The organism is Burkholderia sp. 4NA327C6 (assembly GCF_005502655.1).
In the GTDB taxonomy this organism is placed as follows: Bacteria; Pseudomonadota; Gammaproteobacteria; order Burkholderiales; family Burkholderiaceae; genus Burkholderia; species Burkholderia contaminans.
The window spans coordinates 1-55,707 of the sequence record NZ_SCNZ01000009.1; the positions used below are offsets into that span (position 1 = coordinate 1).

Annotated in this window: 55 protein-coding genes (1 of these 55 only partly in view); 30 read left to right on the forward strand and 25 right to left on the reverse strand. The window is 66.4% G+C overall.

Going from position 1 to position 55,707, the window contains the following annotated elements; all coding sequences use genetic code 11:
* Positions 1–241, forward strand: a 241-nt coding sequence (locus tag FFS49_RS42370; RefSeq protein ID WP_212746054.1) for a hypothetical protein, incomplete at its 5' end; no start/stop codon positions are given.
* A gap of 324 nt (positions 242–565) precedes the next feature.
* Here FFS49_RS42370 and FFS49_RS11475 read toward each other — a convergent pair.
* Positions 566–1,342 carry an enoyl-CoA hydratase gene (locus FFS49_RS11475; protein WP_039362373.1) on the reverse strand — a complete coding sequence of 259 codons (777 nt, stop codon included), beginning with the start codon at positions 1,340–1,342 and terminating at the stop codon, positions 566–568.
* 129 nt (positions 1,343–1,471) lie between these two features.
* On the opposite strand from FFS49_RS11475, the gene paaN reads away from it, so the two are divergent.
* The 5 genes from paaN (at position 1,472) to paaK (ending at position 7,096) form a co-directional block, all read left to right on the forward strand.
* Positions 1,472–3,178 (forward strand): phenylacetic acid degradation protein PaaN, encoded by a 1,707-nt coding sequence (gene paaN, locus FFS49_RS11480; protein WP_105816505.1) that lies wholly within the window; start codon positions 1,472–1,474, stop codon positions 3,176–3,178.
* A gap of 87 nt (positions 3,179–3,265) precedes the next feature.
* The gene (pcaF, locus tag FFS49_RS11485; protein ID WP_105816504.1) at positions 3,266–4,468 is read left to right on the forward strand and encodes a 3-oxoadipyl-CoA thiolase; all 1,203 of its coding nucleotides are present in this window, start codon (positions 3,266–3,268) and stop codon (positions 4,466–4,468) included.
* A gap of 45 nt (positions 4,469–4,513) precedes the next feature.
* On the forward strand, positions 4,514–5,305 hold the full coding sequence (gene paaG / locus FFS49_RS11490; protein ID WP_105816503.1) for a 2-(1,2-epoxy-1,2-dihydrophenyl)acetyl-CoA isomerase PaaG: 792 nt from the start codon (positions 4,514–4,516) through the stop codon (positions 5,303–5,305).
* A gap of 1 nt (position 5,306) precedes the next feature.
* Positions 5,307–5,759: a hydroxyphenylacetyl-CoA thioesterase PaaI gene (paaI, locus tag FFS49_RS11495; RefSeq protein ID WP_071335534.1), complete on the forward strand. Its 453-nt coding sequence runs from the start codon at positions 5,307–5,309 to the stop codon at positions 5,757–5,759.
* A gap of 38 nt (positions 5,760–5,797) precedes the next feature.
* Positions 5,798–7,096, forward strand: coding sequence for a phenylacetate--CoA ligase PaaK (gene paaK, locus FFS49_RS11500; RefSeq protein WP_039362360.1), 1,299 nt, complete (start codon positions 5,798–5,800; stop codon positions 7,094–7,096).
* Positions 7,097–7,360: 264 nt separating this feature from the next.
* Here the strand turns inward: paaK and FFS49_RS11505 are convergent, their stop codons facing one another.
* Complete coding sequence (locus FFS49_RS11505; RefSeq protein WP_224755861.1) at positions 7,361–8,485, reverse strand: MltA domain-containing protein; 1,125 nt, start codon at positions 8,483–8,485, stop codon at positions 7,361–7,363.
* A 28-nt stretch (positions 8,486–8,513) separates the two neighbouring features.
* On the opposite strand from FFS49_RS11505, the gene FFS49_RS42925 reads away from it, so the two are divergent.
* Positions 8,514–8,645, forward strand: a complete 132-nt coding sequence (locus FFS49_RS42925) for a hypothetical protein (protein WP_039362355.1) — start codon at positions 8,514–8,516, stop codon at positions 8,643–8,645.
* Positions 8,646–8,667: 22 nt separating this feature from the next.
* On the opposite strand, the gene apaG is transcribed toward FFS49_RS42925, so the two are convergent.
* Positions 8,668–9,042 (reverse strand): Co2+/Mg2+ efflux protein ApaG, encoded by a 375-nt coding sequence (gene apaG / locus FFS49_RS11510; protein ID WP_011350820.1) that lies wholly within the window; start codon positions 9,040–9,042, stop codon positions 8,668–8,670.
* 178 nt (positions 9,043–9,220) lie between these two features.
* Here apaG and rpe point away from each other — a divergent pair, with 178 nt between their 5' ends.
* From rpe to FFS49_RS11550, 8 genes are all read left to right on the forward strand, one after another.
* On the forward strand, positions 9,221–9,907 hold the full coding sequence (gene rpe / locus FFS49_RS11515; protein WP_071335533.1) for a ribulose-phosphate 3-epimerase: 687 nt from the start codon (positions 9,221–9,223) through the stop codon (positions 9,905–9,907).
* 4 nt (positions 9,908–9,911) lie between these two features.
* The gene (locus FFS49_RS11520) at positions 9,912–10,676 is read left to right on the forward strand and encodes a phosphoglycolate phosphatase (protein WP_105816502.1); all 765 of its coding nucleotides are present in this window, start codon (positions 9,912–9,914) and stop codon (positions 10,674–10,676) included.
* A gap of 357 nt (positions 10,677–11,033) precedes the next feature.
* Positions 11,034–12,527 (forward strand): anthranilate synthase component I, encoded by a 1,494-nt coding sequence (gene trpE / locus FFS49_RS11525; RefSeq protein ID WP_039362349.1) that lies wholly within the window; start codon positions 11,034–11,036, stop codon positions 12,525–12,527.
* Between the two features lie 13 nt (positions 12,528–12,540).
* Positions 12,541–13,131 (forward strand): aminodeoxychorismate/anthranilate synthase component II, encoded by a 591-nt coding sequence (locus FFS49_RS11530; RefSeq protein WP_046544855.1) that lies wholly within the window; start codon positions 12,541–12,543, stop codon positions 13,129–13,131.
* Between the two features lie 13 nt (positions 13,132–13,144).
* Positions 13,145–14,176 carry an anthranilate phosphoribosyltransferase gene (gene trpD, locus FFS49_RS11535; RefSeq protein WP_027788472.1) on the forward strand — a complete coding sequence of 344 codons (1,032 nt, stop codon included), beginning with the start codon at positions 13,145–13,147 and terminating at the stop codon, positions 14,174–14,176.
* Positions 14,177–14,205: 29 nt separating this feature from the next.
* On the forward strand, positions 14,206–14,991 hold the full coding sequence (trpC, locus tag FFS49_RS11540) for an indole-3-glycerol phosphate synthase TrpC (RefSeq protein ID WP_039362343.1): 786 nt from the start codon (positions 14,206–14,208) through the stop codon (positions 14,989–14,991).
* Positions 14,991–15,617 carry a CYTH domain-containing protein gene (locus FFS49_RS11545; protein ID WP_071335530.1) on the forward strand — a complete coding sequence of 209 codons (627 nt, stop codon included), beginning with the start codon at positions 14,991–14,993 and terminating at the stop codon, positions 15,615–15,617. The genes trpC and FFS49_RS11545 overlap by 1 nt, the downstream gene beginning before the upstream one ends.
* A gap of 12 nt (positions 15,618–15,629) precedes the next feature.
* On the forward strand, positions 15,630–16,532 hold the full coding sequence (locus tag FFS49_RS11550) for a uracil-DNA glycosylase (RefSeq protein WP_105816501.1): 903 nt from the start codon (positions 15,630–15,632) through the stop codon (positions 16,530–16,532).
* Positions 16,533–16,651: 119 nt separating this feature from the next.
* On the opposite strand, the gene FFS49_RS11555 is transcribed toward FFS49_RS11550, so the two are convergent.
* From FFS49_RS11555 to FFS49_RS11570, 4 genes are all read right to left on the reverse strand, one after another.
* The gene (locus tag FFS49_RS11555; protein ID WP_039362334.1) at positions 16,652–17,248 is read right to left on the reverse strand and encodes an NAD(P)H-dependent oxidoreductase; all 597 of its coding nucleotides are present in this window, start codon (positions 17,246–17,248) and stop codon (positions 16,652–16,654) included.
* A gap of 147 nt (positions 17,249–17,395) precedes the next feature.
* Positions 17,396–19,195, reverse strand: coding sequence for a PDZ domain-containing protein (locus FFS49_RS11560; protein ID WP_105816500.1), 1,800 nt, complete (start codon positions 19,193–19,195; stop codon positions 17,396–17,398).
* A 102-nt stretch (positions 19,196–19,297) separates the two neighbouring features.
* Entirely contained in the window at positions 19,298–20,026 is a 729-nt protein-coding gene (locus FFS49_RS11565) for a DsbC family protein (protein WP_039362328.1), read from the reverse strand.
* A 94-nt stretch (positions 20,027–20,120) separates the two neighbouring features.
* On the reverse strand, positions 20,121–21,299 hold the full coding sequence (locus FFS49_RS11570; protein WP_039362326.1) for a UbiH/UbiF family hydroxylase: 1,179 nt from the start codon (positions 21,297–21,299) through the stop codon (positions 20,121–20,123).
* 246 nt (positions 21,300–21,545) lie between these two features.
* On the opposite strand from FFS49_RS11570, the gene ychF reads away from it, so the two are divergent.
* Complete coding sequence (ychF, locus tag FFS49_RS11575; protein WP_071335526.1) at positions 21,546–22,640, forward strand: redox-regulated ATPase YchF; 1,095 nt, start codon at positions 21,546–21,548, stop codon at positions 22,638–22,640.
* Between the two features lie 73 nt (positions 22,641–22,713).
* Here the strand turns inward: ychF and FFS49_RS11580 are convergent, their stop codons facing one another.
* The 6 genes from FFS49_RS11580 to FFS49_RS11605 all read right to left on the reverse strand — a co-directional run bounded on the left by FFS49_RS11580 (position 22,714) and on the right by FFS49_RS11605 (position 28,949).
* On the reverse strand, positions 22,714–23,925 hold the full coding sequence (locus FFS49_RS11580) for an MBL fold metallo-hydrolase (RefSeq protein ID WP_039352159.1): 1,212 nt from the start codon (positions 23,923–23,925) through the stop codon (positions 22,714–22,716).
* A gap of 269 nt (positions 23,926–24,194) precedes the next feature.
* Positions 24,195–24,608 (reverse strand): lysozyme inhibitor LprI family protein, encoded by a 414-nt coding sequence (locus tag FFS49_RS11585; RefSeq protein ID WP_039352156.1) that lies wholly within the window; start codon positions 24,606–24,608, stop codon positions 24,195–24,197.
* 8 nt (positions 24,609–24,616) lie between these two features.
* Positions 24,617–25,117, reverse strand: coding sequence for a glycoside hydrolase family protein (locus FFS49_RS11590; RefSeq protein ID WP_076841684.1), 501 nt, complete (start codon positions 25,115–25,117; stop codon positions 24,617–24,619).
* Between the two features lie 279 nt (positions 25,118–25,396).
* Positions 25,397–26,788: a GABA permease gene (gabP, locus tag FFS49_RS11595; RefSeq protein ID WP_039352153.1), complete on the reverse strand. Its 1,392-nt coding sequence runs from the start codon at positions 26,786–26,788 to the stop codon at positions 25,397–25,399.
* Positions 26,789–27,202: 414 nt separating this feature from the next.
* Positions 27,203–27,547, reverse strand: coding sequence for an MmcQ/YjbR family DNA-binding protein (locus FFS49_RS11600; RefSeq protein WP_105816499.1), 345 nt, complete (start codon positions 27,545–27,547; stop codon positions 27,203–27,205).
* Between the two features lie 82 nt (positions 27,548–27,629).
* Positions 27,630–28,949, reverse strand: coding sequence for an MFS transporter (locus tag FFS49_RS11605; RefSeq protein WP_105816498.1), 1,320 nt, complete (start codon positions 28,947–28,949; stop codon positions 27,630–27,632).
* A gap of 192 nt (positions 28,950–29,141) precedes the next feature.
* On the opposite strand from FFS49_RS11605, the gene gcvA reads away from it, so the two are divergent.
* The 3 genes from gcvA to ettA all read left to right on the forward strand — a co-directional run bounded on the left by gcvA (position 29,142) and on the right by ettA (position 32,321).
* Positions 29,142–30,059 (forward strand): transcriptional regulator GcvA, encoded by a 918-nt coding sequence (gene gcvA / locus FFS49_RS11610; protein WP_039352144.1) that lies wholly within the window; start codon positions 29,142–29,144, stop codon positions 30,057–30,059.
* 80 nt (positions 30,060–30,139) lie between these two features.
* Positions 30,140–30,448, forward strand: a complete 309-nt coding sequence (locus tag FFS49_RS11615) for a DUF3761 domain-containing protein (RefSeq protein ID WP_105816497.1) — start codon at positions 30,140–30,142, stop codon at positions 30,446–30,448.
* A gap of 205 nt (positions 30,449–30,653) precedes the next feature.
* Complete coding sequence (gene ettA, locus FFS49_RS11620; protein ID WP_039352138.1) at positions 30,654–32,321, forward strand: energy-dependent translational throttle protein EttA; 1,668 nt, start codon at positions 30,654–30,656, stop codon at positions 32,319–32,321.
* A 136-nt stretch (positions 32,322–32,457) separates the two neighbouring features.
* Here ettA and FFS49_RS11625 read toward each other — a convergent pair whose 3' ends face one another.
* The 4 genes from FFS49_RS11625 to FFS49_RS11640 are packed head-to-tail and all read right to left on the reverse strand — an operon-like array spanning position 32,458 to position 35,772.
* A complete protein-coding gene (locus FFS49_RS11625; RefSeq protein ID WP_039352135.1) occupies positions 32,458–33,081 on the reverse strand; it encodes an HAD-IA family hydrolase in 624 nt (207 codons plus the stop codon).
* Positions 33,078–33,629, reverse strand: coding sequence for a cysteine hydrolase family protein (locus FFS49_RS11630; protein WP_105816496.1), 552 nt, complete (start codon positions 33,627–33,629; stop codon positions 33,078–33,080). Before FFS49_RS11630 ends, FFS49_RS11625 begins: the two co-directional genes overlap by 4 nt.
* 55 nt (positions 33,630–33,684) lie before the next feature.
* Positions 33,685–35,499, reverse strand: a complete 1,815-nt coding sequence (locus FFS49_RS11635) for an aminopeptidase P family protein (protein WP_071335558.1) — start codon at positions 35,497–35,499, stop codon at positions 33,685–33,687.
* 18 nt (positions 35,500–35,517) lie between these two features.
* On the reverse strand, positions 35,518–35,772 hold the full coding sequence (locus FFS49_RS11640) for a hypothetical protein (protein ID WP_039352130.1): 255 nt from the start codon (positions 35,770–35,772) through the stop codon (positions 35,518–35,520).
* A gap of 171 nt (positions 35,773–35,943) precedes the next feature.
* On the opposite strand from FFS49_RS11640, the gene FFS49_RS11645 reads away from it, so the two are divergent.
* From FFS49_RS11645 to FFS49_RS11675, 7 genes are all read left to right on the forward strand, one after another.
* Positions 35,944–36,705 carry a response regulator transcription factor gene (locus FFS49_RS11645; RefSeq protein ID WP_105816495.1) on the forward strand — a complete coding sequence of 254 codons (762 nt, stop codon included), beginning with the start codon at positions 35,944–35,946 and terminating at the stop codon, positions 36,703–36,705.
* A gap of 26 nt (positions 36,706–36,731) precedes the next feature.
* Positions 36,732–38,030, forward strand: coding sequence for a glutamyl-tRNA reductase (gene hemA, locus FFS49_RS11650; RefSeq protein ID WP_039352123.1), 1,299 nt, complete (start codon positions 36,732–36,734; stop codon positions 38,028–38,030).
* 93 nt (positions 38,031–38,123) lie between these two features.
* Positions 38,124–39,206: a peptide chain release factor 1 gene (gene prfA / locus FFS49_RS11655; RefSeq protein ID WP_039352121.1), complete on the forward strand. Its 1,083-nt coding sequence runs from the start codon at positions 38,124–38,126 to the stop codon at positions 39,204–39,206.
* Between the two features lie 7 nt (positions 39,207–39,213).
* Positions 39,214–40,056 (forward strand): peptide chain release factor N(5)-glutamine methyltransferase, encoded by an 843-nt coding sequence (gene prmC, locus FFS49_RS11660; RefSeq protein WP_105816494.1) that lies wholly within the window; start codon positions 39,214–39,216, stop codon positions 40,054–40,056.
* Between the two features lie 75 nt (positions 40,057–40,131).
* Positions 40,132–40,443, forward strand: coding sequence for a Grx4 family monothiol glutaredoxin (gene grxD, locus FFS49_RS11665; RefSeq protein ID WP_021161789.1), 312 nt, complete (start codon positions 40,132–40,134; stop codon positions 40,441–40,443).
* 28 nt (positions 40,444–40,471) lie between these two features.
* Entirely contained in the window at positions 40,472–41,068 is a 597-nt protein-coding gene (locus tag FFS49_RS11670; RefSeq protein ID WP_105816493.1) for a UbiX family flavin prenyltransferase, read from the forward strand.
* A 210-nt stretch (positions 41,069–41,278) separates the two neighbouring features.
* Positions 41,279–42,070: a class III extradiol ring-cleavage dioxygenase gene (locus FFS49_RS11675; RefSeq protein ID WP_039352112.1), complete on the forward strand. Its 792-nt coding sequence runs from the start codon at positions 41,279–41,281 to the stop codon at positions 42,068–42,070.
* Between the two features lie 111 nt (positions 42,071–42,181).
* On the opposite strand, the gene FFS49_RS11680 is transcribed toward FFS49_RS11675, so the two are convergent.
* Positions 42,182–43,780 (reverse strand): APC family permease, encoded by a 1,599-nt coding sequence (locus FFS49_RS11680; protein ID WP_039352109.1) that lies wholly within the window; start codon positions 43,778–43,780, stop codon positions 42,182–42,184.
* 420 nt (positions 43,781–44,200) lie between these two features.
* Between FFS49_RS11680 and FFS49_RS11690 the strand changes: the two genes are divergently transcribed.
* Positions 44,201–44,404, forward strand: a complete 204-nt coding sequence (locus tag FFS49_RS11690; RefSeq protein WP_006477070.1) for a cold-shock protein — start codon at positions 44,201–44,203, stop codon at positions 44,402–44,404.
* 99 nt (positions 44,405–44,503) lie between these two features.
* On the opposite strand, the gene FFS49_RS11695 is transcribed toward FFS49_RS11690, so the two are convergent.
* From FFS49_RS11695 to FFS49_RS11705, 3 genes are all read right to left on the reverse strand, one after another.
* Positions 44,504–45,754 carry an Hsp70 family protein gene (locus FFS49_RS11695; RefSeq protein WP_039352103.1) on the reverse strand — a complete coding sequence of 417 codons (1,251 nt, stop codon included), beginning with the start codon at positions 45,752–45,754 and terminating at the stop codon, positions 44,504–44,506.
* A gap of 187 nt (positions 45,755–45,941) precedes the next feature.
* Positions 45,942–46,547, reverse strand: a complete 606-nt coding sequence (locus tag FFS49_RS11700; protein WP_039352100.1) for a nitroreductase family protein — start codon at positions 46,545–46,547, stop codon at positions 45,942–45,944.
* 164 nt (positions 46,548–46,711) lie between these two features.
* Positions 46,712–47,995 (reverse strand): MFS transporter, encoded by a 1,284-nt coding sequence (locus tag FFS49_RS11705; RefSeq protein WP_105816492.1) that lies wholly within the window; start codon positions 47,993–47,995, stop codon positions 46,712–46,714.
* Positions 47,996–48,214: 219 nt separating this feature from the next.
* On the opposite strand from FFS49_RS11705, the gene FFS49_RS11710 reads away from it, so the two are divergent.
* Together FFS49_RS11710 and FFS49_RS11715 are read left to right on the forward strand one after the other, a co-directional pair.
* A complete protein-coding gene (locus tag FFS49_RS11710) occupies positions 48,215–48,835 on the forward strand; it encodes a TetR/AcrR family transcriptional regulator (RefSeq protein ID WP_069247011.1) in 621 nt (206 codons plus the stop codon).
* Between the two features lie 55 nt (positions 48,836–48,890).
* The gene (locus FFS49_RS11715) at positions 48,891–49,463 is read left to right on the forward strand and encodes a DUF1415 domain-containing protein (protein WP_075686940.1); all 573 of its coding nucleotides are present in this window, start codon (positions 48,891–48,893) and stop codon (positions 49,461–49,463) included.
* Positions 49,464–49,547: 84 nt separating this feature from the next.
* On the opposite strand, the gene FFS49_RS11720 is transcribed toward FFS49_RS11715, so the two are convergent.
* From FFS49_RS11720 to FFS49_RS11730, 3 genes are all read right to left on the reverse strand, one after another.
* On the reverse strand, positions 49,548–50,438 hold the full coding sequence (locus FFS49_RS11720; protein WP_105816507.1) for an SAM-dependent methyltransferase: 891 nt from the start codon (positions 50,436–50,438) through the stop codon (positions 49,548–49,550).
* Positions 50,439–50,527: 89 nt separating this feature from the next.
* A complete protein-coding gene (locus FFS49_RS11725; protein ID WP_137909824.1) occupies positions 50,528–51,661 on the reverse strand; it encodes a class I SAM-dependent methyltransferase in 1,134 nt (377 codons plus the stop codon).
* Between the two features lie 133 nt (positions 51,662–51,794).
* Positions 51,795–52,289, reverse strand: coding sequence for an LEA type 2 family protein (locus FFS49_RS11730; protein WP_105816490.1), 495 nt, complete (start codon positions 52,287–52,289; stop codon positions 51,795–51,797).
* A gap of 644 nt (positions 52,290–52,933) precedes the next feature.
* On the opposite strand from FFS49_RS11730, the gene FFS49_RS11740 reads away from it, so the two are divergent.
* Positions 52,934–55,102, forward strand: a complete 2,169-nt coding sequence (locus FFS49_RS11740) for a M1 family metallopeptidase (RefSeq protein WP_105816489.1) — start codon at positions 52,934–52,936, stop codon at positions 55,100–55,102.
* 154 nt (positions 55,103–55,256) lie between these two features.
* Here the strand turns inward: FFS49_RS11740 and FFS49_RS11745 are convergent, their stop codons facing one another.
* On the reverse strand, positions 55,257–55,707 hold the 3' portion of the coding sequence (locus tag FFS49_RS11745; protein WP_105816488.1) for a LysR family transcriptional regulator. 470 nt of this gene lie beyond the right edge of the window; the window shows 451 of its 921 coding nt (coding positions 471–921); its start codon lies beyond the right edge, outside the window; it ends in the stop codon at positions 55,257–55,259.

Below are 55,707 nucleotides of genomic sequence, written 5' to 3' on the forward strand. Positions count from 1 at the left end.
CCTGTTACTGTTTTCGGTTCAGTTAAGAACCGGTCGCTCACTCAAAGCTGACAGGAATATGAATCACTTCATAAACCTGACTTACTTTAGTGTGAGACTCTTGATACTTTCGCCATCTGATCCGAGGATCAACTCGCTGCCATCAAGCGCCCACACTTATCGGCTGTTAATTTTTAAAGAGCATTCTGCGAGGAACTTCGTGTTTCCCGGCAGCGCTGCGTTTTCAGCAGCAGAGAAGTGAGATTATGAACCGTATTTCGCAGTTCGTCAACAACTTTTTACACTACATCGTTGCGACTGCGGGGCTCAACTTCCAGGCCGGCTGCGCGCTTCAGACTCCAGCACACCGCCCACCCTGCTTCCCTTCTCCCGCGCCGCGTTTCCGTTAGCGCGAAAGAGGCGTGATTCTAAGCACCCACCCCCAACTCCGCAAGCCCCTTTGTGAAAATATTTTGAAAAAGCCCCCGTGCGCTGACGCGCACGGGGGCTTCGGGCTCGACGGGCCGGGCAATCACGCCGACGACCGATATCGCCCCGTCGCCGGCCAACTACCCGAGCAGCCCCATCAGCGATGCTTGAACACTGGCTTTCGTTTTTCGACGAATGCCGCCATCCCTTCCTTCTGGTCTTCAGTCGCGAACAGCGAATGGAACAGCCGACGCTCGAAGTGGACGCCTTCGGCCAGTGTCGTCTCGTATGCACGATTCACCGACTCCTTGACCATCATGACCGCCGGCAGCGAAAACTCGGCGATCGTCGCCGCGGCGGCAAGCGCCTCGTCGAGCAGCGTGGCGGCCGGCAGCACGCGCGACACGAGCCCCGCGCGCTCCGCCTCGGCAGCATCCATGAAGCGGGCCGTCAGGCACATGTCCATCGCCTTCGCTTTCGATACCGCGCGCGGCAAGCGCTGCGTGCCGCCCGCACCCGGCATGACGCCAAGCTTGATTTCCGGCTGGCCGAACTTGGCCGTGTCCGCCGCGAAAACGATGTCGCACATCATGGCCAGCTCGCAGCCACCGCCCAGCGCAAAGCCCGAGACCGCGGCAATGATCGGCTTGCGGATCTCGCGGACCGTCTCCCAGTTGCGCGTGATGTAGTCGCCCCGGTAGACATCCATATAGGAGTAGGTCGCCATCATGCCGATGTCCGCACCAGCCGCGAACGCCTTCTCGCTTCCGGTCACGACGATCGCACCGATGCCGTCGTCCGCATCGAACGCCTTCAGCGCGGCACCCAGTTCATCCATCAGTGCATCGTTCAGCGCATTCAGGGCCTTCGGACGGTTCAGCGTAACCAGCCCGACACGCCCCCGGGTCTCCACCAGGATGTTCTCGTAAGCCATCTATTTCTCCTCGATCAATGAAATGAGAAACGCCTCGCACATGCGAATAGTTTGATGCTACCATTCTCCGACCAACCGGTCGGTTAATTAATCGATCCAACCCCTCTCAACGTCCATCAGGCTGCCGCCATGACCCATGCACTGTTCACGAAGCACGAAGACACGCTGAAACACGCACTCGCCGCCATCGAGAGCCGCGGGTACTGGAGCCCGTTCGCCGAAATGCCGAGCCCCAAAGTGTACGGGGAAAGCGCGAACGCAGATGGCGAAGCCACGTTCAAGTCGCACCTCGACAAGACGTTCGCGCTCGACCAGCCGGCATCCGGAGAAACGGTCGGCGCAGAGCGGTCGCCGTACGGCATTTCACTGGGCATCCGGTATCCGAAGTCGACCCCTGACGAACTGATCGCCGCCGCTGCGGCAGCACAACGCTCGTGGCGCGAAGCCGGCCCGAGCGCCTGGATCGGCGTCAGCCTCGAAATCCTCGCGCGCCTGAATCGCGCCAGCTTCGAAATCGCTTACAGCGTGATGCACACCACGGGGCAGGCATTCATGATGGCGTTTCAGGCCGGCGGCCCACACGCACAAGATCGCGCGCTCGAAGCGGTCGCCTATGCATGGGACGAACTACGCCGCATCCCGGCCGACGCGCACTGGGAAAAGCCTCAAGGCAAGAACCCGCCGCTCGCAATGCACAAGCGCTACACGATCGTCCCGCGTGGCACCGGGCTCGTGCTCGGCTGCTGCACGTTCCCGACCTGGAACGGCTACCCGGGCCTGTTCGCCGATCTCGCAACCGGCAACACCGTGATCGTCAAACCGCATCCGGGCGCGATCCTGCCGCTCGCCATCACCGTCCGGATCGCTCGCGACGTGTTGCGCGAAGCCGGTTTCGATCCGAACGTCGTCACGCTCCTCGCGACCGAACCCAACGACGGCGCGCTCGTCCAGGACCTCGCGCTGCGCCCCGAGATCAAGCTGATCGACTTCACCGGCAGCACGCAAAACGGCACGTGGCTCGAACGCCACGCCCACCAGGCACAGGTCTATACAGAGAAGGCTGGCGTCAACCAGATCGTGATCGACTCGACCGACGACCTGAAGGCCGTCGCCAAGAACATCGCGTTCTCGCTGGCGCTGTACTCCGGCCAGATGTGCACGGCACCGCAGAACATCTACGTGCCGCGCGACGGCATCCGGACGGCGGACGGCCATGCGAGCTTCGACGAGGTCGCACAGGCAATCGCCACTGCCGTGCAAAAACTTACCGGCGACCCGGCACGCTCGGTCGAACTCATCGGTGCAATCCAGAACGAAGGCGTGACGGCACGCATCGACGACGCCCGCCAGCTCGGCCGCGTGCTCGCCGACAGCCTGACCCTCCAGCACCCTGCGTTCCCTGACGCCCGCGTGCGCACGCCGCTCGTGCTGCAACTCGACGTGACCGATCGCGAGAAATTCACGCAGGAATGGTTCGGCCCGATCTCGTTCGTGATCGCGACCGACTCGACCGCGCAGTCGCTCGACCTCGCCGGGGAAATCGCAGCGGAACACGGCGCGCTGACCCTCTCCGTCTACAGCACCGACGACGCGATCGTCGACGCCGCCCACGACGCGGCGGTGCGCGGTGGCGTGGCGCTGTCGATCAACTTGACGGGCGGTGTCTTCGTGAACCAATCGGCAGCATTCTCGGATTTCCACGGCACGGGCGCGAACCCGGCAGCCAACGCAGCGCTGGCCGACCCGGCGTTCGTCGCCAACCGGTTCCGCGTGGTGCAAAGCCGTGTCCATGTTGCCCCGAAGGCTGCCCCTGCGGAAGCCGGCCAACCGGCATAACCCGAATGGCCGACGTGCAAACGCCGCCACGTTCTCTACCATGAACGAATCCGCCACCCGGCGGGTTCGTTGCTCATCGATACGCCCATGACAGACGCCTATATCTGCGACGCGATTCGCACTCCCATCGGCCGCTACGGCGGCGCCCTGAAAGATGTCCGTGCTGACGACCTCGGTGCAGTGCCGCTCAAGGCGCTCGTCGAGCGCAACCGTGACGTCGACTGGGCGGCGATCGACGACGTGATCTACGGCTGCGCGAACCAGGCCGGCGAAGACAACCGGAACGTCGCGCGCATGTCGGCGCTGCTCGCGGGCCTGCCGACCGACGTGCCCGGCACGACGCTGAACCGGTTGTGCGGCTCCGGGATGGACGCGGTCGGCACAGCCGCGCGCGCGATCAAGGCGGGCGAGGCGCACCTGATGATCGCGGGCGGCGTCGAGAGCATGACGCGTGCGCCGTTCGTGATGGGCAAGGCCACGAGCGCGTTCGCGCGCCAGGCCGACATCTACGATACGACGATCGGCTGGCGCTTCGTCAATCCGCTGATGAAACAGCTGCACGGCGTCGATTCGATGCCGGAGACGGCCGAAAACGTTGCGGTCGACTACAACATCAGCCGTGCCGATCAGGACCTGTTCGCGCTGCGCAGCCAGCAGAAGGCCGCGCGCGCGCAGCAGGACGGCACGCTCGCCGAGGAAATCGTCGCGGTCACGATTGCCCAGAAGAAGGGCGATCCGCTGGTCGTGTCGCGCGACGAGCATCCTCGCGAGACATCGCTCGAAGCACTCGCGAAGCTGAAGGGCGTCGTGCGCCCGGACGGCTCGGTGACGGCCGGCAACGCATCGGGCGTCAACGATGGTGCGTGCGCGCTACTGCTCGCCAATGCGCAAGCAGCCGACGAGTACGGCCTGCGCCGCCGCGCACGCGTCATCGGCATGGCGACAGCCGGCGTCGCGCCGCGCGTGATGGGCATCGGGCCCGCGCCGGCCACGCAAAAACTGCTGCGCCAGCTCGGCATGACCATCGACCAGTTCGACGTAATCGAGCTGAACGAGGCGTTCGCGTCCCAAGGTCTCGCGGTGCTGCGCATGCTCGGCGTCGCCGACGACGATCCTCGCGTGAACCCGAACGGCGGTGCGATCGCATTGGGACACCCGCTCGGCGCATCGGGCGCCCGGCTCGTGACCACGGCGCTCCACCAACTCGAGCGTACGGGCGGCCGCTTTGCGCTCTGTACGATGTGCATCGGCGTCGGCCAGGGCATCGCACTCGCGATCGAGCGCGTGTAACCGACGCATCGCGCGCCTATAACGAAGTCATGAAGGAGACACTGCATGTCCTATCAGGCGATTCAGCTGGAAATCGATCAGGCCTCGAACGTAGCCACGATTACCCTCAACCGCCCCGACAAGCTGAACAGCTTTACGCGGGCGATGCATCGGGAGTTGCAGTCGGCACTTGACGATGTCGAGGCAGCCGGCTCGCGCGCGCTGATCCTGACAGGTGCGGGGCGCGGCTTCTGCGCGGGCCAGGACCTGGCCGATCTCGACTTCACGCCGGGCGCGTCCACCGATCTCGGCACGCTGATCGACGAGCACTTCAATCCACTGATCCGCCGCCTGCAGCGTCTGCCGATTCCGGTGATCGCCGCCGTCAACGGCACGGCGGCCGGTGCCGGTGCGAACCTTGCGCTTGCCTGCGATCTCGTGTTCGCCGCCCGCTCGAGCAGCTTTATCCAGGCCTTCGTCAAGATCGGTCTCGTGCCCGATTCGGGCGGTACGTGGTTCCTGCCGCAACGCGTCGGCATGGCACGCGCGCTGGGGCTCGCGCTGACCGGCGACAAGCTCGGGGCAGAACAGGCCGAGCAGTGGGGCTTGATCTGGCGCGCGGTCGACGACGACACGCTCGCTGCATCAGCCCGCCAGCTTGCCACTCAGCTCGCACAGCAGCCGACGCTCGCGATCGCGTCGATCAAGCAATCGATGCGTGCAAGCGTCACGAACACGCTCGACCAGCAACTCGACATGGAACGCGACCTGCAGCGCATGCTCGGCCAGTCGCACGACTACGCAGAAGGCGTGAAGGCGTTCATCGAGAAACGCGCGCCGCGCTTCGAGGGGCGTTGACATGACAAACGCCACTGCCACGCTCGATCCCGATGCGCTCGCCCGCGCCACCGCGCGGGCCATGTACGACGCCGATGCATGCAGCCGTGCGTTCGGGATGGAAATCGCCGAAGTTCGCGCCGGCTACGCGCGCCTGCAGATGCGCGTGCGTCCCGAATTCCTGAACGGGCATCAGACCTGCCATGGCGGGATCATTTTCACGCTGGCCGATTCGACGTTCGCGTTCGCGTGCAACTCGTACAACGTGAATACCGTCGCGGCCGGCTGCTCGATCGAATTCCTGCGCCCCGTGCACGGCGACGACGTGCTGACGGCCGAAGCGATCGAGCAGGCGCGCGCCGGCCGCCAGGGCATCTACGACATCCGCGTCACGAACCAGACCGGCGAAACCGTCGCGATGTTTCGCGGCAAATCCGCCCAGATCAAGGGCACGGTCATCCCGGAAGACCGCTGACGTCGACGGCTCGCACATAACAAACACTGGAGACATGCATGACTACCCCGCTACCGCTCGAGCCGATCGAGACCGCCTCACGCGACGAGCTGACCGCGCTGCAACTCGAGCGCCTCAAGTGGTCGCTCCGGCATGCGTATGACCACTCCCCCGTCTATCGTCGCAAGTTCGACGACGCGGGCGTCCACCCGGACGACCTGAAGGCGCTCGCCGACCTATCGCGCTTCCCGTTCACGACGAAGAGCGACCTGCGCGACAGTTACCCGTTCGGGATGTTCGCGGTGCCGCAGGACCAGATCTCGCGCATTCATGCGTCGTCGGGCACAACCGGCAAGCCGACGGTCGTCGGCTATACGGCCGGCGACATCGACACATGGGCGAATCTCGTCGCCCGCTCGATCCGCGCCGCCGGTGCGCGCCGCGGCGACAAGGTGCACGTCAGCTACGGTTATGGCTTGTTCACGGGCGGGCTCGGCGCGCACTACGGCGCCGAACGCGCGGGGCTGACCGTGATCCCGTTCGGTGGCGGCCAGACCGAGAAGCAGGTACAGCTGATCCAGGATTTCCGGCCCGACATCATCATGGTGACGCCGAGCTACATGCTGTCGATCGCCGACGAAATCGAGCGACAGGGCCTCGATCCGGTGCAGAGTTCGCTGCGTATCGGCATCTTCGGCGCGGAACCCTGGACCAACGACATGCGCGTCGCGATCGAGCAGCGGATGGGCATCGACGCGGTCGACATTTACGGATTGTCCGAAGTGATGGGCCCCGGCGTCGCGTCCGAATGCGTCGAGACCAAGGACGGTCCGACCATCTGGGAAGACCACTTCTATCCGGAAATCATCGACCCTGAAACCGGCGAAGTGCTTCCGGACGGCGAACTCGGCGAGCTCGTGTTCACGTCGCTGACGAAGGAGGCGCTGCCGATCGTCCGATACCGGACCCGCGACCTCACGCGGCTGTTGCCCGGCACTGCCCGAACGATGCGCCGGATGGAGAAGATCACGGGACGCTCGGACGACATGATGATCGTGCGCGGCGTCAACGTGTTCCCGACGCAAATCGAGGAGCAGTTGCTCAAGCAGCGCGCGCTCGCTCCGCACTATCAGATCGTGCTGACGAAGGAAGGCCCGCTCGACGTGCTGACGCTTAATGTCGAGCCTTGCCCCGAGACAGCCCCCGATACGGCGGCGATCCATGCGGCAAAGCAGGCGCTCGCACACGACATCAAGTCGCTGATCGGCGTGACGGCCGTGATCAACGTGCTGCCCGTGAACGGGATCGAGCGGTCGGTCGGCAAGGCGCGACGGGTCGTCGACAAGCGCAAGGGCTGACGAAAATCGCCGCGCGTTAATTACGCGCGGCGAATCCGTGGCTGCAAATGAAACAGCCCGATCGGCCTATGCCGATCGGGCTGTTTCATTCCGGGGCGCCTTGGGGCACCCGCCGACGCAACAAGCGCATCACGAAAGCTGACACTGCACGTGCGCCCGCACGGCCGGAGCGACGCGCCCCACGCACACCACCGCTTCCGCGAATGCCGCGTCTACCGCATCGGCAGCGACCCGAGCGGCTCCAGCCACCCGAACCGCGTCACATCACGAATTCGGGAACAGCAGCCACATCCGGCCGACCTGCTTCATCCGCCCGGCCTGATCGCCCGCATCGTCGCCGAGCCCCCAGAAATAGTCGGCCCGCACGCCGCCCTTGATCGCGGAACCCGTATCCTGCGCGAACACGAGCCGGTTCATCGGCGTATTCGTCAGCGGGCGCGTGGTCTGCAGAAACACCGGGGTGCCGAGCGGGATCGACGACGGGTCGACGGCGATCGAACGCTCCGGCGTCAGCGGCACGCCCAGCGCGCCGATCGGGCCGTCCTCGCCGCCGTGCGGTGCATCTTCCTTGGTCGGCATGTCGCGGAAGAACACGAACCGCGGGTTCGTGTCGAGCAACGCGTCGACCCGGTTCGGGTTCGCCTTCGCCCACGCCTTGATGCCCTGCATCGTCGCCTGAGCGGGCGTCAGCTCGCCACGATCGAGCAGCCACTTGCCGATCGAGCGGTACGGCTGGTTGTTGGTGCCGCCGAAGCCGACCCGCATCACCGAACCGTCGTCGAGCAGCACGCGCCCCGAGCCCTGCACCTGCAGGAAGAACGCTTCGATCGGGTCGTCGACCCACACGAGTTCGTTGCCGTTCAGGATGCCGGCGCGCTCGAGCTGCGCGCGTGCCGGGAGCGCGGCGCCCGCGCGATAACCGGCCGGCCAGCGGTAGAGCGCGTACTGATACGGACCGCGACGCACGCGCGAACCGTGCAGCAGCGGCTCGTAATAGCCGGTCACGAGCCCGTCGAGCGTACCGTCGGTGTTCGCAAGCTGGAACGGCGTGAAATACGTTTCGAAGAACGTGCGTGCACTGCTGACGTCAAGCTCGTCGAGCCGGTCGGCGGCCGCGCAGGCGCGGGCCCAGGCCGGCTGGCGCGCAAGCCGCACGCAGTTCTGCCGCAGCGCGGCGGTTGCGCCGAGCAGCGAATCGTCCTGCCAGCCCGGCACCTGCTGCCACGCGACCGGCGTGAGCCGCTTCGCGGCGACCTGCCCCGGCACGATCGCCGAGCCGGTCGGCGGCTTCAGCGACGAAGTCCGTGTCGGCGCGCCACCGCACGCCGCAAGCAGCGCCGCCGCCGCAACAGCAGCAACCCACCCGGCCACCCGGGGCCCAAACCACATACAATGTCCGTTCTTGATGGAAACCGCCATGTCAGATTTTCTCGACCAATATCCGATGCTCATCTTCGCGCTCGAAGCCTTCGTAGCGCTCGCCCTGCTGATCTTCATCGTCGTGTGGACGTCGTCGGGCAGAAAAAAGCACGCCCGCAAGCCGCGCTGACACCCTGACGCACTGCCCACGCTCAATGCAGCGTGCGCGGCATGTGCAGTGCGAACTCGTCGACCGGCGCCTCGAAGCGCTCGCCGTCCTCCGCCACACAGAAGTACGCGCCGCGCATCGTGCCGACCGGCGTCGCGATCACGGCCCAGCTCGTGTACTCGAAGTGTTCGCCCGGCTGCAGCAGCGGCTGGTGCCCGACGACGCCGAGCCCCTTCACTTCCTGCACGTGGTTCTCGCTGTCCGTGATGATCCAGTGACGCGCGATCAGCTGCGCCGCGACCTGTCCCGTGTTGCGGATCGTCAGCGTGTACGCGAATGCGTATTGACGGCGATCGGGGTCGGATTGTTCCGGCAAGTAGCTGGTTTTCACCGAAACGGTGAATTGATACTGACTCATGGTGTTTCCGCTGGAAGATGACCGCCCGTGCCGGCATGGGCAACGGGGCCGCGGGCGCGCCGCATTGGTTCGGCATTCTATGCGCAATCCGGCCTCGACCGCACGGCCTGCCGCCGCGCACCGGGTCGCCGGACGGTAGAATGGCGGTTTTGCGCCGCAACGTCCCCGCCCCCCTGCCATGACCCAATTCCGCATCGCTCCCAGCATTCTGTCGGCCGATTTCGCACGGCTCGGCGAAGAAGTCCGCAACGTGGTCGCCGCCGGCGCCGACTGGATCCACTTCGACGTGATGGACAACCATTACGTGCCGAACCTGACCATCGGCCCGCTCGTGTGCGAAGCGATCCGCCCGCACGTGCAAGTACCGATCGACGTACACCTGATGGTGCGCCCGGTCGACCGGATCGTGCCCGATTTTGCGAAGGCCGGTGCAAACCTGATCAGCTTCCACCCGGAAGGCTCCGATCACATCGACCGCACGCTGTCGCTGATCCGCGATCACGGCTGCAAGGCTGGCCTCGTGTTCAACCCGGCCACGCCGCTGAACTACCTCGATCACGTGATGGATCGCCTCGACTACGTGCTGCTGATGTCGGTCAACCCGGGCTTCGGCGGCCAGTCGTTCATTCCGGAAACGCTGAACAAGCTGCGCGAAGCACGCGCACGCATCGACGCGTACACCGAGCGCACCGGCCGCGAGATCCTGCTCGAAGTCGACGGCGGCGTGAAGACCGACAACATCGCGGAAATCGCCGCAGCCGGTGCCGACACCTTCGTCGCGGGTTCGGCGATCTTCGGCAAGCCGGACTACCGCAAGGTGATCGACGAGATGCGCGCCGCCCTCGCGACCGTCGAGCGGAGCTGACGCCGTGGCCGACTCGTCGCTCGCCGGCCATGCGCCGGCCGGAGCCGCACCGGAACCAGCCCCGATCCGCTTCGCTGCACCGCGCATCGACGCGGCGCTGATCGATCTCGACGGCACCATGGTCGATACGGCCGACGATTTCACGGCCGGCCTGAACGGGATGCTCGCGCAGCTCGGCGCGCCGGCCACGTCGCGCGACGAGGTGATCGGCTACGTCGGCAAGGGCTCCGAACACCTGATCCAGAGCGTGCTGAAGCCGCGCTTCCCGGCCGTCGAAGCGCACGCGCGCTTCGACGACGCGCTGGCGATCTACCAGGCCGAGTACGCGAAGATCAACGGCCGCCACACGCGCCTCTATCCGGACGTGGCCGCCGGTCTCGACGCACTGCGCGCGGCCGGCATCCGGCTCGCGTGCGTGACGAACAAGCCGCATCGCTTCGCGGTCGAACTGCTCGATCAGTACGGGCTGGCCGATTGCTTCGGCATCGTGCTCGGCGGCGACAGCGTCGCACGCAAGAAGCCCGATCCGCTACCGATGCTGACGGCCTGCAACGCGCTCGGTGTCGCACCGGACGCGGCAGTCGCGATCGGCGACTCGGAAAACGATGCGCTGGCAGGCCGCGCGGCCGGGATGGCGACGCTGACGGTGCCGTACGGCTACAACCATGGCAAAGCTATACAAACGATAAATTCGGATGGTATAGTCGATTCGTTGCTGGTCGCAGCTCGCGCGATCTCCGCGCACAACGCCGGCCGGCCAACCCTCTGATTATTTCTTCCATCTGCATGTTTCTGAATAAAAAACGGAGTCTGAGCAGCATCGACCGGGGAGCCTGGCCCTGGCGTCGCTGGTCGCGCTAACCTCTTCGATGAGGTACGCTGAAGCACATCTTCAGCGCCGTTTTTTATCTCGCTGCGCATCCGCGCGCCGATCGTCGCACCACCTCGAGTTCTACCGCGTTCGAACGCTCGCGTTCAGGCGCGGCCGCAGGCTCGCGACGTTCACGCCCGGAGTGCCGGCCGGCAACAGGCACTTCTCGATCGACCGCCCTTTCGCCGACGGCAATCCGCGCAGCGTCAAATGATCCCTGGCGCACGCGCCGCTCGTCCCGAACAGGACCGGAACATGACCGAACTCGAATTTCAATCGCTCGCGAACGAAGGCTACAACCGCATCCCGCTGATCGCGGAAGCCCTCGCCGATCTCGAAACGCCGCTGTCCCTCTACCTGAAGCTGGCCCAGCCCGAACGCTCGGGCGCCAACTCGTTCCTGCTCGAATCGGTGGTGGGCGGTGAACGCTTCGGCCGCTATTCGTTCATCGGCCTGCCCGCCCGTACGCTCGTACGGACCCGCAACGGCGTGTCGGAAGTCGTGCGCGACGGCCAGGTCGTCGAGACACATGACGGCGACCCGTTCCAGTTCATCGAATCGTTCCAGGCGCGCTTCAAGGTGGCGCAACGCCCGGGCCTGCCGCGTTTCTGCGGCGGTCTCGCCGGCTATTTCGGCTACGACGCGGTGCGCTACATCGAAAAGAAGCTCGCGAATACCGCGCCGCGCGACGACCTCGGCCTGCCCGACATCCAGTTGCTGCTGACCGAGGAAGTCGCGGTGATCGACAACCTCGCCGGCAAGCTGTACCTGATCATCTACGCGGACCCGAGCCAGGCCGAAGCCTATACGAAGGCGAAACAGCGCCTGCGCGAACTGAAGCAGCGCCTGCGCACGACCGTGCAGCCGCCCGTCACGTCGGCGAGCGTGCGCACCGAGACGTTCCGCGAGTTCAAGAAGGACGACTATCTGGCCGCCGTGCGCCAGGCGAAGGAATACATCGCTGCCGGCGAACTGATGCAGATCCAGGTCGGCCAGCGTCTGACGAAGCCGTACCGCGACAATCCGCTGTCGCTGTATCGCGCGCTGCGTTCGCTGAACCCGTCGCCGTACATGTACTACTACAACTTCGGCGATTTCCACGTGGTCGGCGCATCGCCGGAAATCCTCGTGCGCCAGGAAAAGCGCGGCGAGGACCAGATCGTCACGATTCGCCCGCTCGCGGGCACGCGACCGCGCGGCAACACGCCCGAGCGCGACGCGGAACTCGCGACCGAGCTGCTCAACGATCCGAAGGAGATCGCCGAGCACGTGATGCTGATCGACCTCGCGCGCAACGACGTCGGCCGCATCGCGGAAATCGGCTCGGTGCACGTAACGGACCAGATGGTCATCGAGAAATACTCGCACGTGCAGCACATCGTCAGCTCGGTCGAAGGCAAGCTGAAGCCCGGCATGACGAACTACGACGTGCTGCGCGCGACGTTCCCGGCCGGCACGCTGTCCGGCGCGCCGAAGGTCCGTGCGATGGAACTGATCGACGAACTGGAGCCGGTCAAGCGCGGGCTGTACGGTGGGGCCGTCGGCTACCTGTCGTTCTCGGGCGAGATGGATCTCGCGATCGCGATCCGCACGGGCCTGATTCACAACGGCAACCTGTATGTGCAAGCGGCGGCCGGTGTCGTCGCGGATTCGGTGCCCGAATCCGAATGGCAAGAGACCGAGAACAAGGCGCGCGCGGTGCTGCGTGCGGCCGAACAGGTCCAGGACGGCCTCGATAGCGACTTCTGACCGGAGACTGACCATGCTGCTCATGATCGACAACTACGACTCGTTTACCTACAACCTGGTCCAGTACTTCGGCGAACTCGGCGAGGATGTGCGCACCTACCGCAACGACGAAATCACGCTCGACGAAATCGCGAGCCTGAACCCCGACGCGATCTGCCTGTCGCCCGGCCCGAGCAACCCGCAGCACGCGGGCATCACGCTCGACGTGCTGAAGGAATTCGCGGGCAAGAAGCCGATCCTCGGCGTGTGCCTCGGCCATCAGGCGATCGGCGAGGCCTTCGGCGGCCGTGTCGTGCGCGCGAAGACCATCATGCACGGCAAGGTGAGCAAGATCGAAACCGACTGCCGCGGCGTATTCGCCGACCTGCCGAAGCACTTCGACGTCACGCGCTATCACTCGCTCGCGATCGAGCGCGAATCGCTGCCCGACTGCCTCGAAGTGTCCGCCTGGACCGACGACGGCGAAATCATGGGCGTGCGCCACAAGACGCTGCCGATCGAGGGCGTGCAGTTCCACCCGGAATCGATCCTGTCCGAGCATGGCCACGCGCTGCTCGAGAATTTCCTGAAACAGGCACGCGCCGCGGCCGCGCAAGCCGCCTGACGGGAGCCTCACGATGACGATTACCCCGCAGGAAGCGCTGCAGCGCACGATCGAGCACCGCGAAATCTTCCACGACGAGATGCTGCACCTGATGCGGCTCATCATGCGCGGCGACATGTCGCCCGTGATGGCGGCCGCGATCATCACCGGGCTGCGCGTGAAGAAGGAAACGATCGGCGAGATCGCCGCCGCCGCGACCGTGATGCGCGAATTCGCGAACCACGTCGAGGTGCAGGACAACTCGAACTTCGTCGACATCGTCGGCACCGGCGGCGACGGCTCGCACACGTTCAACATCTCGACCGCGTCGATGTTCGTCACGGCCGCGGCCGGCGCGAAAGTCGCGAAGCACGGCAACCGCGGCGTATCGAGCAAGTCCGGCAGCGCCGACGTGCTCGAGGCGCTCGGCGTGAACATCGACCTGCAGTCCGAGCAGGTTGCCGCGTCGATCGCCGAAACGGGCATGGGCTTCATGTTCGCGCCGAACCATCACCCGGCGATGAAGAACATCGCAGCCGTGCGCCGCGAGCTCGGCGTGCGCACGATCTTCAACATCCTCGGCCCGCTGACCAACCCGGCCGGCGCGCCGAACCAACTGATGGGCGTGTTCCACCCCGACCTCGTCGGGATCCAGGTGCGCGTGATGCAGCGTCTGGGCGCGCAGCACGTGCTCGTCGTGTACGGCAAGGACGGGATGGACGAGGTATCGCTCGGCGCGGCGACGCTCGTCGGCGAACTGCGCGACGGCAAGGTGCACGAATACGAGATCCATCCGGAAGACTTCGGCCTGCAGATGGTGTCGAACCGCACGCTGAAGGTGGAAAATGCCGACGAATCGCGCACGATGCTGCTCGGCGCGCTGGACAACCAGCCGGGCGTCGCGCGCGAGATCGTCACGCTGAACGCCGGCACCGCGCTCTATGCGGCGAACGTCGCCGAATCGATCGCGGACGGCATCCAGCTGGCCCGCGAGGCGATCGCGAGCGGCAAGGCTCGCGCCAAAGTCGACGAACTCGTGCGCTTCACGCAGCAGTTCAAGCGCTGAATCCCCTTACGAATCAAGCAGGAATCCACATGAGCGACATTCTCGACCGAATCATCGCCGTCAAGCGCGAAGAAGTCGCGGCGGCCATGCGCAGCGCACCGCTCGAGGCACTGAAGCTGGAGGCGTCCGCGCGCGACCTGCGCGACTTCGTCGGCGCATTGCGTGCGAAGCACGCGGCCGGCCGCGCAGCCGTGATTGCCGAAATCAAGAAGGCCAGCCCGTCGAAGGGCGTGCTGCGCGAGCATTTCGTGCCGGCCGACATCGCGCGCTCGTATGCGGCGCACGGCGCCGCGTGCCTGTCGGTGCTGACCGACGAGCAGTTCTTCCAGGGCAGCGTCCGCTATCTCGAGGAAGCGCGCGCGGCCTGCACACTGCCGGTGCTGCGCAAGGACTTCATCGTCGACGCGTACCAGATCATCGAAGCGCGCGCGATGGGCGCCGACGCGATCCTGCTGATCGCGGCCGCGCTCGACACGCCGCTGATGCAGGATCTCGAAGCGTATGCGCACTCGCTCGGCCTCGCGGTGCTGGTCGAAGTACACGACCGCAACGAGATGGAGCAGGCACTGACGCTCAAGACGCCGCTGCTCGGCATCAACAACCGCAACCTGCGCACGTTCGAGACGTCGATCCAGACCACGCTCGACATGCTCGACATGATTCCGGCGGACCGCATCGTCGTGACCGAATCGGGCATCCTGTCGCGCACCGACGTCGACACGATGCGTGCGGCGAACGTGAACACGTTCCTCGTCGGCGAAGCGTTCATGCGTGCCGACCAGCCTGGCGAAGAGCTCGCACGGATGTTCTTCTGATGGCGATCGAAAAGGAAATCAAGCTCGCGCTGCCGGCCGGCCAGGCCGACGCCGCACGACGCTTCTTCGAGACGTTGACCGGCGAACCCGGTCGCGACATCACGCTCGCAAACGTCTATTACGACACGCCCGATCTCGCACTCGCCCGCTCGAAAAGCGCGGTGCGCGTGCGCCGCGCGCCGCAAGGCTGGCTGCAGACGTTCAAGACGGTCGGCAGCGCGGAAGGCGGCCTGCATCGGCGCCACGAATGGGAGCTGCCGGTCGCTGGCGACGCGCTCGAGATCGATGCGCTCGTCGCGGCCTGCGACGTGCCGGAAGCCGCCGCCGCACTGAATGACGCGGCCGGCAAGCTGTCGGCGCTGTTCCGCACGGATTTTTCGCGTACGCTGTGGCGCATCGCAATCGGCGGTGCAACGGTCGAAGCCGCCGTGGACCTCGGCGAGATCGTCGTCCAGGCGGAACACGAAACGCGCCGCGAACCGATCAGCGAAATCGAACTCGAACTGATCGACGGCCCGGAGGCGGCGCTTGCAACGCTCGCCGCCGAATTGCAGCAAGCGCTGCCGGGCCTCGTTCCCGAAAACATCAGCAAGGCGCAGCGCGGCTACCGGCTGCGCGCGCAATAACCCGCATCACGCATGGCAACCCGCAAGACTTCCCGCGCGCCGCAACAGGCGTCGCTGTTCGATGATCCCGTGCCGGAAACGGCATCGGCCGATATTCCGCCGGCGCCCGAAGCGCCCGCGGCCGGACGCAAGCCCGCAAAGAAAGCCGCGGCTCCGGCTGCAGCCCCCACGGCACCGCAGCCCGTTGCCGCCGACGTTCCGCACCTCGCCGCGCAATTCGACGCGCTGCCGCCCGTCTGGCGCGACGTGCTGAAACCCTTTACCGACAGCGACGCGTACGCGCCGCTGTGCCGCTTCGTCGATGACGAGCGTGCGGCCGGCAAGACGGTCTACCCGACCGACGTGTTCCGCGCGCTGCGCCTGACGAGCCCGGACGACGTAAAAGTCGTGATCCTCGGCCAGGATCCGTACCACGGCGACGATCGCGGCACGCCGCAGGCGCACGGGCTCGCGTTCTCGGTACCGCCGGCCGTGCGCACGCCGCCGTCGCTGCGCAACATCTTCAAGGAAATCGCCGCGAACTTCGGCCATGACACACCGCGCCACGGCTGCCTCGACACCTGGGCGCGCCAGGGCGTGCTGCTGCTCAACACGGTGCTGACGGTCGAGCGCGGTGCCGCCGCGAGCCATGCGAAGCGCGGCTGGGAGCAGTGCACGGACACGCTGATCCGCGAACTCGCCGGCCGCCATCAGGGGCTCGTCTTCATGCTGTGGGGCGCACACGCGCAGGCGAAGCGTGCGCTGTTCGACGCCAGCGCGCATCGCGTGCTCGAGGCGCCGCATCCGTCGCCGCTGTCCGCGCACCGCGGCTTCCTCGGCTGCCGCCATTTCGCGCTCGCGAACGACTATCTGGTCGAGGCAGGCCGCGAACCGATCGACTGGCGCCTGCCTGAAGTGGCGGAAACGCTCGCGTAACCGCCGCGCCGCCGATTCCTTCGGCCACGCGAGCCGGCATGCAAAAACGCCGCGCCCTTTCGGGACGCGGCGTTTTTTTTATCGGACGATGCAGCGGGTGCGGCGCACCCGCTTCGACCTTACGCGGCGGCGATCGCTTCGCGTGCGCCGGCCAGCGCTGCGCTTTGCGCATCCGCGCCGAGGTTCAGGCCTTCCGCGAAGATGAAGTTCACGTCGGTCATGCCGACGAAACCGAGGAACGTGCGCAGGTACGGGGTCTGGCTGTCGTTCGGCGTACCGGCGTACTTGCCGCCGCGGGCCGTCACCACGTGAACCTTCTTGCCCTTGATCAGGCCTTCCGGACCGTTCTCGGTGTAGCGGAACGTGACGCCTGCACGTGCGATCCAGTCGAAGTACGTCTTCAGTTGCGACGAGATGCCGAAGTTGTACATCGGTGCGCCGATCACGATGATGTCGGCCGCTTGCAGCTCGGCGATCAGTGCATCGCTCTTCGCGACGATCGCATTCTGTTCCGCGGTGCGCTTGTCGGCCGGCGTGAAGAACGCGCCGAGCACCGATTCGTCGAGGTGCGGCAGCGCATCGGCCAGCAGGTCGCGAACCACGACGTTCGCGCCTGGGTTCGATTGTTGCAGCTTTGCCGTCAGTTCGTTGGCCAGCAGCGTGGATTGCGCACCTTGCGAACGTGCCGCGGAATTGATTTGCAGAATGGTCGTCATGTCAGGCTCCAGTAGGGTTGCGCTTTGGTAGCGCGAGTGACGCCATTGTGCGTGGCCGCATGACGGCGAAAAAGCGGGCTCAGGGCGACGCATCGTTGCAGCAGCAGAACAATCATTGATCGCGCCCCGATATCCGCTTCAGACCGTTCACCCCTTCAGCCAGGCCTCCCGGGCCTTCGATACGGCAGCCGGCTTCGCGGCCGCCGTGAGCCGGTAGCGCGCGACTTCCGGGCCGTCGAGCTTCAGTTTCGCGGTGCGCAGCTCGTCGCGGCGGAACGCGTGAACCTCGACCTTGTCGCCCGGCCGGTAGCGCGCGAGCAGTGCGTCGAGGTTCGTGCCCGTGACGCGCAGCCCATCGATGGCGATCAGCGTATCGCCGGCCGACAGCCCCGCACGATGGGCGCCGCCGCCTTCGTAGACGGCTGCGAGCGTGCAATCCGCGCCGCCGCGCAGGCGCGCGCCGATCGTCGGCTTCGTGGCGGCGCCGTTCGCGACATCGGGCGCGAGCGTCACGCCGAACGGTGCGAGCAAATCGGCGAGCGGCAGGTCGCGCGTACCGTGCACGGCGTCGGCGAACAGGCGGCCGAGCGCGACGCCCGTCGCCGCCTCGATCAGCGCCTCGACTTCGTTCTCCTCGACGCCCGCCTGCTTGCCACGGTAGAAGTCGCGGCCGTAGCGTTGCCACAGCAGGCGCATCACGTCGTCGAGCGACTTCTTGTTGCGCGTCTGCGCGCGGATCGCGAGATCGAAGGCGAGCGCGACGAGCGAGCCCTTCGTGTAGTAGCTGACGATCGCATTGGTCGCGTTCTCGTCCTGGCGGTAGTACTTGATCCACGCGTCGAACGAGCTTTCGGCGACGCTCTGCTTCAGGCGCCCCGTGCCGCGCAGCACGCCGCCGACGGTGCGGCCGAGCGCCGCGAAATATTCGTCCTGCGACATCAGCCCGCTGCGCACCAGCATCAGGTCGTCGTAATACGACGTGAAGCCTTCGAACAGCCACAGCAGCGACGTGTAGTTTTCCTTCGACAGGTCGTACGGCACGAACGCCGCCGGCTTGATGCGCTTCACGTTCCACGTATGGAAGTACTCGTGGCTGCAGAGCCCGAGATACGTGCGATAGCCTTCCGTCGTTTCGGGCCGCCCCTTCACCGGCAGGTCGGTGCGATTGCAGATCAGCGCGGTCGACGCGCGGTGCTCGAGGCCGCCGTAGCCGTCGCTGACCGCCAGCGTCATGAACACGTAGCGGTCCATCGGCGCTTTCTTCGATTTCGGCTCGAACAGCGCGATCTGCGCTTCGCACACACGCTTCAGGTCGGTGCGCAGGCGCTCCAGATCGAGCTGCGTCACGCGCCCCGCGATTACGATGTCGTGCGGCACGCCGTGCGCGTCGAACGTCGCGAGCGCGAATTCGCCGATCGTCACCGGATGATCAGAGAGCTCGTCGTAGTTCGCTGCACGGTAGGCGCCGAACCCGTAGCGCTTGGTGCCGCGCGCTTCGGGCAGCGACGTACCGACGCGCCATGCGCGGAACGCCGCACCGGCCGGCTTCGCGATGTCGACTTCGCACGGCGCGCCCTCGTGGCCCGCGACGCTCAGGAACACGGCGGTCGCGTTGAAGAAGCCGCCCGATTCGTCGAGATACGCGGAGCGCACCGACAGGTCCCACGCATACACGTCGTAGCGCAACGTCAGCGTGCCGGTCACGGGTGCGGCCTGCCACGTGTGCTTGTCGGTCTTCGCGATCCGCACCTTGCGGCCCGCATCGTTGAATGCGCCGAGCGTCACGATGTTGCGCGCGAACTCGCGCACGAGGTAGCTGCCCGGAATCCACACCGGCAACGAAAAGCGCTGGCCTTCGGGGTCGGGATCGGTGACCGTCACCGACACTTCGAACAGGTGCGCGGCAAGATCTTTCGGAACAATCGAATAGCGGATCGGCTGGGTCATCGTGGCAATCGGTCGGTCGAATACGGCGGCGGAAACGAAGAGAGGCGCCGGCAGATGCGGGCGCCCCTCGCTGGCCAGGCCATGCGGCCCGGCGTGTGTCGGTTACTTGCTCGAGGCGAGCGCCTGGTTGAGCTGATCGGCCGACACGGCGCCCGGCAGGCGGCGGCCGTCCGGCAGGAAGATCGTCGGCGTGCCCGTGACATTCATCCCGCGGCCGAGCGCGAGGTTCTTGTCGAGCGCGGTCGTATCGCAGGTACCGGCGCCGGACGGCGCGCGGTGGTCGAGCATCCAGCCCTCCCACGTTTTCGCGCGGTCGGTCGCACACCAGATCGCCTTCGACTTCGCGGTCGAATCCGGGGACAGCACCGGGTACAGGAACGTGTAGACGGTCACGTTGTCGACCGACTGCAGCGTCGTCTCGAGCTTCTTGCAATACGGGCAGTTCGGATCGGAGAACACCGCGATCTTGCGGGCGCCGTTGCCCTTGACGACCTTGATCGCATTCGCGAACGGCAGGCTCGCGAAGTCGATCTTGTTGATTTCGGACAGGCGCGCGTCGGTCAGGTTCTTGTGCGTCTTGGTGTCGACGAGATCGCCGAGCAGCACGTAGTCGCCTGCCGCGTCGCTGTAGATGATCTGCGAGCCGAGGTTTACTTCGTAAAGGCCCGCGACCGGCGCTTTCGACACGCTCTTGATCGGCGCATCGCTGCCGAGACGGGCCTGCAGCGTCGCTTTCAGCTTGTCGGTGGTCTGGTCTGCCTGCGCGGTGCAGCCAAGCGTCGCCATCGTGACGGCCAGCGCCAGCGACGCGATGCGGATCGTTTTTTTCATCGAAATCTTCCTTCAGCTCAATCGGTGTGCACGGCACAGTGTACGCCGTAACGGAACCGTGTCCGACCGGCGAAGCGGCCGAAGGTTCGATCGATCAGCCGAGCGCGGCCGACACGAGCCAGCGCTTCACGAACGGCTGCGCGCCGACGAAGGCCATGCCGGCGTTGCGCACGGCCTTCGCGAGCGAGCCCGGCACCGCGAACAGCCGCTGCAGCCCGTCGGTCGCGACCATCAACGCGCGGATGTCCTCGCGGCGCGAACGCTCGTAGCGGCGCAGCAGCACCGTATCGCCGAGGTTGCGGAAGCTCTCCTTGCCCGCGATCGCGTCGGCAAGCGCCGCGACGTCGCGCAGGCCGAGGTTCATCCCCTGCCCCGCGAGCGGGTGGATCAGGTGCGCTGCATCGCCGACCAGCGCGACGCGCGGGGCGATCAGCTTGTCGACCGTCTGCAACGCCAGCGGGAAGCCGGCGGCCGGCGTCACGCAGTCGAGCGTGCCGACCTGGCCATGCGACACGCGCTCGACTTCGGCCGCGAGCTGCGCCGGATCGAGTGCGAGCAATTCGTCCGCATGCGCGGTGTGCGCGGACCAGACGAGCGATACATGGCCGTCCGGCAGCGGCAGCAGCGCGACGATCTCGCCTTCGTGGAACCACTGGTAGGCAGTCTCGCGGTGCGGCAGCGACGCCTTGAAGTTCGCGACGACGCCGGTTTGCCGGTAGTCGCGCCGCTCGACCTTGGCCCCCATTTGCGATCGCACCCACGAATGCGCGCCGTCCGCGCCGACGACGAGGTCCGCTTCCAGCACCTGCCCCGACGACAGCGTGAGCACGGCCGCGTCGTCGCGCACGTCGAAGCCCTGTGCGCGCGCATCGAACCACGTGAGGTTCGGCTGGAACCGCAGCGCGGCGTCGAGCGACGCCTCGACCAGCGACGATTCGGCGATCCACGCAAGCTGCGGAACGGAAGCCTGGTACGCGGAGAAGTGCAGTTCCGCGTGCGCATCGCCGTACACGCGCATGTCGAAGACCGGCGCAAGCCGGCTGTGATCGAGCGCCTGCCAGACCCGCAGCCGCTCGAGCAGCGCCTGCGAACTGGAGGACAGCGCGTAGACGCGTGTGTCGAATGCGAGATCGGTGGGGCGCGGCGTGGCCGGCTGGGCGAGCAAGGCTGTCTTGTAGCCGGACTGGGTCAGCGCGAGCGCGGCCGTCTTGCCGACGAGCCCGCCGCCGACCACGGCGACGTCGAAGGTGTGGTGGGCAGTCATGGCGGGCATTATAGCTGCGGGGCCAAACCCTTACGCGGCCGGACTTTGCGGGAAATCAGCAGAATCGCAGGCCGATGCGGCAGCGCGGCGGCCCGCCGCACCGGCCGTTCGGCGCCCGCCCGGAATCCGGGGCGTCGGCACGGTACAATAGCGACTTTGACCGCCGGCCCGCCGCGCCCCAAGCGCCGGCCGCCCTTTTTTCCCGCGCCGCCGTGCCCTGTCCGGCCGCGCCGCCTTACCCGTCTGAAGGATTCCATGAGTCTCAAATGCGGCATCGTCGGCTTGCCCAACGTCGGCAAGTCCACCCTGTTCAATGCGCTGACCAAGGCCGGCATCGCCGCCGAGAACTACCCGTTCTGCACGATCGAGCCGAACGTCGGCATCGTCGAAGTGCCCGATACGCGCCTGAAGGCGCTCGCTGAAATCATCAACCCCGAGCGCATCGTGCCGGCCGTCGTCGAATTCGTCGACATCGCGGGCCTCGTCGCGGGCGCGAGCAAGGGTGAAGGCCTCGGCAACCAGTTCCTCGCGAACATCCGCGAAACTGACGCGATCACGCACGTCGTGCGCTGCTTCGAAGACGAGAACGTCATTCACGTCGCCGGCAAGGTCAGCCCGATCGACGACATCGAAGTGATCAACACCGAACTCGCGCTCGCCGACCTCGGCACCGTCGAAAAGGCGCTCACGCGCTATTCGAAGGCTGCGAAGTCGGGCAACGACAAGGAAGCGGCGAAGCTCGTCGCGGTGCTCGAGAAGGTACGCGCGCAGCTCGACCAGGGCAAGGCCGTGCGTGGCCTCGCGCTGTCGGACGACGAAGAAGCGCTGCTGAAGCCGTTCTGCCTGATTACCGCGAAGCCGGCCATGTACGTGGCCAACGTGAAGGACGACGGTTTCGAGAACAACCCGCACCTCGAGGCGGTCCGCAAGTACGCGGAAAGCGAGAATGCGCCGGTCGTGGCCGTGTGCGCGGCGATCGAGGCGGAAATCGCCGATCTCGACGACGCGGACAAGGAAGCGTTCCTCGCCGACATGGGCATGGAAGAGCCGGGCCTCGACCGCGTGATCCGCGCGGGCTTCAAGCTGCTCGGCCTGCAAACGTACTTCACCGCCGGCGTGAAGGAAGTGCGCGCGTGGACGATCCATATCGGTGACACGGCTCCGCAGGCAGCCGGCGTGATCCATACCGACTTCGAGCGCGGCTTCATCCGCGCGCAGACGATCGCGTTCGACGACTTCATCGCATACAAGGGCGAGCAAGGCGCGAAGGAAGCCGGCAAGATGCGTGCGGAAGGGAAGGAATATGTCGTGCATGACGGCGACGTGATGAACTTCCTGTTCAACGTTTAAGCGTCGCTGCCGCATCGACCGTAAAAGAGCCCGCTGAATGCGGGCTTTTTCTTTTCAATTGCGGAAGACCGGCTCATTCCCGACCGACGATCTTCAGCGTCCCGGACATATGCAGGAACTGTCCGTCCTTCGCCGCGATGTTCGTATCCACGGTGCCACGTTCGAAATCCTCGACGTGCACGACGTTCGAACCGGTGGACGGCTCGTGCCAGTACACCATATACACCTGCGGACGGATCTCGCGCGCCGTGTACTGCACCGTATCCGTCACGCCCTTGAATTGGCCTGCCGTGCCGACGAACGACATCGTTTTGTCGTCCTTGAAATGCAGGTCGAACGCGGTAGCGCCGAACTGCACGCGCACCGTCTTGCCCGCCGCGGGGAACGGCGCCGGTGCGGGCCACTGCATCTCGCCCTTGGCAACCTTCGCGCTCAGCTCGAGCGACGACTTCTCGCCGAGATCCGGGTAGCGCGCCTCCATCGCCGCGACCAGTGTCGCCGAATCCTTCGCGCGCGTCGCTTCCTGGTCGAACGCCTTCACGTAATCGCGCGTGAACGCGACTCCGGTGGTGAACGGCTGGCTGCCGTCACGGTTCGGCAGGAAGTGGCCGGGCACGACGCGCGCCGGCTTCAGTGCGTCGATCCGATCGAGCGTCGCCAGCCAGTTCGCGTGCGACAGCGGCGTCTGCGTGTCGGCCATCCATACGTGGATGTTCGCGGCGACCGGGATGCCACCGACCACGGTCCGCTCCGAAGGAATCCAGACAAACGTGCGATCGGGCGTCGGGCCGTCGAGCCCGACGATGCGCAGCGGCTCGCCGTCGACGCGCAGCGTATTGCCGTCGAGCGGCTGCGGCACGATCACCGAAGTCGGCGCATTGTCCTTCAGGATCGGGCCCCAGTAGGCGAGCTTGCCGTCCTTGCTGGCCTCGATCGCAGCAACGGTCTGCGGCGTCGCGACGATCTTCGCATCCGGGAAAGCCGCGTGAATGGTTTCCAGCCCGAAATAATAGTCGGGGTCGCTGTGGCTCACGTAGATAACCTTGAGCGTCTTGCCGCTCGCCTTGATCCGGCTCACCAGCGCCTGCGCGTCGTTGCGCTGGAACTGGGCGTCGATCAGGATCGCCTCGGTCTTGCCCGAAACGATTTCAGACGAAACCGGGAAGATCGCATGCGCGCCCGGATTGTAGACATCGACGGTCAGCGGGCCGGCGATGCTCGCGGATGCGGCGCCGAGCAGCGCAGTCGCAGCGAATGCGGAATAAAGCAGATGACGGATCGACATGGTCGGACTCTTGATTGGTGATGAGTGTCCGTAGATTAAATGATACTGCGTCAGTAACAAATATCCCGCTTGTCGATACTTCATTTCCCAACAGGAACGAATCGATCGTCACACATCGGGGCACGGCCGTTTGAGCGGACGCCGGCCGCTCTGATCTCCTGATACACGGACGCGAGTACGCCAGGGCGTCACTCCTGTGTGACATGGCGAATACGCGTCGGCGGTTACGAGATCGCGAACGCAGCGGCCTTTTGTCATGTCGGACCGATTCATTGAGATTTGCGGGAAACGCGAGCGGACAGCCTTGTCGCCATTTCCTTCGTTGCCGCCGTTGCACAGATCGCCTGTGCCGCAGGTCGCATCGAACCATCGCCCCACGCGTTACGCGCCGATTTTTCGCAGGACGTGTCGCGCGCCTTCTTCCACTTCGCCATCTCCGCGTCGAGCGCCGCCTTGCGCCGTGGCTGCTCGCTCACCCGTTTGTCGACGATCCGCTGCAATTCCCGCTCGGCGACGAGCTGATCGCGCCACGCGCAAAAATTCATGCTCGTCTGGCTCGAGTCACAGTCGCTGAGCAGTGCATTGACCTCGCTTGCCGGCAAACCGCTGCGCGCCGCTATCTCGTCCGCTGCCGTCGGGCCGGCAAATGCATGCATCGACGCCAGCACGAGCAAACCGATCATGGCCGTTCTCACGGTGCCCTCTGTTGTGGCTGGAACGGCGCCGATTCAAGTCGGCGCCGGTTGACAAGCCCGTTTGAACGAACGGGCGCCAGACGACGCCCATTATCGTCTCGCGGATGAATCCAGACACGCTGATTCATGTGCGACACCACGCCCGCGTCGTCGCTCCGATTCGCTGAACGGAACACGGCCAGCGCACCTGTGTTGCCTGTATTGTAGGCATAGCTGACGAGCTCATCGAACTGCAGCTGCGTCAATTGCCGAACCGATACATGTCGTCGCACGGCGGCTTCCGCCCGACGGACCCGGACCGCGAGTTGTGCATTGACTTGCGTCGTCGTAACCGGCGTGCGCAATTCTTCCGGGGTGCACGGCCCGGTGTGAGCCAGCGTTCCGATACCGTAGGTACAGTTGTTCGCCTGATCGTTGTAGTAAGCCATGACCGCGCTTTCACGCCTCCGCAGCTCCGCCCACCCTGCGTCGCTCAATCTCAGGCTTTCGTTCGCCATTTGCCCTCCCGGCGCGACCGCTAACGCAAGTCGACCTCATCGTTCACTTCGGTTCTCGAAGCGATCAATGTATGGCGTTGCCGTTGGCAAAGGAATCAGACGAGTTCGATTTTGACGCGTTCGCACATCAACGATCGCGGGGTACGAAAGACCGGACAGCGTGACGTCACGTGTATCCGCGTACCCGCGCAAAAAAGCAATTGGCCCGACCGGCAAACGCCGATCAGGCCATTTTCACGCCCGGGAATTCGCGCCCCGTCGTTACCTCATTCGATCAGATCACGTCGCCGAAACCTGCCGCCCCGCGTTCGCCTGCGCATCACGCCCACGCTTGTTCAGCCACGACGCCAGCAGCACGATCAGCGCCAGCACGGCCGTCGCACCGACTTCCATCCGGTGGTCCTCGCTCACGAGCATCACCGTCAGCGTGCCGCAGATGAACAGGATCACCGCCCACGTGAGCCACGGGAACAGCCACATCCGCAACGTCAGGTCAGCGCCGGTCGATTCGAGCGTCTTGCGCATCCGCAGCTGCGAGATCGCGATCACGAGATACACGAGCAGCGCGATCGCGCCCGACGTCGCCAGCAGGAAGCCGAACACCTGTTCCGGCATCAGGTAGTTCGCGATCACGGTCACGAAACCGAACGCGGTCGATGCGAGCACGGCCGCGCGCGGCGTGCCGGTCGAATCGGTGCGGTGCAGGAACGCGGGCGCATCCTTGCGCTTGGACAGCGAAAACAGCATCCGCGAGGCGGTGTACAGCGCCGAATTCAGGCAGCTCGCGACCGACACGAGCACGATCACGTCGATGATCGCCTTCGCGTTCGGGACGCCGATCAGCTCCATCGCGCGCTGATACGAGCCGTGCTTCGGCAGCAGCGGGTCGTTCCACGGCACGATGGCCGCGACGACGAGAATCGAGCCGAGATAGAACAGCGTGATACGCCAGATCACCGAATTCGTCGCGCGCACGATCTGGCGTTGCGGGTTGTCCGATTCGGCGGCCGCGATCGTCACGATCTCGGTGCCGAGGAACGAGAACATCGTCGTCAGCATCGCCGCGAGCACCGCGCCGGCGCCGTGCGGCATGAAGCCGTCGTGCACGAACAGGTTCGACACGCCCGACACGGCCGGCGCCGGAATGATGCCGACGATCGCCGCACCGCCGATGCACAGGAACACGACGATCGCGACGACCTTGATCAGCGCAAACCAGAATTCGAATTCGCCGTAGTTCTTGACCGAGAAGAGATTGGTCACCGTCAGCACCAGCGTGATGCCGAGCGCGAAGACCCAGGTCGCGACGCCGGGGAACCAGGCATTGAGAATGGTCGCGGCGGCGGTCGCCTCGATCGGGATCACGAGCACCCAGAACCACCAGTACAGCCAGCCGATCGAGAAACCGGCCCAGTGGCCGATCGCGCGATCGGCATAGGTGGAGAACGAACCGCTGTCCGGATGCGCGACGGCCATCTCGCCTAGCATGCGCATCACCAGCACGACCAGCACCCCCGCGATCGCATACGCGAGGATCGACGCCGGGCCGGCTTCCGCGATGGCGTGGCCGGAGCCGACGAACAGGCCCGCGCCGATCACGCCGGCAATCGACATCATCGTCACGTGCCGCTGCTTCAGGCCCGTACCGAGGCCTGTGTTGCTTCCACTCATCTGTCTCTCTCCAAAAAACGGTTCCGGTATGGCCGGGTATCGCGTGAAGGCAGCAAGGGGGATTGTGGTTCTTGAGCCGTGCCGGATGCGGCACCTGCATGGTTGCAGGCGCGCAGCCGGATCGGGGGCCGTTCCGGAACGGGTCGCGACGCAGTCTGCGAAGCTGCGGGTGCGATGCGGCACGCAGGGCGCCGGCGCATCGCGTGCGCCCTTTCCGTCGGCTTTTGTCAGCTGCCTTCGAAGCGAAGGAGTGTAAGCATCAAACGGTTCTTCACTAAGAACCAATTGAAGAATTTCGATGGAACCACTTGTTGCATCGACATCGATCGATGCAACGCTTGTGCCGTTCGTGGCGACTCGCGAGCGCGCCGAAACCACCCGGCGACACCGGGTCAGCCAGTCGCAACCGGCGCGTCAGCGCGCTCCGTTCGCCATCTCGTCACGCCATTTGGCGGGGACGACGGCCTGCCATTCTCGCAGAAGCAGGTTTTTCACGGCGTCCGGACGGGCCACCGACAGCCGCACCAGCACGATCGGCCAGCCGACGTAGTGATCCGTCACGTAATACACGTCAGGTTCCGATTCGATCAGCCACGCGCGCTCGTCGGGGCCGACGCCTTTCACGACAAGCGTGTCGCCGTCTTCGCGCAGTCGCGCGAGCATCCTGCCCTTCACCTTGAGTGCGGGCGTGCCGTATGACGTGCCTTCCTCGACGCCGCGCCACGCCAGTGCGATCCGCCGGACTTCGTCGAATGTCATGGAGCCTCCCGGCTGGATGCCGTCGGTTCACGATCCGCCACCCTACCGGAATTCGCGCGATGGTGCGTCGACCTAAGCGCGCCTATCCGCGCGCCGCACGTGCGGCCGTCGACGCTCGCCCCGTCGTGGCGACGATCGCGAAGGCGATCGCATTCGCTGCGGCGCTGGCCAGGATCGGCACGAGATAGCCGCCGCCCGCGTCGTAGATGAAGCCGGCCGCGGTCGGCCCGATCAGCGTGCCGAATGCGACGCTCGTATAAAGCACGCCGATGATCCCGCTCACGTTACGGCCGCCGAAATAGTCCATCACGACTGCCGGCAGCACGGCGACCCAGCCGCCATAGAACACACCGAACAGGAGTGCGAACGCGGCAAGCGTGGCGACTGTGCCGGCACCGGCCCACGCGACGAGTGCGACGGCCATGCCCGCGAACATCGCGAGCAGCGATGTGCGGCGGCCGAAACGGTCGGCGAGGCCCCCGAGGAAGAAACGGCCGGCCGTGCTGCCGACGCCGATCGCGCCGAGCAGCAGCACGGCCGTCGATGACGAGACGCCATGATCGAGCGCGTACGGCACGAGATGAACGAACGGGACGAACACGCCGAACGAGCAGATGAGGCATGCCGCGTAAAGGCTCGCGAACGGACGCGACGTGACGGCTTCGCGCACCGTCGCGCCGGCAGACGTCGAAGCCGCAACCGGCTTGCGGCCCACTGCCGCGCCGGACACCGAAGCGCCTGCATCGCGCCCGGTGACCTTCGCGCCGCCGCCTTCCACCGGCTCATGCGCCGCCTCCCCGTCCGGCAGCAACCCCCGTCCGCGCGGATCGTTCTCGATCAGCAGCGACATCCCCGCGCCGATCACGATCGCGATCACGGCCAGCGTGAAATACGCACCGCGCCAGCCGACATGCGCGATCAACGCGGATGCAAGCGGCGGCATCACCAGCGTACCGACGCCGATACCGGCGACCGCGAGCCCCGACGCGAAGCCGCGCCGGCGCACGAACCAGCGCTGCACGGCGCCGACGGCCGGCACGTACGCGCAGCCAACGCCGAGCCCGACACCGAGACCGTACGCGACATAGACCTGCATCAGCGTCTGCGCGGCGCCGGCAGCCGCGAGCCCGATGCCCGTCAGCAGCATCCCGGCGACGGCAAGCCGCCGCGAGCCGAAGCGGTCGGCGAGCGGCCCGCTGACGATGCCGAAACCGAAATACAGGAAGCCGGCAAGCGAGAACACGAGCGAGATCTGCCCGCGTGACGCGGCGAAATCCCGCTGCAGCGACTCGACGAACGCGCTGAACGTGTATGCGCTGCCGAAGCCGACGAACGTGGCGGCAAACGCGGCCGCAACCACGTACCAGTCGTAGAAAAGGCGCGATGCGCGCGGGCGGTTCATGACGATGCTCCTCTCAGGTTCCACCGGCAGCACGCGGCGTCCGGATTGCCTCCTGGATATAGTTGAACTATGTTGATCGCACTGGCCGCCGACAGGCAGTCGTGAAGCCTGCGATCCGATGCGTCAACGGTACTCGCGCGTACGCATCGTCTCAAACGATATTTCGTCGGACTTTCGATTTAGAAAAACTGAATGAATCGTTCCCGTCTGCCACCTCTCAACGCGCTGCGCGCATTCGAAGCGGCCGCCCGCCACCTGTCGGTGAAGGTGGCTGCCGAGGAGCTGTCGGTCACGCCCGGCGCGGTAAGCCAGATGATCCGCACACTCGAGACGCATCTCGGCGTGCAGCTGTTCGAGCGCGTCAACCGCGGCATCCTGCTCACGGCCGCCGGCCGAGACTACCTGCCGCCGGTGCGCAACGCGTTCAGGCAGATCGCCGATGCGTCGCAGCGCGTGTCGGGCGCTGCCGACAGCGGCGTGCTGACGGTGAGCGTCACGCCATTTTTCGCATCCGCTTGGCTCGTCCCGCGCCTCGCGCAGTTTCGAGAAGCTTGCCCGGACGTCGACCTGCAGGTCGTCACGAGCCACGCGCTGGCGGATTTCTCGCGCGACGGCGTCGACGTCGCGATCCGTCATGGCCTCGGGCGTTACATCGGGCTGTGCAGCGAGCGCCTGCTGACGGTGGAGATCGTCGCGCTCGCGTCGCCCGAACTCGTTGCGCGGCTCGGCATGCCGGCGACGCCGGCCGACCTGGTCGGCTGGCCGCAGTTGCACGACGCCGAGCGCAAGGGCTGGCACATCTGGTTCGGCGCGCAGCGGATCGACGATTTCGGCCCGCCGCGCGGCCCTGCATTCGACGACTCGGGCCTGTTGCTGCAGGCGATCGTCGCCGGCCAGGGCGCCGGGCTGCTGCCGGCCGCGATGGTGCGCGGCGAGCTGGCGAGCGGCCGGCTCGTGCAGCTCGCCGACGTCGCGTGGCTCGACGATTTCGCGTACTACCTCGTCTATCCGCCGCACCACGCAGAGCGGCCGAAGGTCGCCGCATTCCGCCGATGGATCCTCGACGCCGCACTGGCCGATGGCGCGGCATCGATGTCCGGCACGACGTAGCGCCGTCCCTCTCGGCGCGGTTCCTCGGCCGATCGGCTAACATGCGGCCCGACACCGATAACAACAGACCGAGAGAGACCATGCCTGCCCTGCTCCGCCGCGCGACACGCATCGCGACCTTGTCCGCCGCGCTCTTTGTCGCGTGTGCCGCGTTACCGCCTGCCGCGCATGCCTATCGCGCATCGCCCGGCTACGGCAACGAAGCCGATCTCGACCGCCACGACACGTATCGCAACCGCGACGGCGACACCGTGCACGCACCCGCACATTCGAAATCGGGCCGCGTGCCCGAGGGCGCGAGCGCGCGCTGCCGCGACGGCACGTACAGCTTCAGCCGTCACCGGCGCGGCACGTGCTCGGGGCACGGCGGCGTTGCCGCGTGGCTGTAGCCCCCGGCCGAACGGCCAGTCCGGACCGCTGCCGCCACCCGCCGCTGTCAGCGACACTCGGCGGCGAAGTACAATAGCCGCTCGCGCCGCCGACACGCGGCGACGCCGCCGCGCCCTGCGCGGCACGCTCCGTACCGAATCACCCGACGCCGCCACGCCCGCGCGCTGCGCGGCAGTCTCAACCACTTCTGAATTTCACACCGAAATGGCCCAATACGTTTTCACGATGAACCGGGTCGGCAAGATCGTGCCGCCCAAGCGCCAGATCCTGAAGGACATCTCGCTGTCGTTCTTTCCCGGCGCGAAGATCGGCGTGCTCGGCCTGAACGGCTCGGGCAAGTCGACGCTGATCCGCATCATGGCGGGCGTCGACAAGGACATCGAAGGCGAAGCGACGCCGATGCCGAACCTGAACATCGGCTACCTGCCGCAGGAGCCGCAGCTCGACCCGACGAAGACGGTGCGCGAAGCCGTCGAGGAAGGCCTCGGCGACCTGTTCCAGGCCAACAAGAAGCTCGAGGAAATCTACGCGGCGTATGCAGAGCCGGACGCCGACTTCGACGCGCTCGCAGCCGAGCAGGCGAAGTACGAAGCGATCCTCGCATCGAGCGACGGCGGCAGCCCCGAGCAGCAGCTCGAAGTGGCCGCGGACGCGCTGCGCCTGCCGTCGTGGGACGCCAAGATCGAACACCTGTCGGGCGGTGAAAAGCGCCGCGTCGCGCTGTGCAAGCTGCTGCTCGAAAAACCCGACATGCTGCTGCTCGACGAACCGACCAACCACCTCGACGCGGAATCGGTCGACTGGCTCGAACAGTTCCTGGTGCGCTTCCCCGGCACCGTGGTCGCGGTTACCCATGATCGCTACTTCCTCGACAACGCGGCCGAGTGGATTCTCGAACTCGACCGCGGCCACGGCATTCCGTGGAAGGGCAACTACAGCAGCTGGCTCGACCAGAAGGAAGAGCGTCTGAAGCAGGAAGAAGCGTCGGAATCGGCGCGCCAGAAGGCGATCAAGAAGGAACTGGAGTGGGTGCGCCAGAACCCGAAGGGCCGCCAGGCGAAGTCGAAGGCGCGTATCGCGCGCTTCGAGGAGCTGAGCAGCCAGGAATACCAGAAGCGCAACGAAACGCAGGAAATCTTCATTCCGGCCGGCGAACGCCTCGGCAATGAAGTGATCGAGTTCAAGAACGTCAGCAAGTCGTTCGGCGACCGCCTGCTGATCGACAATCTGAGCTTCAAGATCCCGGCCGGCGCGATCGTCGGCATCATCGGCCCGAACGGCGCCGGCAAGTCGACGCTGTTCAAGATGCTGACCGGCAAGGAACAGCCGGATTCGGGCGAAGTCGTGATGGGGCCGACCGTGAAGCTCGCGTACGTCGACCAGAGCCGCGACGCGCTCGACGGGTCGAAGACGGTGTTCGAGGAAATCTCGGGCGGCGCCGACGTGCTGACGGTGGGCAAGTACGAAACGCCGTCGCGCGCGTACATCGGCCGCTTCAATTTCAAGGGCGGCGACCAGCAGAAGATCGTCGGCAACCTGTCCGGCGGTGAACGCGGCCGCCTGCACCTCGCGAAGACGCTGATCTCAGGCGGCAACGTGCTGCTGCTCGACGAACCGTCGAACGACCTCGACGTCGAAACGCTGCGCGCGCTGGAAGACGCGCTGCTCGAATTCGCGGGTTCGGTGATGGTGATTTCGCACGATCGCTGGTTCCTCGACCGGATCGCGACGCACATCCTCGCATTCGAAGGTGATTCGCAGGTCACGTTCTTCGACGGCAACTACCAGGAGTACGAAGCCGACAAGCGCGCGCGTCTCGGCGAGGAAGCCGCGAAGCCGAAGCGCCTGCGCTACAAGCCGATCAGCCGCTGACCGGAACGGCCCGGGTGCCAGGCACCGCGGCAACGCGGGGCCGGTCGCCGAGGGGGGCCGCTTCAGGAGCAGCACAACAAAAAAGCGGGCCGCCGGCCCGCTTTTTCTATCTGATGGCCGGCTGCTCGCCCGCCGCTTACGCGAGCGCGCCCAGCTCGCGCAGCCGCGCCTCGGTCACCGCCGCACTCGTATGATGAATGCCGTGCCAGCCGAGCGCCGTCGCGGCCGCGGCATTCTTCGCGTTGTCGTCGATGAACACGAGTTCGTGCGGCGCGATGCCCGGCAAGTGCGGCTCGATCCGCGCGTGCATCTCGCGGTAGATCGCCGGATCGGGCTTCACGAGCTTCACACGGCCCGACACGACGATCTCCTTGAAACGCCGCAGCACCGGGAAGTTGTCCCATGCATACGGGAATGTCTGCGCGGACCAGTTCGTCAGCCCGAACAGCGGCATCCCCTGCGCTTCAAGGCGATCGACGAGCGCGGCGCCCTCTTCGAGCACGCCGCCGATCATTTCGTGCCAGCGCGCGTAGAACGCGCGGATCAGCGCCTCGTGCTCCGGAAACTTCGCGACGAGCTCGGCCGTGCCTTCCTCGATCGTTTGCCCGCCGTCCTGACGGATCACCCAGTCCATCGCGCACACGTGCGTGAGGAACCAGCGACGCTCCGCGTCGTCGGGAATCAGCTCCCGGTAAAGGTACTCCGGGCTCCAGTCGATCAGCACGCCGCCGAAATCGAACACCACGGCCTTGATCGTCATGCGAACTCCGTCGAAAGAACCTCCGCGAGCGGGCGCGGCGTCACCGGGTTGCCCGACAGCGAATTGTTTTGCCATACGAAGTGATGGTGCGCGACGATCTGCGCGGCCGACAGGTGCGTGCGCTCGTTCGTCGTGTGCAGATCGGATACGACGGTCGTCCGGTAGCCGAGCAGCGCCGCGCGGCGTGCGGCCGAATCGACGCAGAACTCGGTCGCATAGCCGCAGATCAGCACCGAACGGATGCCGTGGCGGTCGAGCTGCGCCGCGAGCGGCGTGTCGTGGAACGAGTCGCTCACCTGCTTGCGCACGCGCCAGTCGTCGTTCCCGACGACCAGCCCCGCATGCAGCTCCCAGCCCGGCGTGCCGGGCACGATGTCGTCGTCCGCATCGCCGTCGTGCTGCACGAAGCACACGGGCGCGTTCGCCGCGCGCGCCGCCGCCGTCAGCCGGTTGATGCCCGTTACCACGTCATCGAGCCGGTAAGCGGGCCGTGCCCGCTGCACCAGCCCGCGCTGCATGTCGACCACGATCACTGCGGTGTCCGCCATTGCCTGCCCTCGGTTGTGTCGTTCGGCCGTTGTCCGGCCGTTATCGCCTGTTGTGTCAGATCGGCTGCGTGCGCGCGTCGAGCCACGCTTTCGCATCGCCGCTCAGGTGCCGGCCGACGCGCTCGCGCACCGTCGCGTGATACGTGTTCAGCCATGCGCGCTCGTCGTCGTGCAGCATCTCGATCAGCACGCAGCGCGTGTCGATCGGGCACAGCGTCAACGTCTCGAACGCGAGGAAATCGCCGAATTCCGTCTGCCCGGCCGCGCGGTTCACGACCAGGTTCTCGATCCGGATGCCCCACTGGCCGGGGCGGTACACACCCGGCTCGATCGACGTGATCATGCCTTCTTCCATCGCCGTGTGCGGCTCGGCCGGCGCGTAGTGCGAGATGACCTGCGGGCCTTCGTGCACGTTCAGGAAGTAACCGACGCCATGCCCCGTGCCGTGGCCGTAGTCGAGCCCCGCCGCCCACATCGGTGCGCGCGCGATCGCGTCGAGCATCGGCGAGCGGATGCCGCGCGGGAAGCGGGCACGCGACAGCGCCATCATCGACTTCAGCACGATCGTGAAATCGCGCCGCTGCAGGTCGCTGACGGTGCCGACCGGCACGACGCGCGTGATGTCGGTCGTGCCCGTCACGTACTGGCCACCCGAATCGATCAGCAGCAGGCCGTCGCCGGCGATCGTCGCGTGCGACGCCGGCGTCGCATGGTAGTGCGGCATCGCGCCGTTCGCGTTGAAGCCCGCAATCGTCGCGAAACTCGCCGACACGTAGCCGGGGCGCCGGGCGCGGGCGGCCGTGAGCTTTTCCTCGATCGTCAGCTCGGTGATCGTCTCGCGGTTCACCGCCTGCTCGAACCACGTGAAGAATTCCGCGAGCGCGGCGCCGTCGTGTTCCATCGTCACGCGCACGTGCTCGATCTCGGCGGACGTCTTGCGCGACTTCGCGAACGTCGACGGATTCACGGCCTCGACGAGCTTCACGCCGGCCGGCACGGCTTCGAGCGTGCCGAACGTCACGCGGCGCGGGTCGATCAACAGCGTCGCGCCGTCGGGCAGCGACCCGAGCGCGGCGCGCGCGGCGTCGTAGGCGCGAACGTCGACACCATCCTTCGCGAGCGACGCGGCCAACGCCGGCGACACCTTTCCGTCGGCGACGAACAGCGTCGCGCGATCGGCGCCGATCATTGCGTGCGCAACGAATACGGGATTGAAGTTGACGTCGGCGCCGCGCAGGTTGAACAGCCATGCGAGGTCGTCGAGCGTCGAGACGAAATGCCATTGCGCACCCTGCGCGCGCATCGCGCGGCGCACTTCGGCCAGCTTGCTCGCGCGCGTCGTGTCGGCCTGCGGCGCCGTGTGCTCGAACACCGCGTCGCCGGGCAGGCCCGGCCGCTCGGGCCAGATCGCGTCGAGCAGATCGAGATCGGTGCGCAGCGCGATGCCGCGTGCATTCAGCGCCCCGGTCAGCCCGCGTGCGGCGGCGACGCCGAGCACGGCGCCGTCGACGCCGACCGTCGCACCTGCCGCCACGTTCTGCGCGAGCCAGTCGACGTGCGGCGCGCTCTGCTGGCCGCCCGTCATCTTCATCAGTTGCACGCCCGTGCCGGCCAGTTCGGCATCGGCCTGCACCCAGTAGCGGCTGTCGACCCACAACCCCGCGAAATCCGCGGTCACGACCAGCGTGCCGACCGAGCCCGTGAAGCCGGACAGCCAGCGGCGGGCCTGCCAGCGCTCCGGCAGGTACTCGGATAGATGGGGATCGGCGGACGGCACGAGATAGGCGGCCAGGTCCTCGCGGGCCATGGCGCCACGCAGCAGCGCGAGGCGGGCCGGCACCGGCGAGACTTCGGGAAGACGGGCATTCATGATTTCACCTGAGAACATTCAGCGACGGGCCGACAGCGTAACCGTCACGGCTACGACGAGGAACGCGACACCGGTGCAGACCGGCCATTCGAGCGTCTCGCCATCGTAAAACAGTCCCGAGAGATTGCCGGCCATGCGGGCCGCCCCCGCGCCGACGATGCCGGCGAGCACCGCGATCCACCACGCCGGCCGGCCCGTGCGCCGCATCGGATGCAGCCATCGGCCGAACAGCCCGACGGCCGCTCCCAGGACAAGGATTCCAAACCAGTTCATTCGACGCCTTCTATAAATTCAGATTCGTCCCATAGGCGTGAACGTTGCCAACGGCTAGCATCGATTTATCCATCGAACCCGAGACCAGCCGGGTGCCGCCAACATTCGAGTTTAGGGGCCGACTCGACGTTATGGCAAGCGCGCGCCGGCTGCCGTATTGAAGATATTCTCATGCGAATCGCTCTGATCGATCCGGAAGCGCGCCATGCCGCGCTCCTGAACCGCCTGCTCTTCGCAGGCGGTCATGTGTGCCACGCGTTTTCGTCCAGTGCTGCGTTCTTCGAGTGGCTCGCCACCGACACCTGCGACATGCTGATCACCGGCCATTGGGCCGGCGACCAGCCGGCCGAGGAAGTCATCCCGCGCGCGCAGACCATCCTGCCCGGGCTGCCGGCCATCGCCGTGATGCAGCTGCCGCGCGAAAGCGAAATCGTCTCGTGCCTGCACGCGGGCGCCGACGATTGCCTCGTGCGCCCCGTGAGCGGACCCGAGATGCTCGCGCGCGTCAACGCGCTGAGCCGGCGTGCCGGCGTGCGCCGGCCACCCACCCGCTCGCGCGAAATGTATGGCGAATACGCTTTCGATGCCACGCATTGCCTCGTCCGGTTCGACGACGCAATCGTTTCACTCACGCCGAAGGAGTTCCGGTTCGCGCAGCTGCTGTTCACGAACCTGTCGCGGCCGGTGTCGCGCGCCCATATCCTCGAAACGGTGTGGGGGCGCCGCCGCGACATGAAGTCGCGCACGCTCGATACCCATGCGTCCCGGCTGCGCAGCAAACTCCGGCTGCTTCCGGAGCGCGGCTACCGGCTGCTGCCGCTCTACGGCTACGGCTATCAGCTCGACCGCGTGCCGATCGAGCCCCCAAATTCCCGGCCCCGCCACGCTGATGCCCGGTATGCGGCGAGTGAGGAAATCGCTGAAACGCTATAATATGGGGCTAAACGATAGCCCTCGATATGCAACTCCTCACGATCGGAATCAATCACCACACTGCGCCTGTCGCCTTGCGCGAACGCGTGGCGTTTCCGCTCGAGCAGATCAAGCCGGCTCTCGTCACGTTCAAGAACGTGTTTCTCGGCCCCCAGGCGCCCAATACGCCCGAAGCGGCGATCCTCTCCACCTGCAACCGCACCGAACTGTATTGCGCGACCGACGATCGCGCGGCACGCGAAGGCGCGATCCGCTGGCTGTCGGAGTATCACCGGATCCCGGTCGGCGAACTCGCGCCGCACGTCTATGCGCTGCCGCAGTCGGAAGCGGTCCGGCACGCATTTCGCGTCGCATCCGGCCTCGATTCGATGGTGCTGGGCGAAACCCAGATTCTGGGCCAGATGAAGGACGCCGTTCGCACCGCGACGGAAGCCGGCGCACTCGGCACCTATCTGAACCAGCTGTTCCAGCGCACGTTCGCGGTAGCGAAGGAAGTGCGCGGCACGACCGAAATCGGCACGCAGTCGGTGTCGATGGCCGCCGCCGCGGTGCGCCTCGCACAACGGATCTTCGAAAAGGTGTCGGATCAGCGCGTGCTGTTCATCGGCGCCGGCGAGATGATCGAGCTGTGCGCGACGCACTTCGCCGCGCAAGGCCCGCGCGAGCTCGTCGTCGCGAACCGAACGGCCGAACGCGGCCAGCGGCTCGCCGAACGCTTCAACGGCCGTGCGATGCCGCTCGCCGACCTGCCGACCCGCATGCACGAGTTCGACATCATCGTGTCGTGCACGGCGTCGACGCTGCCGATCATCGGCCTTGGCGCAGTCGAGCGCGCGGTGAAGGCACGCCGCCACCGGCCGATCTTCATGGTCGACCTCGCGGTGCCGCGCGACATCGAGCCCGAAGTCGGCAAGCTGAAGGACGTGTTCCTCTACACCGTCGACGATCTCGGCGCGATCGTGCGCGAAGGCAATGCATCGCGTCAGGCTGCGGTCGCGCAGGCCGAAACGATCATCGAAACGCGCGTGCAGAATTTCATGCAATGGCTCGACACGCGCAGCGTCGTGCCGGTGATCCGTCACATGCATACGCAGGCCGACGCACTGCGCCGTGCCGAAGTCGACAAGGCGCAGAAGCTGCTCGCGCGCGGCGACGATCCGGCCGCCGTGCTCGAAGCGCTGTCGCAGGCGCTGACCAACAAGCTGATCCACGGCCCGACGAGCGCGCTCAACCGCGTGAACGGCGCCGATCGCGATTCGCTGATCGACCTGATGCGCGGCTTCTACCAGCACGCACCGCGCTCGAACGACCAGTCCGGCCACTAGCGCCGGCCGATCGCCCTGCCGCCGGCCGGTCGTTGTCCCGCCGCCGGCCTATCCTTTCCGAATACCCCTTGCCCGGGAGCGCCGCTCCACACCATGAAGACGAGCATGCAACGCAAGCTCGACCAGCTGTCCACACGGCTGGCCGAACTGAACGACCTGCTGAGCCGCGAAAACGTCACGGCCGACCTCGACCAGTACCGCAAGCTCACGCGTGAACATGCGGAACTCGGCCCGGTGGTCGAACAGTACGCGCTGTGGCGCCAGTCGCGCAGCGACGAGACGGCCGCGCAGGAGCTGCTCGGCGACCTGTCGATGCGCGACTTCGCGGAAGACGAAATCCGCAGCGCACGCGAGAGCATGGCCCGCCTCGAGACCGAACTGCAGAAGATGCTGCTGCCGAAGGATCCGAACGACGACCGCAACATCTTCCTCGAAATCCGTGCGGGCACGGGCGGCGACGAATCGGCGCTGTTCGCGGGCGACCTGCTGCGCATGTACCTGCGCTTCGCGGAACGCCAGCGCTGGCAGGTCGAAATGATGTCGGAGAGCGCGTCGGATCTCGGCGGCTACAAGGAAGTGATCGTGCGGATCGCGGGCCAGGGCGCGTATTCGCGCCTGAAGTTCGAGTCGGGCGGCCATCGCGTACAGCGCGTGCCGGCCACCGAAACGCAGGGGCGCATCCACACGTCCGCATGCACGGTCGCGGTGATGCCGGAAGCCGACGAAATCGGCGAGGTCGAGATCAATCCGGCCGACCTGCGGATCGACACGTTCCGCGCGTCCGGCGCGGGCGGCCAGCACATCAACAAGACCGATTCGGCGGTGCGCGTCACGCACATCCCGACCGGGATCGTCGTCGAGTGCCAGGACGACCGTTCGCAGCACAAGAACAAGGATCGCGCGCTGAAGGTGCTCGCCGCACGCATCAAGGACAAGCAGTATCACGAGCAGCACGCGAAGGAAGCGGCCACGCGCAAGAGCCTGATCGGCTCCGGCGACCGCTCGGAACGGATCCGCACGTACAACTTCCCGCAGGGCCGGATGACCGATCACCGGATCAACCTGACGCTGTACCGGCTCGAGGCGCTCATGGACGGCGATCTCGACGAACTGATCAGCGCGCTGGTCAGCGAACACCAGGCCGAACTGCTCGCGTCGCTCGGCGATGCCGACTGAGGCCGCGATGCCCGACACTTCCGCCGACGAACTGCTGCGCGCGTCGCCGCTCGACGCGGTCGATGCGCGCGTGTTGCTCGCGCACGCGCTCGGCTGGACCCGCACGCAATTGATCACGCGCGGCGACGCGCCGCTCGACGCGGCCGCGGTCGAACGCTACCGCGCGCTCGAGGCGCGCCGCCTGGCCGGTGAACCCGTCGCGCAGCTCGTCGGGATGCGCGAATTCTTCGGCCGGCCGTTCGACGTGACGCCCGACGTGCTGATCCCGCGCCCCGAAACCGAACTGCTCGTCGAAGCCGCACTCGAAGCGATCGACGGGCTGCCGCGTCCGGCCGTGCTCGATCTCGGCACGGGCAGCGGCGCGATCGCCGTGTCGATCGCCGCCGAGCGTCCCGATGCGCGCGTGTGGGCGCTCGACCGTTCGCCGGCCGCACTCGAGGTCGCACAACGCAACGCAGGCAAGCTGCTCGACGCGCGCCGCCCCGGCGGCCCGCTGCACTGGCTGGAGAGCGACTGGTACGCGGCGCTCGATCCGGCGCTTGCATTCGACACGATCGTCAGCAACCCGCCGTACATCGCGCAGCACGATCCGCACCTCGAACAAGGCGACCTGCGTTTCGAGCCGCGCGGCGCACTCACCGACGATGCCGACGGCCTCAGCGCGATCCGCACGATCGTCGCGGGCGCCGGCACCTACCTGAAACCGGGCGGCACGCTCTGGATCGAGCATGGCTACGACCAGGCCGAGGCCGTGCGCGCGGTGCTCGTCTCGCACGGCTTCATCGCGGTCGAATCGCTCGCCGATCTGGCCGCCATCGAACGCACGACAGGCGGCCGCCTGCCGGGCTGATGCCCGGCCCGCCCGGTTGAAATCCGCTATCATTTCGATCTACCGCCCCGCTAACGCAAGAACGCAAGGTCAGTCATGGACACCCAACAACGTATCAAGCAAATCGTCGACGAAAACCAGGTCGTGCTCTTCATGAAGGGCAACGCGCAATTCCCGATGTGCGGCTTTTCGGGCCGCGCCATCCAGGTGCTGAAGGCCTGCGGCGTCGACCAGTTCAAGACGGTCAACGTCCTCGAAGACGACGAGATCCGCCAGGGCATCAAGGAATTCTCGAACTGGCCGACCATCCCGCAGCTCTACGTGAAGGGCGAATTCATCGGCGGCTCGGACATCATGATGGAGATGTACCAGTCGGGCGAGCTGCAGCAACTGTTCGCCGCCGCGTAATACGCCCCGCACGCCCCGCCTCCTTTCGATGGCATCTCCCAGCGCGCCGCCACGCCGGCTGATTGTTGCGATCACCGGCGCGACCGGCGCGATCTACGGCATACGGCTGCTCGACCTGCTGCGCGCCGCCGGCGGCGTCGAAACGCATCTGCTGGTTTCGAACGCCGGCTGGCTCAACATCCAGCACGAACTGAAGCTGTCGAAGGCCGATGTCGAAAGCCGTGCGGATGTCGTGCATTCGGTGCGCGACGTCGGCGCGACGATCGCATCGGGGTCGTTCGCGACCGACGGGATGGTGATCGCGCCCTGCTCGATGAAGACGCTCGCGAGCGTCGCGCACGGGCTGTCCGACAACCTGATCACGCGCGCAGCCGACGTCACGTTGAAGGAGCGCCGCCGCCTCGTGCTGATGGTGCGCGAAACGCCGTTCAACCTCGCTCATCTGCGCAACATGACCGCCGTCACCGAAATGGGCGGCATCGTCTTCCCGCCGCTGCCCGCGTTCTACGCGATGCCGAAGACGATCGAGGAACTCGTCGACCAGACCGTCACGCGCGTGCTCGACCTGTTCGCGCTCAGCGCGCCGCAGACGACGCCGTGGGCCGGCATCCGGCACGCGCAGTAAGCGCACGCTCGACAATCCATTCGTCGCGCATCTGCGCCGATTTCCACCGAAATTCATTCTATTTCACGAATACAGCGTCCAGCTGCCGTGAAGCGCATGGCGTCGCCCGGATTATCAACAAACAAGCGTCAATCAAATTCCGGATCGCGGATTTATCAATGTCCGGTGCGCGTCTATAGTCACAGGCAAATCCCTTTGCAGGCCACCACCATGAACCGCTTGCCTTCGCTCTACCTGTCCCACGGCGCCCCGACGCTGCCGATCGACCCGGCCCTGCCGTCTGGCGCATTCACGCACCTCGCCGCCGAATTGCCGCGCCCGCGCGCGGTGCTGATGCTGTCCGCGCACTGGGGCACGCAGCGCCCCGTCGCCAGCATCGCCGCGCACCCGGAAACGATCCACGATTTCTACGGCTTTCCGCAGGCGCTGTACGACATCCGCTACCCGGCGCCCGGCGCCCCCGACGTCGCCGAACGCGCGGCCGGGCTGCTGAATGCGGCCGGCATCGAGACCGCGACGACCGAGCACGGCCTCGACCACGGCGCGTGGGTGCCGATGCTGCTGATGTTCCCGGAAGCCGACGTGCCGGTGGCGCAGCTGTCGATCCAGCCGCGCGCGGATGCCGCCCACCACTTCGCGCTCGGCCGCGCGCTGCGACCGCTGCGCGACGAAGGCGTGATGGTGATCGGCTCCGGCCAGATCACGCACAACCTGCGCGCCGCCGATTTCGGTGCGGCGCCCGAGGATGCGGACCCGCGCGTCACGGAATTCACCGACTGGTTCGAGGCGAAGCTGGCCGCGCGCGACGTCGACGCGCTGCTCGACTACCGCCGGCAGGCGCCGCACGCAGCGCTGATGCATCCGACCGACGAGCACCTGCTGCCGGTGTTCACGGCGCTCGGCGCGGCGGACGACGACTACCAGCTCGGCATCCAGTCGCTCGGCACATACCAGCGCGTGCTCGCGATGACGAACTACGTGTTCGCCGGCACGGCCGCCTGACCAGCAGACAGCGGACGGCGACCGTCCAACAAAAAGCCCGCCCGAGCATCGCTCGGGCGGGCTTTTTTACGCTGCTTGCTGCCGCCGCCGGATCCGGCGGCAGGTCACGCGTCAGGCACCGACCCCTTCGAGGATCTCGTCGTGCGACTCGCGCTCGTCGAGATACTGGGTCCGGTAGCCCGTATTCACACCCCAGAAGTAGAAAACCAGCGAGATCGCCGCGACGATCAGCATGTCCCAGCCGTACGGCAGGTAGCCGTGACCGCCAAATTCCTTGCTGCCGATCAGCGACAGCACGGCCATCGTCGGCAGGTATGCGACCAGCCACCATGCGGCCTTCAGGTCGGCGCCCCAGCCGGTCCAGCCCGATTTCGCCTGGAAGTAGAAGTACACCGGCAGCGCGACGATCATCAGCAGGATGATTTCGCCCGTCAGCGGCCACTTCGCCCAGTACAGGATCAGCGATGCGCACACGAATGCGAACGGGGCGATCAGCTTCATCAGCGGAATCGACAACGGACGCTCGATGTCGGTCGCGGAGCGGCGCAGCGCCATCAGGCTGATCGGGCCGGTCAGGTACGAGATCACCGTCGCGACCGAGATCACCGCCGCGAGCGAGCTCCAGCCGCGGAAGAAGAACAGGAAGATGAACGACACGAGCAGGTTGAACCACATCGCCTGGCGCGGGACGCCGTAGATCGGGTGCACGTTGCCGAACATCTTCGGCATCGTGTTGTTGCGCTCCATCGCGTAGATCATGCGGGTGGTCGTCGCCATGTAGGTCGTCCCGGTGCCGCTCGGGCTGATGAACGCGTCGACGTACAGCAGGATCGCCAGCCAGTTCAGGTTCAGCGCGATCGCGAGTTCCGCGAACGGCGACGAGAAGTTGAAGTGCGCCCAGCCCTTCGCGACGTCGGCCGGATTCACCGAACCGATGTAGGCCATCTGCAGCAGCACGTAGATCACGAGTGCGAGCAGGATCGACGTGATCACCGCGAACGGCACGCTGCGCGACGGGTTGCGCGCTTCGCCGGCGAGGTTCACCGGGCTCTGGAAGCCGTTGAACGCGAACACGATGCCGCTCGTCGCGACTGCGGTCAGCACGGCCGACCAGCCGTAAGGTGCGAAGCTTGCATTGGATGCGGTGCCGAGGTTCTCCGCATGGAAGCTCGTCAGCATCAGGCCGAGGATCGTGAGGCCGGGGATCAGGAACTTGAAGATCGTGATCGCCGTGTTCGCCCGCGCGAAGGCCTTGACGCCCCAGTAGTTCAGCATGAAGTAGATGACGACCAGCACGGCCGACAGCAGCAGGCCGAGTGTCTGTAATTCGCCGTTCACGAACAACGCATGCGCCCACGGATACGGCCACGTGCTCATGTACTGGATCGACGCTTCAGCCTCGATCGGGATCACGGATACGATCGCGATCCAGTTCGCCCACGCACTGATGAAGCCCACCAGCGAACCGTGCGAGTAGCGCGCATAGCGCACCATGCCGCCCGACTCGGGGAACATCGCGCCCAATTCCGCGTAAGTCAGTGCAATTGCGAGAATCACGACAGCGCCGATGATCCAGGCGCAGATCGCCGCCGGACCGGCAATCTTCGCGGCCTTCCAGGCGCCGAACAGCCAGCCCGAGCCGATAATCGAACCCAGCCCCGTCAGCATCAATGCAAACGGGCCGATGTTCCGTTGAATAGAACTCTTCACATCCTCTCCTGTGTCTCAAAAAGCATGGTCGGCCTGCGGTCCGGGATCGGCTCGGACAGCACCGCGCACGCAATTTTGGGGGGACGTGTCACCCGATCGGGGCAACCCGTCCACGCGGCGCGTAGTTTAACGGTTGCACCTCAAACGTGGCGCCAAAATCGTTCGGCCCCTACAAAAAATTCGCATCGTTTGCAAGCTTTGTAAACCTGATCTCCGCAATAACCCTGAGTCCATGGAAATACGGTTGACCACACGGTTGATTAGCCGTATAAAGGACTTCGCAGGATTTCAAGTGGCGAGTGAATTGGTTCTTTCGTAGTTCGCCCATCAACGGTACTCCGGTTGGTCCTATTACCCCTTCCTTGATTTTCCGCACCCCATGGGCCTCGGCCCCGTTTTATCTTTTTAGGAACAAGTAACATGGCAACCGGTACCGTCAAGTGGTTCAATGACGCAAAGGGCTTCGGCTTCATCACCCCGGAAGGCGGCGGCGACGATCTGTTCGCGCACTTCTCGGAAATCCGCGTCGAAGGCTTCAAGACGCTGCAAGAAAACCAGAAGGTTGAATTCGAAGTGAAGACGGGCCCGAAGGGTCTGCAAGCTGCGAACATCCGTCCGGTCTAAGCTTGGCGCGATAATTCGTGAAAAAAAGCCCCGCTTCGGCGGGGCTTTTTGTTTTTCGGCGCCGGTCAACCGGCATGGCGGCCTTTGGGCCGCCCGCATTCAACCGAACAATCGCTGCGCGTGAATGCCGAGACCCGTCGCGACGCTCGCGAGGCGGTCGCCGAACACCGGCTGCGCATCCGGGAATGCACCCGCCAGCGCGCCCGACAGGAACGCGAGCCCCGTTGAGCCGCCGGTGAAGTACAGCGCGCCGACATCGCGCGGCGCCACGCCCGCGAGCCGCACCGTCTCGCGCGCGGCGTCGACGATGCGCGCGGTGTCGTCGCGGCTCGCGTCGACGAGCCGGTCGGCATCGAATGCGATCTGCAGATCCTCTTCCACGTCGTTCAGGTCGATCATCGTCTCTCCGCCCGCCGCGACGCCGATCTTCGCTTCTTCAGCGCGCGCCATCAGCGCATGCCCGAGCCGCTGCTCGACCACGCTCGTGAGCCGGTCGTACTGGCGCACGTCCCGGTACAGGTGCTTCATCAGCTTCAGCTCGCCGAGCCGCTTTGGCGTGTAGACCGTGTTGATCAGGTGCCAGGTGGCGAGATCGAAGTAGATCTTGTTCGGCAGCTCGCGCCCTTCCGGGTCGAGCGAACGGTAGCCGAATGCGGGCAGGATCGCCGCCAGCTCGACACGCCGGTCGTAATCGGTGCCCGCGACGTGCACGCCGTGGTGGGCCAGCACGTCGTCCTTGCGCTCGAGCCGCGCCATCCGTTCGGGCCCGACACGCACCAGCGAGAAGTCGGACGTGCCGCCGCCGATGTCGGCGACGAGCACGAGCCGCTCCGCCTGCTGGCGCGACTCGTAGTCGAACGCGGCCGCGATCGGTTCGTACTGGAACTGGACGTCCGTGAAGCCGACCGATCGCGCGGCGGCCTCGAGCTGGTCCTGGGCGAGGCGGTCGGCACGCGGATCGTCGTCGACGAAGAACACCGGCCGGCCGAGCACCGCACGGCCGATCGGCGCGCCCGCGCGGGCTTCGGCCTTGCGCTTCAGGTGCGTCAGGAAGCGCGCGATGATTTCGGTGTACGCGATCGCGCTGCCGTCGCCGAGATCGGTCGTCGTTTCCGCGAGCGGCGAGCCGAGGATACTCTTCATCGACCGCATCAGCCGGCCGTCGAAACCGTCGATGTACGAAGCCAGCGCCGCACGGCCGTATTCGACCGTCTCTTCGTCGTTGTTGAAGAAGATCGCGGTGGGCAGCGTCAGGTGGTCGCCCTCGACGGGCGCGAGGCGCATGCCGTCGCCGTCGGGCAGCGCCACGGCGGAATTGGACGTGCCGAAATCGATCGCGCAGTAAGTCATGGGAAGTTGCCGCAGCAGGGCCGGCGCGAAAACGGAAAGGACGGGCTTTTTAACATGAAGCCCGCGGGATCACAACCGGGGCCGGCCACCGGTACGGCGCAACGGGCCTCGGCGGGACGGCGCGCGGCCTGGCGCGCCGGGGAAACATGCGGGCGGGATGCGCGATGCAGCCCGCCCGCCAGGCGGGTCAGGCTGCCGCGTCGAAACCCTTCTTCCACGCGCCCGCATAGACGACCTCACCGATCGCATGGCGCGTGCGCGGTGCCTTCTCGCGATCGCGCAGCACCGGATCGAGCTTGTCGACGTTGCCGTAGTGACCGAGCGAGATGATCGCCGGAATCGCGACGTCGGCCGGAATCTCGAACGCGTCGCGGAACGCCTTCGCGTCGAAGCCGCTCATCTGGTGGGCGGCCAGGCCCAGTGCGTGTGCCTGCAGCACCAGCGACATCGCGGCGGCGCCCGCGTCGTACAGCGCGGTGGGAGCCGGCTCACCCTTCGGCGTGAGCGTGTGCGCGGTCACCGCGATCAGCACGGGCGCCGGTGCGTTCCAGCCCTGGTTGAACGGTACCAGCGTCGCGAACGCGCGTTTGAATGCGTCTTCGTCCTGAGTGCGGTCGAATACGATGAAGCGCCACGGCTGCGCGTTGTAGGCGGACGGCGCCCAGCGGGCGGCTTCGAGCACCGCGTGCAGATCGCCGGCGCTGACGGCTTCATCCGAATACGCGCGCGGGCTCCAGCGGCCCGCGATCAGATCGTGAATCGAAACAGTGGTGGGAGCAGGTTTGACGGACATGCGAATCCTCGCTGACATCGAAGAAGGGGCGCGAACGCCTGACGAACCGCAAGCATACCCGCTTGAGCCGATGCGCGCCCGATCCTCCCGCGCTATGCAAATCTCCGTGCGTGCGTTGGCCGGCCGTTCGCCGCGCGGCCGGCGCGGCGCACGGATTGCCGCGGTCAGGCCGCCTGCGCGGCTGCGCGCGACGGGCCGCGGTTGATCCGCAGCACGATCAGCGCGCCGATGATGCACAGCCCGCCCGAGATCATCGACGCGATCGTGTAGGTGCCAAGGCTCGCGCGCAGCAGCCCCGCGCCGAGCGCCGCGAACGCCGCGCCGAGCTGGTGGCCGGCGACGATCCAGCCGAACACGACGGGCGCCGCGGCCTTGCCGAACACGTCGGTCGCGAGGCGCACGGTCGGCGGCACGGTCGCGATCCAGTCGAGCCCGTAGAACATCGCAAACAGCGGCAGCCCGAAGAAATCGATCCCGAACGCGTGCGGCAGGTAGATCAGCGACAGCCCGCGCAGCCCGTAGTACCAGAACAGCAGCACGCGGTTGTCGTATCGGTCGGACAGCCAGCCCGACAGCGTCGTGCCGAACAGGTCGAACACGCCCATCGCCGCGAGCAGCGACGCGCCCTGCACTTCCGTCATCCCGTAGTCGCTGCACATCGCGATCAGGTGCGTGCCGACGTAGCCGTTGGTGCTCGCACCGCAGATGAAGAAGCTGAAGAACAGCAGCCAGAAATCGCGCGACCGGCTCGCCGTCAGCAACGTCCGGAACGCGACCGCGAGCGGGTTGTCCTTCGTCCCCTCGGGCGCGGGCGGCGCATCGGCCGCCTCGCCGTACGGGCGCAGCTGCACGTCGGCCGGCCGTTCAGGCAACAGGAACGCCACCAGCGGAATCACGATCGCGGCCGCGACCGCGACGACCAGCACGACCGGGCGCCAGCCATGGCGCTGCGCGATCGCCGCGAGCATCGGCAGGAACACGAGCTGGCCGGTGGCCGTGCTCGCGGTCAGGATCCCCATCACGAGGCCGCGCCGCGCATGGAACCAGCGCGTGACGAAGGTCGCGGACAGCGTCAGCGCGACCACGCCCGTCGAGCAGCCGACCATCAGGCCCCAGATCACCACCATCTGCCAGCTCTGCGTCATCATCGACGACAGCGCGACGCCCGCGCTCATCGTCACGAGCGCGGTGAGAATGGTCGGACGCAGCCCGAAGCGCTGCATCGCGGCAGCCGCGAACGGGCCCGTCAGTCCGTACAGCGCGATATTCACCGAGATCGCCAGCGAAATCGCCGCGCGGCTCCAGCCGAGCTCGCGTTCGAGCGGCACCATCAGCACGCTCGGCGTCGCGCGCGTGCCGGCCGCCGCCAGCAGGATCAGGAATACCACCGCCGCCGCGAGCCATCCGTAGTGGAAGCGCCCGCCGATTCGTGTCACCGCCCAATTCATCTTCGCGTTCTCCTGTTGGCGGCTCCGGTGCCTCCGCACCCGCGCCGCTCGCCCTGCCAGGCCACCTCCGCCGCACGCTGCATCGGCTGACCCGGGCCGACGCTTGGCATTTGTCTGTCGATCCGGTCGGCTTTGTTACCGACCGGTCACAAGTGTGTTGCGATCGTAGTGACCAATCGGTAACATGTCAAGCAATCCAATATGCAGTCGAGGGTCATCATGTCGGGCATCGAGATCGCCAAACCGCTGCCGCGCCGCACGCGCCGGCCGATCGACGGCGCTACCGCGCAGGAGCACCTGCTGCGCGCCGCCGAGGAGCTGTTTTACAAGGAAGGCGTTCGGACGGTGGGCGTCGAGGCGGTCGTGGAGCGTGCGGGCGTCAACAAGATGAGCCTGTATCGGCAGTTCTCGTCGAAGGACGAGCTGATCCTCGCGTACCTGGAGCGGATGGATGCGTGTTTCTTCGATCGCTTCAACACGAGCGTCGCGAAGCACCCGGGCCAGCCGAAAGCGCAACTGATCCAGTATTTCGTCGATCTCGCCGAGCGCGCGACGCAGAAGGATTACCGTGGCTGCCCGTTCGTCAACGTCGCGGCCGAATTCCCGGATGCGTCGCACCCGGCGCGCGAGCGCGTCGCGCAGAACAAGGAACAGCTGATGAAGCGGCTCGTCGCATTGTGCGAAGACGCCGGCGCGCGGCAGCCGCAGGCGCTTGCCGACTCGCTCGCGCTGGTGATCGAGGGCATCTACGCGGCAAGCCAGACCTATCGGCACGGCGAAACACCGATCGGCGTCGCGCCCGCGCTCGTCACGCAGTTGATCGAAGCCGCCTGCGCGTGACGGCTCGCCCGCTACAATGCGGCCCTCGCCGCCCTTCCGCCCGACTGGTTTCACGATGACCGACACCCGCCCCGAATCGCACGACGACATCCTCGCCGCCACGCGGCACTGGCTCGCGCGCGCGGTGATCGGGCTCAATCTGTGCCCGTTCGCGAAAAGCGTCTATGTGAAGGAACAGGTGCGCTACGCGATCAGCGAAGCGACCACGCTGGAGGATGCGCTCGCCGAACTCGAAACCGAGCTGCGTGCGCTCGACGCGGCAGACCCGCAGCAGGTCGACACGACGCTCGTGATCTTCCCGCATGCGTTCGCCGATTTCATCGACTACAACGATGCGCTGTTCTTTGCCGACCGGCTGGTGCGGCAACTGCGGCTCGACGGCGTGCTGCAGATCGCGAGCTTCCATCCGGACTACCGGTTCGAGGGCAGCGAGCCCGACGACATCGAAAACTACACGAACCGCGCGCCGTATCCGATCCTGCACCTGCTGCGCGAGGACAGCATCGCACGCGCGGTCGACGCGTTCCCGGACGCGTCCGCGATCTACGAAAAGAATCAGGAAACGCTGCGGCGCCTCGGCCATGACGGCTGGCGCGAATGGATGCGCCGGCCGGGCGACGAGGTCTGACGCGCCGTGCAACGGACGGCGTGTAACGCGCGACGTTCAACGGGCGGCGTACAACGTGCGCGACGCGCCCGCCCGCCCGCAGGATCAGCTGGCGGCCGGCTCGACGGCCTCGCCGCCCGCCGCCGCGGCCTCCGGCACGAAGAAGCGCGCGTTCAGCTCGGCCAGCCCGAACATCCCGAGGATCTCGTTCAACCGCTCGCCGGGCCGCCGGCGCGGCAGGTTCTTGTATTGCGCGATGATCAGCTCGTTCTTCATCGAATGCTCCCAGCCGACCAGCTCGGTCACGCTGACCTGGTAGCCGTGCGCTTCGAGCTGCAGGCAGCGCAGCACGTTGGTGATCTGGCTGCCGAATTCGCGCGTATGCAGCGGATGCCGCCACACTTCCGTCAGCGCGTTCGCGAGCGACTTGCCCTTGTTCTTGCGCAGCACGCCCGCGACTTCCGCCTGGCAGCACGGCACCAGCACGATGTGCTGCGCGCGCTTCGCGAGCGCGAAGCGGATCGCGTCGTCGGTCGCCGTGTCGCATGCGTGCAGCGCGGTGACGACGTCGACCGTTTCAGTCAGTTTCGGCGACGTGATCGAATCGGCAACCGACAGGTTCAGGAACGACATGCCGCCGAACCCGAGCCGCGCGGCAAGCTCGGCCGAGCGCGTGACGAGCTCCTCGCGGGTCTCGATCCCGTACACGTGCGACGCGAACGCCGGCGTGCCGTGCCCCGGCTGCTGCTTGAAGAACAGGTCGTACAGGATGAAGCCGAGATACGACTTGCCGGCGCCGTGATCGACGAGCGTCACGCTGCCACGCTCGGCCTGCACGCCGGCGAGCAGCGGCTCGATGAACTGGAACAGGTGATAGACCTGCTTCAGCTTGCGGCGGCTGTCCTGGTTCAGCTTCCCGTCGCGGGTGAGGATGTGCAGTTCCTTCAGCAGCTCGACGGACTGCTCCGGGCGGATTTCGTGGGTCTTGTTCGACATCGTGAAGCGGCGCCGGGCCACGGTCGGTCGACCACGGCCCGGCGGCGGGAATTCGTGAGGAATGGCGGTAGTTTACCGAAAATGCGCGGTCAGGCTCGTGCGCCGAGCCGCCAGAGCGACGTGACCTCGGCCTGGCGTGCCGCATGCAGCGGATCGTCGGCATCCATCGCCTTCGGGTGTGCGGGGCGGATGTCGTCGCGGCCGAGCACGACGAGGCCGGCTTCGTCGATCCATTGCAGCAGCGTGTCGCGCGGCCGCAGCCCGAGATGCTCGGCGAAATCGGACAGGATCAGCCAGCCTTCACCGCCCGGCTCGAGGTGCGCGCCGAGCCCTGCGAGGAAACCGCGCAGCATGCGGCTGTCCGGATCGTAAACCGCATATTCGATCGGGGCGCTCGGCCGGGCCGGCACCCACGGCGGGTTGCAGACCACGAGCGGCGCACGGCCGGCCGGGAACAGATCCGCCTCGACGACTTCGACGCGCCGCGCGTGGCCCAGTCGTTCGATGTTCTCGCGCGCACAGGCGAGCGCGCGTGGATCCTGGTCGGTCGCGACGACACGCTCGACGCCGCGCGACGCAAGCACGGCCGCCAGCACGCCGGTGCCCGTGCCGATATCGAACGCGAGCGACGTCGCCGGCAGCGGCGCACGCGCGACCAGTTCGACGTATTCGCCGCGCACCGGCGAGAACACGCCGTAGTGCGGGTGGATCGGCGCGCCGCCGAGCGCCGGGATCGGCACCCCTTTCTTGCGCCATTCGTGCGCACCGACGAGGCCGAGCAGTTCGCGCAGCGACACGACCGACGGCGCGCCGCCGGGCCCGTACGCCTCTTCGCATGCGGCGCGCACGTCGGGCGCGCGGCGCAGCGGAATCGTGTAGTCGGCGTCGAGCGGGATCAGCAGCATCCCAAGCGTGCGGGCACGCTGCGACTGCGCGAGACGATGCAGGTTGAATGCGTCGGCGCCGGCCGCGGCTTTCGCCTTCTTCGGCTTGCGCTCGACACGGCGCGCCATCGCCTGCACGAGCTGGCGCGCATTCTGGAAATCGCCCTGCCAGACTAGCGCGGTGCCCTCGCAGGCGAGACGGTAGGCCGCGTCGGCGGTGAGGCGGTCGTCGGCGGGCACCGCGCGCTTCGGCGGTTGCACGCCGGCTTCGGAGCGCCAGCGCACGGCATGATCGGCGCCGTCGGCGTCGGTCCAGTGGAAAACAGGGAAATCGGTCACGCGAACTCGGTTACGGTTGGCTTCAACGGGCGGCGCGACTGTATTGCGGGCGCCGCGCGGCTCACACCATACCGCGCTTTGCCCGCGCGGCAAAGCGCCGGGGCCGGCCCGCGCGGCGCGGCGCTCGCCCGGCTCAGCCGCCCCACCCCGGCATCGCGGGCAGGCGCAGCGTGCCGGCATCGTTGAAGTGCACGGTGCCGAGCACGCCGCCCGCGAGCCGGCCGCGCAGCGCATACGGCAGCTCGCCGCTCGCGGCGGCGCCGGGCAGGTTCCACGCCTGTCGCGCGGCGGCGAACGCCGACACGGAAACCGGCACGTCGAGCACGGCCTCGCCGAAACGCGGCACGGTGCCCGAGCGATCGCTGACGCCGCTCGCGAACGGCGTGCCGTTCAGGTCGAGCGCCACCGAGATGCCGTCGTAGTCGATCGGCGCGTCGTTCGGGTTCTGCACGCGCAGCTTCAGGCTGAAACGCATCTCGAGGCCCTGCCCGACGAGCGGGTCGAGCCCGGCGACCGTCACGCGCACCGGGTCGCGCGTGAGCCCCGCGCAGCCGCCGAGCAGGAGCACGGCGGCGAACAGCAGCAGCACGGCGCGCAGCGGCGCGATACGGAACAGGGTGCGTGACATGGGAGAACCTCCTCGCGGCAAATTGGTGAGCGGATCGTCGCTGCATTGTACCGAGCATGCCCGGGTACGCCGGGTTTCGTAGTTTTCGCAGTCCCGCGAGATCGTTAATAGATTAAAACTACGAAAATAACAGTCAGACGGAAAGCGCATTAATGCTTCCCAGCATTCAATGAAGCACGGCGAATTCAATAGATGCAATTTCTAAATTTTTCGTTTCCTTTACCCAAAACCATCAAGTATATTTACGCATCCTTCGAGCAAGCCGACAAACCTTGAAAGCGCATGACGGTGAATTTACGGAACGGCGACATGCCTTCCTGCCATCCTGCGACGAGGCCCGGCCAGCCCCGTAGGTCGTCTGTTCAAAGGGGAAAGCGCGCCCGCCCAGGGCGTGCGGCTCCGTGTCGTGCGCGCGAAATCAATTCAGTACAACACGCGCCCGGCCATTTTGAACCGGCAAGTTAACCGACATCCGGAAATCCAGAGGGGGCAGTAAACCATGATTACCTTCACGTAGTCGGCCGCCGTCTTTTCGAATAATCCGTCATTGGCATTTTCATCGCTGTTGATTAACGGCGAGGGGATTGTTTTTGCCGGCGTTTTCGCAGCACTGAACGATTCTTTCAACAATCGAGGTTTCAGTCATGTCGATCAACATTCGCAAGATGCGTTATCTGCCGATCGTCGCCGCGCTCGCGCTAGCCGGGTGCGGCGGCGACGACGGCGGCGCGGGCTCGGCGTCCGCGCTCAGCTCCGCCGGCGCGCCGCACTCGGGCTCGTCGCCCACCGTCACCGCGCCGCCGAGCGCATCCAATGTCGACAAGAGCGTCTCGCCTGTCGAGTTGCCGGACACCGTGGTACCCGTGAACTACCGGCTGTGGTTCCGCCCGAACGACGCGCTGAACGCGTTCGACGGCCGCGCCGACGTCGAGATCAAGGTGCTGAAGCCGGTCAACAACATCGTGATCGCCGGCCACCGGATCAAGTTCACGAACGGCCGCATCACGCTGCAGCCGGGCAACATCCAGCTGATCGCGACACCGCAGGACAAGGGCGACTTCTACCAGCTGCGTCCCGTGAGCGGCACGATCTCGCCGGGCAACTACTCGCTGCACATGGAGTGGTCGGGCATCATCAACTTCAAGTCGTACGACGATCCGGTCGCGAAGACCGGCGGCAGCTGCGGCGACGATCCGTATCCGGGCTGCTCGGCCGCGGAAGGCATCTTCCGCGTCGACCTGAAGGGCACCGACGGCAAGACGAGCGGCGCGATCCTCACGCAAGGCGAAACCAACCTGTCGCGCCAGTGGTTCCCCGGCTGGGACGAGCCGGCATTCCGCCCGACCTATGAAGTGACGGCCGAAGTGCCGCAAAGCTGGCGGGTCGTGTCGAACGCGGCCGAGAAACCGTCGACCAACGTCGGCGGCGGCTACAAGCTCGTGCAGTTCGAGAAGACCCCGCCGATGCCGTCGTACCTGCTGTTCTTCGGCGGCGGCCTGTTCGACACCTACGAGGACGACTTCACGAGCCCGCTGCCGGGCGGCAAGGGCGGCCTGCACCTGCGCGTGTTCACGCCGCCGGGCATGAGCGACTGGGCGAAGCCGGCGATGGACCGCACCAAGCAGGCGCTCGACTTCTACTACCGCTACACGGGCATCGCGCTGCCGCTCACGAAGTTCGACACGGTGGCCGCGAACGACGCGTTCAAGGAGCAGAAGGACCTGAACTTCGGCGGGATGGAGAACTGGGGATCGATCCTCGAGTTCGCCGACGACATCCTGCCGCAGCCGGGCCAGCCGATGTCGCACTACGGCAACGAGGTGCTGACGCACGAAGTCGCGCACCAGTGGTTCGGCGATCTCGTCACGACCGACTGGTGGGACAACGTGTGGCTCAACGAATCGTTCGCGACGTTCTTCGAGACCAAGACCACGATCCAGTTCTTCCCCAACGAGTTCAGCTGGCTCGACCAGGTGAAGAACAAGTACCGCGTGATCAATCGTGACATCGGCCCGAACGCGTTCCCGGTCGCACCGAACTTCAACGGGTGGGCGTCGAACGACTTCGTGCTGAGCGCCAGCGCGTTCACGTACGACAAGGGCGGCCACGTGCTGAAGACGCTCGAGAACTACCTCGGCGAGCAGACGTTGCGCAAGGGTCTGCAGCAGTACCTGGTCGACTACTCGTTCGGCAACGGTACGCCGAAGCGTCTGTGGGATGCGCTGTCGAAGGAGAGCGGCCAGGCGATCGGCGCGATCGGCGACAGCTACGTCCGCCAGACCGGCGTGCCGCTGATCTCGCTCGACACGCAGTGCGACCTGACGAAGAACCAGACGGTCATCACGCTGAAACAGCAGCCGTTCCCGAACAAGAACGCGTATCCGGGCCTGCAATGGACGGTGCCGATCACGCTCGCGTACGGCCAGGGTCTCGCGAAACGCACGACGCTCGCGCTGAAGGATACGCAGACGCAAACGCGCATCGACGGCTGCACGGGCGTGGTCGCCGACCCGAGCGGGCTCGACTACTACGTCGTGAACTACAGCGACGCGGCCTGGAGCGGGCTGCTCACGCAGGTCAACGGCTCGACCGATCCGGTCCTGCTCGCGAACCTGAAGAGCGAGGCCGCACTGCTCGTCGCGAACAACCTCGCGCCGGCATCGCGCTCGACGTCGATCGGCTCGGTCGCTTCGCCGGCCGCGATGAAGCTGCGCCAGACGCCGACCTTCGGCGGCCTCGAGCCGGTGACGAAGGAACGCCCGGCACTGCACTACCAGGGCATCTTCAAGCCGCGCAAGGTAGTGACGCAGTAACGGTGCGCATCCGGCCGCTGCCGCGCAGCCTGCGGCTGCCGGCCGGCGTACCGGCTTCTCCGACCTTTGACGGGCCTCGCATGCGAGGCCCTTTTTTATGCCGGGCGCCCTTGTGTCAGGCATTCGGCCGCCCGCGCGGCGCCCGCCATCGCCGTCATGCCCACGCGGCATCCCACGCCGGCTGCGCGAACCACGTCGCGAGAAACGCGACGAGCCGCGACGCGCGCGCGGTGCCGCGCGCCTGCTGGCGCAACACGTGGATCGTCGCCGGCTCGGGCGCCGCCGCGAACTGCGGCAGCACCGCGCGCAAGCGTCCGTCGCGCAGCGCGTCGCCCGCGAGCCAGGTCGGCAGGTGCGCGAGACCGAGCCCGTCGATCGCGGCTTCGAGCAACGCTTCCGAATGATTGCTGCGAAACCGCGGCTGCGCCGGCACGTGGCGGCGCTCGCCGAAACGCCACGCGCCCGGCGGCGGCGCACCGTGCCATGCGAGGCAGTCGTGGCCGGCGAGCGCGTCGGGCGACTCGGGCTCGCCGCGCCGCGCGAGATACGCCGCGCTCGCGCACAGCACGCGCCGCTGCGGCGCCAGCACGGTCGCGACGAAGCGT

Excerpts from the sequence above, each read along its gene's own strand:
- gabP (WP_039352153.1), bottom strand. The coding sequence starts at position 26,788 with ATGAGTGGAAGCAACACAGGCCTCGGTACGGGCCTGAAGCAGCGGCAC.
- FFS49_RS11550 (WP_105816501.1), top strand. The coding sequence starts at position 15,630 with ATGGCAACCCGCAAGACTTCCCGCGCGCCGCAACAGGCGTCGCTGTTC.
- FFS49_RS11635 (WP_071335558.1), bottom strand. The coding sequence starts at position 35,499 with ATGAATGCCCGTCTTCCCGAAGTCTCGCCGGTGCCGGCCCGCCTCGCG.
- FFS49_RS11545 (WP_071335530.1), top strand. The coding sequence starts at position 14,991 with ATGGCGATCGAAAAGGAAATCAAGCTCGCGCTGCCGGCCGGCCAGGCC.
- FFS49_RS11690 (WP_006477070.1), top strand. The coding sequence starts at position 44,201 with ATGGCAACCGGTACCGTCAAGTGGTTCAATGACGCAAAGGGCTTCGGC.
- FFS49_RS11705 (WP_105816492.1), bottom strand. The coding sequence starts at position 47,995 with ATGAATTGGGCGGTGACACGAATCGGCGGGCGCTTCCACTACGGATGG.
- paaK (WP_039362360.1), top strand. The coding sequence starts at position 5,798 with ATGACTACCCCGCTACCGCTCGAGCCGATCGAGACCGCCTCACGCGAC.
- FFS49_RS11730 (WP_105816490.1), bottom strand. The coding sequence starts at position 52,289 with ATGTCACGCACCCTGTTCCGTATCGCGCCGCTGCGCGCCGTGCTGCTG.
- FFS49_RS11720 (WP_105816507.1), bottom strand. The coding sequence starts at position 50,438 with ATGTCGAACAAGACCCACGAAATCCGCCCGGAGCAGTCCGTCGAGCTG.
- FFS49_RS11570 (WP_039362326.1), bottom strand. The coding sequence starts at position 21,299 with ATGCCCGCCATGACTGCCCACCACACCTTCGACGTCGCCGTGGTCGGC.
- apaG (WP_011350820.1), bottom strand. The coding sequence starts at position 9,042 with ATGAGTCAGTATCAATTCACCGTTTCGGTGAAAACCAGCTACTTGCCG.
- trpC (WP_039362343.1), top strand. The coding sequence starts at position 14,206 with ATGAGCGACATTCTCGACCGAATCATCGCCGTCAAGCGCGAAGAAGTC.
- FFS49_RS11560 (WP_105816500.1), bottom strand. The coding sequence starts at position 19,195 with ATGACCCAGCCGATCCGCTATTCGATTGTTCCGAAAGATCTTGCCGCG.
- FFS49_RS11670 (WP_105816493.1), top strand. The coding sequence starts at position 40,472 with ATGGCATCTCCCAGCGCGCCGCCACGCCGGCTGATTGTTGCGATCACC.
- FFS49_RS11580 (WP_039352159.1), bottom strand. The coding sequence starts at position 23,925 with ATGTCGATCCGTCATCTGCTTTATTCCGCATTCGCTGCGACTGCGCTG.
- prfA (WP_039352121.1), top strand. The coding sequence starts at position 38,124 with ATGAAGACGAGCATGCAACGCAAGCTCGACCAGCTGTCCACACGGCTG.
- FFS49_RS11710 (WP_069247011.1), top strand. The coding sequence starts at position 48,215 with ATGTCGGGCATCGAGATCGCCAAACCGCTGCCGCGCCGCACGCGCCGG.
- FFS49_RS11675 (WP_039352112.1), top strand. The coding sequence starts at position 41,279 with ATGAACCGCTTGCCTTCGCTCTACCTGTCCCACGGCGCCCCGACGCTG.
- ychF (WP_071335526.1), top strand. The coding sequence starts at position 21,546 with ATGAGTCTCAAATGCGGCATCGTCGGCTTGCCCAACGTCGGCAAGTCC.
- gcvA (WP_039352144.1), top strand. The coding sequence starts at position 29,142 with ATGAATCGTTCCCGTCTGCCACCTCTCAACGCGCTGCGCGCATTCGAA.
- hemA (WP_039352123.1), top strand. The coding sequence starts at position 36,732 with ATGCAACTCCTCACGATCGGAATCAATCACCACACTGCGCCTGTCGCC.
- FFS49_RS11505 (WP_224755861.1), bottom strand. The coding sequence starts at position 8,485 with ATGTGGTTTGGGCCCCGGGTGGCCGGGTGGGTTGCTGCTGTTGCGGCG.
- FFS49_RS11585 (WP_039352156.1), bottom strand. The coding sequence starts at position 24,608 with ATGATCGGTTTGCTCGTGCTGGCGTCGATGCATGCATTTGCCGGCCCG.
- FFS49_RS11740 (WP_105816489.1), top strand. The coding sequence starts at position 52,934 with ATGTCGATCAACATTCGCAAGATGCGTTATCTGCCGATCGTCGCCGCG.
- FFS49_RS11630 (WP_105816496.1), bottom strand. The coding sequence starts at position 33,629 with ATGGCGGACACCGCAGTGATCGTGGTCGACATGCAGCGCGGGCTGGTG.
- FFS49_RS42925 (WP_039362355.1), top strand. The coding sequence starts at position 8,514 with ATGTCAGATTTTCTCGACCAATATCCGATGCTCATCTTCGCGCTCGAA.
- prmC (WP_105816494.1), top strand. The coding sequence starts at position 39,214 with ATGCCCGACACTTCCGCCGACGAACTGCTGCGCGCGTCGCCGCTCGAC.
- pcaF (WP_105816504.1), top strand. The coding sequence starts at position 3,266 with ATGACAGACGCCTATATCTGCGACGCGATTCGCACTCCCATCGGCCGC.
- ettA (WP_039352138.1), top strand. The coding sequence starts at position 30,654 with ATGGCCCAATACGTTTTCACGATGAACCGGGTCGGCAAGATCGTGCCG.
- FFS49_RS11645 (WP_105816495.1), top strand. The coding sequence starts at position 35,944 with ATGCGAATCGCTCTGATCGATCCGGAAGCGCGCCATGCCGCGCTCCTG.
- paaN (WP_105816505.1), top strand. The coding sequence starts at position 1,472 with ATGACCCATGCACTGTTCACGAAGCACGAAGACACGCTGAAACACGCA.
- FFS49_RS11475 (WP_039362373.1), bottom strand. The coding sequence starts at position 1,342 with ATGGCTTACGAGAACATCCTGGTGGAGACCCGGGGGCGTGTCGGGCTG.
- trpD (WP_027788472.1), top strand. The coding sequence starts at position 13,145 with ATGACGATTACCCCGCAGGAAGCGCTGCAGCGCACGATCGAGCACCGC.
- rpe (WP_071335533.1), top strand. The coding sequence starts at position 9,221 with ATGACCCAATTCCGCATCGCTCCCAGCATTCTGTCGGCCGATTTCGCA.
- trpE (WP_039362349.1), top strand. The coding sequence starts at position 11,034 with ATGACCGAACTCGAATTTCAATCGCTCGCGAACGAAGGCTACAACCGC.
- FFS49_RS11590 (WP_076841684.1), bottom strand. The coding sequence starts at position 25,117 with ATGGCGAACGAAAGCCTGAGATTGAGCGACGCAGGGTGGGCGGAGCTG.
- FFS49_RS11605 (WP_105816498.1), bottom strand. The coding sequence starts at position 28,949 with ATGAACCGCCCGCGCGCATCGCGCCTTTTCTACGACTGGTACGTGGTT.
- grxD (WP_021161789.1), top strand. The coding sequence starts at position 40,132 with ATGGACACCCAACAACGTATCAAGCAAATCGTCGACGAAAACCAGGTC.
- FFS49_RS11555 (WP_039362334.1), bottom strand. The coding sequence starts at position 17,248 with ATGACGACCATTCTGCAAATCAATTCCGCGGCACGTTCGCAAGGTGCG.
- paaG (WP_105816503.1), top strand. The coding sequence starts at position 4,514 with ATGTCCTATCAGGCGATTCAGCTGGAAATCGATCAGGCCTCGAACGTA.
- FFS49_RS11625 (WP_039352135.1), bottom strand. The coding sequence starts at position 33,081 with ATGACGATCAAGGCCGTGGTGTTCGATTTCGGCGGCGTGCTGATCGAC.
- paaI (WP_071335534.1), top strand. The coding sequence starts at position 5,307 with ATGACAAACGCCACTGCCACGCTCGATCCCGATGCGCTCGCCCGCGCC.
- FFS49_RS11530 (WP_046544855.1), top strand. The coding sequence starts at position 12,541 with ATGCTGCTCATGATCGACAACTACGACTCGTTTACCTACAACCTGGTC.
- FFS49_RS11695 (WP_039352103.1), bottom strand. The coding sequence starts at position 45,754 with ATGACTTACTGCGCGATCGATTTCGGCACGTCCAATTCCGCCGTGGCG.
- FFS49_RS11600 (WP_105816499.1), bottom strand. The coding sequence starts at position 27,547 with ATGACATTCGACGAAGTCCGGCGGATCGCACTGGCGTGGCGCGGCGTC.
- FFS49_RS11715 (WP_075686940.1), top strand. The coding sequence starts at position 48,891 with ATGACCGACACCCGCCCCGAATCGCACGACGACATCCTCGCCGCCACG.
- FFS49_RS11565 (WP_039362328.1), bottom strand. The coding sequence starts at position 20,026 with ATGAAAAAAACGATCCGCATCGCGTCGCTGGCGCTGGCCGTCACGATG.
- FFS49_RS11640 (WP_039352130.1), bottom strand. The coding sequence starts at position 35,772 with ATGAACTGGTTTGGAATCCTTGTCCTGGGAGCGGCCGTCGGGCTGTTC.
- FFS49_RS11700 (WP_039352100.1), bottom strand. The coding sequence starts at position 46,547 with ATGTCCGTCAAACCTGCTCCCACCACTGTTTCGATTCACGATCTGATC.
- FFS49_RS11615 (WP_105816497.1), top strand. The coding sequence starts at position 30,140 with ATGCCTGCCCTGCTCCGCCGCGCGACACGCATCGCGACCTTGTCCGCC.